The organism is Amycolatopsis sp. NPDC058340 (assembly GCF_042723975.1).
Classification (GTDB): Bacteria; Actinomycetota; Actinomycetes; order Mycobacteriales; family Pseudonocardiaceae; genus Amycolatopsis.
In genome coordinates this window covers 1-41084 of the sequence record NZ_JBHXIB010000019.1, presented here as the reverse complement: position 1 = coordinate 41084, position 41084 = coordinate 1, and the positions used below count along the sequence as shown (strand labels likewise).

General features: G+C 69.1%; 43 protein-coding genes and 1 pseudogene. 23 read left to right on the top strand and 21 right to left on the bottom strand.

Going from position 1 to position 41084, the window contains the following annotated elements; translation table 11 throughout:
- Nucleotides 1-112 precede the first annotated feature (112 nt).
- Nucleotides 113-1492 (bottom strand): PLP-dependent aminotransferase family protein, encoded by a 1380-nt coding sequence (locus tag ACFWIW_RS21815; RefSeq protein ID WP_378370105.1) that lies wholly within the window; start codon nucleotides 1490-1492, stop codon nucleotides 113-115.
- Nucleotides 1493-1538: 46 nt separating this feature from the next.
- Here ACFWIW_RS21815 and ACFWIW_RS21810 point away from each other — a divergent pair, with 46 nt between their 5' ends.
- Nucleotides 1539-2003 carry a carboxymuconolactone decarboxylase family protein gene (locus tag ACFWIW_RS21810; protein WP_378370104.1) on the top strand — a complete coding sequence of 155 codons (465 nt, stop codon included), beginning with the start codon at nucleotides 1539-1541 and terminating at the stop codon, nucleotides 2001-2003.
- Entirely contained in the window at nucleotides 2000-2743 is a 744-nt protein-coding gene (locus ACFWIW_RS21805; RefSeq protein ID WP_378370103.1) for an isocitrate lyase/phosphoenolpyruvate mutase family protein, read from the top strand. The genes ACFWIW_RS21810 and ACFWIW_RS21805 overlap by 4 nt, the downstream gene beginning before the upstream one ends.
- Nucleotides 2744-2805: 62 nt before the next feature.
- Here the strand turns inward: ACFWIW_RS21805 and ACFWIW_RS21800 are convergent, their stop codons facing one another.
- The 6 genes from ACFWIW_RS21800 to ACFWIW_RS21775 all read right to left on the bottom strand — a co-directional run bounded on the left by ACFWIW_RS21800 (nucleotide 2806) and on the right by ACFWIW_RS21775 (nucleotide 8730).
- Nucleotides 2806-4434, bottom strand: a complete 1629-nt coding sequence (locus tag ACFWIW_RS21800; RefSeq protein ID WP_240600404.1) for a cation acetate symporter — start codon at nucleotides 4432-4434, stop codon at nucleotides 2806-2808.
- Nucleotides 4431-4772, bottom strand: coding sequence for a DUF485 domain-containing protein (locus ACFWIW_RS21795; protein WP_340683592.1), 342 nt, complete (start codon nucleotides 4770-4772; stop codon nucleotides 4431-4433). The genes ACFWIW_RS21800 and ACFWIW_RS21795 overlap by 4 nt, the downstream gene beginning before the upstream one ends.
- Nucleotides 4773-4839: 67 nt before the next feature.
- Nucleotides 4840-6573 carry a cation acetate symporter gene (locus ACFWIW_RS21790; RefSeq protein ID WP_378370102.1) on the bottom strand — a complete coding sequence of 578 codons (1734 nt, stop codon included), beginning with the start codon at nucleotides 6571-6573 and terminating at the stop codon, nucleotides 4840-4842.
- Nucleotides 6573-6920, bottom strand: coding sequence for a hypothetical protein (locus tag ACFWIW_RS21785; protein ID WP_378370101.1), 348 nt, complete (start codon nucleotides 6918-6920; stop codon nucleotides 6573-6575). The genes ACFWIW_RS21790 and ACFWIW_RS21785 overlap by 1 nt, the downstream gene beginning before the upstream one ends.
- A complete protein-coding gene (locus ACFWIW_RS21780; protein WP_378370100.1) occupies nucleotides 6917-7687 on the bottom strand; it encodes a LytR/AlgR family response regulator transcription factor in 771 nt (256 codons plus the stop codon). Before ACFWIW_RS21780 ends, ACFWIW_RS21785 begins: the two co-directional genes overlap by 4 nt.
- On the bottom strand, nucleotides 7684-8730 hold the full coding sequence (locus tag ACFWIW_RS21775; protein WP_378370099.1) for a sensor histidine kinase: 1047 nt from the start codon (nucleotides 8728-8730) through the stop codon (nucleotides 7684-7686). The genes ACFWIW_RS21780 and ACFWIW_RS21775 overlap by 4 nt, the downstream gene beginning before the upstream one ends.
- A gap of 71 nt (nucleotides 8731-8801) precedes the next feature.
- Here ACFWIW_RS21775 and ACFWIW_RS21770 point away from each other — a divergent pair, with 71 nt between their 5' ends.
- Nucleotides 8802-9281: a hypothetical protein gene (locus ACFWIW_RS21770; RefSeq protein ID WP_378370098.1), complete on the top strand. Its 480-nt coding sequence runs from the start codon at nucleotides 8802-8804 to the stop codon at nucleotides 9279-9281.
- A 77-nt stretch (nucleotides 9282-9358) separates the two neighbouring features.
- Here ACFWIW_RS21770 and ACFWIW_RS21765 read toward each other — a convergent pair whose 3' ends face one another.
- The 5 genes from ACFWIW_RS21765 to ACFWIW_RS21745 are packed head-to-tail and all read right to left on the bottom strand — an operon-like array spanning nucleotide 9359 to nucleotide 14234.
- Nucleotides 9359-10348: an ABC transporter substrate-binding protein gene (locus tag ACFWIW_RS21765; protein ID WP_378370097.1), complete on the bottom strand. Its 990-nt coding sequence runs from the start codon at nucleotides 10346-10348 to the stop codon at nucleotides 9359-9361.
- Between the two features lie 28 nt (nucleotides 10349-10376).
- On the bottom strand, nucleotides 10377-11438 hold the full coding sequence (locus ACFWIW_RS21760) for an ABC transporter permease (RefSeq protein WP_240600417.1): 1062 nt from the start codon (nucleotides 11436-11438) through the stop codon (nucleotides 10377-10379).
- On the bottom strand, nucleotides 11435-12199 hold the full coding sequence (locus tag ACFWIW_RS21755) for an ATP-binding cassette domain-containing protein (RefSeq protein WP_378370096.1): 765 nt from the start codon (nucleotides 12197-12199) through the stop codon (nucleotides 11435-11437). Before ACFWIW_RS21755 ends, ACFWIW_RS21760 begins: the two co-directional genes overlap by 4 nt.
- Nucleotides 12196-13251, bottom strand: coding sequence for a class I mannose-6-phosphate isomerase (locus ACFWIW_RS21750; protein ID WP_378370095.1), 1056 nt, complete (start codon nucleotides 13249-13251; stop codon nucleotides 12196-12198). Before ACFWIW_RS21750 ends, ACFWIW_RS21755 begins: the two co-directional genes overlap by 4 nt.
- On the bottom strand, nucleotides 13248-14234 hold the full coding sequence (locus ACFWIW_RS21745) for a LacI family DNA-binding transcriptional regulator (protein ID WP_378370094.1): 987 nt from the start codon (nucleotides 14232-14234) through the stop codon (nucleotides 13248-13250). Before ACFWIW_RS21745 ends, ACFWIW_RS21750 begins: the two co-directional genes overlap by 4 nt.
- Before the next feature lie 261 nt (nucleotides 14235-14495).
- Here ACFWIW_RS21745 and ACFWIW_RS21740 point away from each other — a divergent pair, with 261 nt between their 5' ends.
- Together ACFWIW_RS21740 and ACFWIW_RS21735 are read left to right on the top strand one after the other, a co-directional pair.
- Complete coding sequence (locus ACFWIW_RS21740) at nucleotides 14496-16883, top strand: GH92 family glycosyl hydrolase (protein ID WP_378370093.1); 2388 nt, start codon at nucleotides 14496-14498, stop codon at nucleotides 16881-16883.
- A gap of 203 nt (nucleotides 16884-17086) precedes the next feature.
- A complete protein-coding gene (locus ACFWIW_RS21735) occupies nucleotides 17087-17452 on the top strand; it encodes a DUF3817 domain-containing protein (protein WP_034315490.1) in 366 nt (121 codons plus the stop codon).
- A gap of 65 nt (nucleotides 17453-17517) precedes the next feature.
- On the opposite strand, the gene ACFWIW_RS21730 is transcribed toward ACFWIW_RS21735, so the two are convergent.
- Complete coding sequence (locus ACFWIW_RS21730; protein ID WP_034315493.1) at nucleotides 17518-18018, bottom strand: MarR family winged helix-turn-helix transcriptional regulator; 501 nt, start codon at nucleotides 18016-18018, stop codon at nucleotides 17518-17520.
- 87 nt (nucleotides 18019-18105) lie between these two features.
- Between ACFWIW_RS21730 and ACFWIW_RS21725 the strand changes: the two genes are divergently transcribed.
- Nucleotides 18106-18405: a thiamine-binding protein gene (locus ACFWIW_RS21725; protein WP_005167823.1), complete on the top strand. Its 300-nt coding sequence runs from the start codon at nucleotides 18106-18108 to the stop codon at nucleotides 18403-18405.
- Between the two features lies 1 nt (nucleotide 18406).
- Here the strand turns inward: ACFWIW_RS21725 and ACFWIW_RS21720 are convergent, their stop codons facing one another.
- On the bottom strand, nucleotides 18407-18823 hold the full coding sequence (locus tag ACFWIW_RS21720) for a hypothetical protein (protein WP_378370185.1): 417 nt from the start codon (nucleotides 18821-18823) through the stop codon (nucleotides 18407-18409).
- 98 nt (nucleotides 18824-18921) lie between these two features.
- Here ACFWIW_RS21720 and ACFWIW_RS21715 point away from each other — a divergent pair, with 98 nt between their 5' ends.
- Nucleotides 18922-19893, top strand: coding sequence for a tetratricopeptide repeat protein (locus tag ACFWIW_RS21715; RefSeq protein ID WP_378370092.1), 972 nt, complete (start codon nucleotides 18922-18924; stop codon nucleotides 19891-19893).
- A gap of 58 nt (nucleotides 19894-19951) precedes the next feature.
- Here the strand turns inward: ACFWIW_RS21715 and ACFWIW_RS21710 are convergent, their stop codons facing one another.
- On the bottom strand, nucleotides 19952-21415 hold the full coding sequence (locus ACFWIW_RS21710; protein ID WP_378370091.1) for a neutral zinc metallopeptidase: 1464 nt from the start codon (nucleotides 21413-21415) through the stop codon (nucleotides 19952-19954).
- A 144-nt stretch (nucleotides 21416-21559) separates the two neighbouring features.
- On the opposite strand from ACFWIW_RS21710, the gene glgP reads away from it, so the two are divergent.
- Nucleotides 21560-24100, top strand: coding sequence for an alpha-glucan family phosphorylase (gene glgP / locus ACFWIW_RS21705; protein ID WP_378370090.1), 2541 nt, complete (start codon nucleotides 21560-21562; stop codon nucleotides 24098-24100).
- Here the strand turns inward: glgP and ACFWIW_RS21700 are convergent, their stop codons facing one another.
- Nucleotides 24101-24295 (bottom strand): hypothetical protein, encoded by a 195-nt coding sequence (locus ACFWIW_RS21700; RefSeq protein WP_378370089.1) that lies wholly within the window; start codon nucleotides 24293-24295, stop codon nucleotides 24101-24103.
- A gap of 319 nt (nucleotides 24296-24614) precedes the next feature.
- On the opposite strand from ACFWIW_RS21700, the gene ACFWIW_RS21695 reads away from it, so the two are divergent.
- The 4 genes from ACFWIW_RS21695 to ACFWIW_RS21680 all read left to right on the top strand — a co-directional run bounded on the left by ACFWIW_RS21695 (nucleotide 24615) and on the right by ACFWIW_RS21680 (nucleotide 27419).
- On the top strand, nucleotides 24615-25472 hold the full coding sequence (locus ACFWIW_RS21695; RefSeq protein ID WP_378370184.1) for a hypothetical protein: 858 nt from the start codon (nucleotides 24615-24617) through the stop codon (nucleotides 25470-25472).
- 21 nt (nucleotides 25473-25493) lie between these two features.
- On the top strand, nucleotides 25494-25859 hold the full coding sequence (locus tag ACFWIW_RS21690; RefSeq protein WP_378370088.1) for a hypothetical protein: 366 nt from the start codon (nucleotides 25494-25496) through the stop codon (nucleotides 25857-25859).
- A gap of 17 nt (nucleotides 25860-25876) precedes the next feature.
- On the top strand, nucleotides 25877-26518 hold the full coding sequence (locus ACFWIW_RS21685) for a hypothetical protein (RefSeq protein WP_378370087.1): 642 nt from the start codon (nucleotides 25877-25879) through the stop codon (nucleotides 26516-26518).
- Nucleotides 26519-26594: 76 nt separating this feature from the next.
- Nucleotides 26595-27419, top strand: coding sequence for a hypothetical protein (locus ACFWIW_RS21680; protein ID WP_378370086.1), 825 nt, complete (start codon nucleotides 26595-26597; stop codon nucleotides 27417-27419).
- 136 nt (nucleotides 27420-27555) lie between these two features.
- Here ACFWIW_RS21680 and ACFWIW_RS21675 read toward each other — a convergent pair whose 3' ends face one another.
- Together ACFWIW_RS21675 and ACFWIW_RS21670 are read right to left on the bottom strand one after the other, a co-directional pair.
- Nucleotides 27556-27951 (bottom strand): rhodanese-like domain-containing protein, encoded by a 396-nt coding sequence (locus ACFWIW_RS21675; RefSeq protein ID WP_378370085.1) that lies wholly within the window; start codon nucleotides 27949-27951, stop codon nucleotides 27556-27558.
- A complete protein-coding gene (locus tag ACFWIW_RS21670; RefSeq protein WP_378370084.1) occupies nucleotides 27948-28496 on the bottom strand; it encodes a cysteine dioxygenase in 549 nt (182 codons plus the stop codon). The genes ACFWIW_RS21675 and ACFWIW_RS21670 overlap by 4 nt, the downstream gene beginning before the upstream one ends.
- 323 nt (nucleotides 28497-28819) lie before the next feature.
- Between ACFWIW_RS21670 and ACFWIW_RS21665 the strand changes: the two genes are divergently transcribed.
- Genes ACFWIW_RS21665 through ACFWIW_RS21640 form a run of 6 tightly spaced genes read left to right on the top strand, consistent with a single transcriptional unit; the run spans nucleotide 28820 to nucleotide 33794 of the window.
- Nucleotides 28820-29632, top strand: coding sequence for an ABC transporter ATP-binding protein (locus ACFWIW_RS21665; protein WP_378370083.1), 813 nt, complete (start codon nucleotides 28820-28822; stop codon nucleotides 29630-29632).
- Nucleotides 29633-29687: 55 nt separating this feature from the next.
- Entirely contained in the window at nucleotides 29688-30467 is a 780-nt protein-coding gene (locus ACFWIW_RS21660; protein WP_378370082.1) for an enoyl-CoA hydratase/isomerase family protein, read from the top strand.
- 5 nt (nucleotides 30468-30472) lie between these two features.
- Nucleotides 30473-31435, top strand: a complete 963-nt coding sequence (locus tag ACFWIW_RS21655; protein WP_037304672.1) for a class I SAM-dependent methyltransferase — start codon at nucleotides 30473-30475, stop codon at nucleotides 31433-31435.
- Nucleotides 31436-32605 (top strand): class I SAM-dependent methyltransferase, encoded by a 1170-nt coding sequence (locus ACFWIW_RS21650; protein ID WP_378370081.1) that lies wholly within the window; start codon nucleotides 31436-31438, stop codon nucleotides 32603-32605. It begins immediately after the preceding gene.
- 11 nt (nucleotides 32606-32616) lie between these two features.
- A complete protein-coding gene (locus ACFWIW_RS21645) occupies nucleotides 32617-33381 on the top strand; it encodes an HAD family acid phosphatase (RefSeq protein ID WP_378370080.1) in 765 nt (254 codons plus the stop codon).
- Between the two features lie 38 nt (nucleotides 33382-33419).
- Complete coding sequence (locus ACFWIW_RS21640) at nucleotides 33420-33794, top strand: DUF427 domain-containing protein (RefSeq protein WP_378370079.1); 375 nt, start codon at nucleotides 33420-33422, stop codon at nucleotides 33792-33794.
- Nucleotides 33795-33797: 3 nt separating this feature from the next.
- Here the strand turns inward: ACFWIW_RS21640 and ACFWIW_RS21635 are convergent, their stop codons facing one another.
- Entirely contained in the window at nucleotides 33798-34517 is a 720-nt protein-coding gene (locus tag ACFWIW_RS21635; RefSeq protein ID WP_378370078.1) for a hypothetical protein, read from the bottom strand.
- Between the two features lie 25 nt (nucleotides 34518-34542).
- Here ACFWIW_RS21635 and ACFWIW_RS21630 point away from each other — a divergent pair, with 25 nt between their 5' ends.
- Entirely contained in the window at nucleotides 34543-35361 is an 819-nt protein-coding gene (locus ACFWIW_RS21630; protein ID WP_378370077.1) for a helix-turn-helix domain-containing protein, read from the top strand.
- A gap of 28 nt (nucleotides 35362-35389) precedes the next feature.
- Complete coding sequence (locus tag ACFWIW_RS21625) at nucleotides 35390-35815, top strand: acyl-CoA thioesterase (protein WP_378370076.1); 426 nt, start codon at nucleotides 35390-35392, stop codon at nucleotides 35813-35815.
- Here the strand turns inward: ACFWIW_RS21625 and ACFWIW_RS21620 are convergent.
- Nucleotides 35786-36334: a GNAT family N-acetyltransferase gene (locus ACFWIW_RS21620; RefSeq protein WP_378370075.1), complete on the bottom strand. Its 549-nt coding sequence runs from the start codon at nucleotides 36332-36334 to the stop codon at nucleotides 35786-35788. The two genes, ACFWIW_RS21625 and ACFWIW_RS21620, sit on opposite strands and share 30 nt — an antisense overlap.
- 28 nt (nucleotides 36335-36362) lie before the next feature.
- Here ACFWIW_RS21620 and ACFWIW_RS21615 point away from each other — a divergent pair.
- Both ACFWIW_RS21615 and ACFWIW_RS21610 read left to right on the top strand, forming a co-directional pair.
- Nucleotides 36363-37249, top strand: a pseudogene (locus tag ACFWIW_RS21615) (aminoglycoside phosphotransferase family protein).
- Entirely contained in the window at nucleotides 37246-37710 is a 465-nt protein-coding gene (locus ACFWIW_RS21610; protein ID WP_378370074.1) for a GNAT family N-acetyltransferase, read from the top strand. Before ACFWIW_RS21615 ends, ACFWIW_RS21610 begins: the two are co-directional and overlap by 4 nt.
- A 154-nt stretch (nucleotides 37711-37864) precedes the next feature.
- Here the strand turns inward: ACFWIW_RS21610 and ACFWIW_RS21605 are convergent, their stop codons facing one another.
- Complete coding sequence (locus ACFWIW_RS21605; RefSeq protein WP_378370073.1) at nucleotides 37865-39121, bottom strand: DUF222 domain-containing protein; 1257 nt, start codon at nucleotides 39119-39121, stop codon at nucleotides 37865-37867.
- Between the two features lie 571 nt (nucleotides 39122-39692).
- Between ACFWIW_RS21605 and ACFWIW_RS21600 the strand changes: the two genes are divergently transcribed.
- Nucleotides 39693-40481 (top strand): nitroreductase/quinone reductase family protein, encoded by a 789-nt coding sequence (locus tag ACFWIW_RS21600; RefSeq protein ID WP_378370183.1) that lies wholly within the window; start codon nucleotides 39693-39695, stop codon nucleotides 40479-40481.
- Nucleotides 40482-41084 lie beyond the last annotated feature (603 nt).

The window sequence follows — 41084 nt, the reverse complement described above, 5'->3', positions numbered from 1 at the left end:
GGGGGCGCGCCTCCTCCCCCCTCCCCCCGCCCCCGTTCCGTTCGCGGGGCCGCGCCGCGCCCCCCCCCCCCCCCCGCGCGCCCCGCGCGGGGGGGGGGGGGGGGGGGGGCCGCTAGGTGACCTCGAAGATGGCCTCGCGCAGGGCCTGGGTGGCGCCGCCGAAAGCGTGCTTCGCGGCGGCGCCGTACCCGATGATCAGCCCTTCGCGTTGCGGTTCGCCGATCCAGTAACCGCTGAGCCCTTCGAGCCCGATCGCGCGACGGCGGCAGGCGGCCAGCACCTCCATCTCCCGGGGAAGCTCGCCGGGGAACTGGAGCACCAGATGCAGCCCGGCGGAGATCCCTTGCGGCAGCACGGAATCCGGTAAGGCCGTGAGCAGCCTGTCCCGCCGTGAGCGGTACTCGATCCGGCAGCGGCGGATGTGCTGGTCGTAGGCACCCGATTCGATCAGTTCGGCCAACGCCAGCTGGTCGAGCAGCGCCGGCCGCGCCCCGCTCGCGGCCAGCGCCGCGCGCACCGGTTCGACCAGGAAGCGCGGCAGCACCATCCATCCCAGGCGTAGCGACGGCGCGAGCGTCTTGCTCGTCGTGCCCACGTACACGACCCGTTCCGGTGCCAGCGCCTGCAACGCGCCGACCTGCTGATGGTCGAAGCGGAACTCGCCGTCGTAGTCGTCTTCGATCACGACGGCGCCGGTTTCCTCGGCCCAGCGGGTGAGTTCCGCCCTTCGCCGCGGGGCGAGCGTGACCCCCAGCGGGTATTGGTGCGCCGGGGTGACGACGACGGCCGGGCTGTCCAAAGTGGACACCGTGATCCCGTGGTCGTCGACCGGAACCCCGACCACCCGGGGACCGTTCGCGGCGGCGATGTCGCGGTAGATGTGCAGTGAGGGGTTCTCGAACGCGATCTCGTCCGCGCCGCGCGCGTGCAGGACCCGCGCCAGTACCGCGATCGCGTGCGAGAACCCGGAGCACACCAGGATGCGGGCGGGGTCGGCGATCACGCCGCGGCTGCGGGCGAGATACGCGGCGAGCGTCTCCCGCAGCTCCGGGGCACCGGATTCGGCCGTGTAGTCGAACGCCGTCATCGGCGCCCGGTGCAGTGCCCGCCGGGTCGCCGCCAGCCAGGCGGACCGGGGGAACGCGGACAGGTTCGGCCTGCCGGGGCGCAGGTCCCAGCGTGGGGCCGGGTCGCGGGGGACGGGCCTCGGCGCCGACGCGGGCAGCGCGCCCGCGGTCGCGACGCGGGTCGGGGCGCCCTGCGCCGTCCGCAGGTAGCCCTCGGCGGCGAGATCGGCGTAGACGCGGGTGACCGTTCCCCTGGCCACGCCGAGGTCCTGCGCCAGTGCCCTGGTCGAGGGCACCGCGGCGCCCGCTTGCCAGCGCCCTTCCCGGATGGCCGCGCGGATCGCCGACGCGAGACCGGTCCGCCCGCTTTCGGGACGCCAGTCCAGGTGGACGTCTATTCCCAAACTGGACCACGAATCTGTCATGAGACTGGACCATACTCGTGGGCCAGTCGCCGCTAGATTCGACGGCATGACCGAGCGAATCCACGTGGGCAAACGAGTGCCCGAGATCTACCAGGCCATGGCGAAACTGCAGGCCGAAGTCGAGAAGGCCGCCGCCAACGCGGGGGTCGACCAGAAGATCCTCGAACTGGTGAAGATGCGGTCGTCGCAGATCAACCACTGCGCGTTCTGCCTCGACATGCACTCCCACGACGCGCTGGAGATGGGCGAGTCGCCCCGGCGGCTGTTCGTGCTGCAGGGCTGGCGCGAGACCGAACTGTTCACCGAGCAGGAGCGCGCCGCGCTCGCGCTCACCGAGGCGATCACGAACGTCGCGACCCTGCACGACGTCCCGGACGACGTCTACGAAGAGGCCACCCGCGTCTTCACCGAGGAGCAGTACCGCGCCGTCGTCTGGGAGGCCATCGCGATCAACAGCTGGAACCGGATGTGCGTGACCAGCCACGCGCCGCTGCCCGAGCGCGCCGAATGACGGCGGCCCGGCTGCGGGAACTGCACGTCGCCGGCGAGCCGCTCCTCCTGCCGAACGCGTGGGACGCCGACAGCGCGCGTCTCGTGGAAGCCGCCGGATTCCCGGTCGTGGCGACGAGTTCCTTCGCCGTGGCCAAGGTCCTCGGGTACGAGGACGGGGAGGACGCGCCCGCCGTCGAGATGTTCGCGGCGGCGGCGAGGATCGCGCGGGCGGTCTCGGTACCGGTGACCGTCGACGCGGAAGGCGGGTACGGGCTCGAAGCGGGAGAGCTCGCGGCGAGGCTGGCCGAGGCGGGCGCCGTCGGCTGCAACTACGAGGACACCGATCACGCTTCGGGTGGGGTACGGCCGCTCGAAGCGCAGGCGGAACGGGTCGCGAAGCTGCGCGAGGCCGCCGGGGACGCGCTGGTGATCAACGCCCGCGTCGACGTCTTCCTCGGCGCGCCCGACGAGCGGGCCGTCCTGGACGACGCGATCTTGCGGGCCAAGGCGTACTTCGAGGCCGGGGCGGACTGCGTCTACCCGATCATGGTGAAGTCGCCGGAAGTGCTGGGCGAGTTCGTGAAGGCGGTGGCGCCGGGAGCGGTGAACGCCGCCCCGATGCCCGGAGGCCCCGATCTCTCCGCGCTCACCGCACTGGGGGTGGCGCGGATCTCGCTGGGCACCGGGCTGTGGAAGTCGGTCCGCGCCGATCTCCGCGCGAAGCTGGCCGAACTGACGGCGGGGAAGCTGCCTTACTAGGGGAAATGGGAACCGGGACGGTGCGGCCGGGGGCGTTGGTGCCGGCCGCACCGTCCCGGCGACTAGTGGGCGACGGCCTTCTCGGCGCCCGCCCCGGTGAGGGACCGGACCTCCATCTCGGCGTACTTCTTCTGGTTGTGCTCCTTGGACAGCACGGTCCCGAGCCAGCCGAGGAAGAACGCCACCGGGATCGAAACGATGCCGGGGTTGTCCAGCGGGAACCAGTGGAAGTCGACACCCTGGATCATCGATGCGCTCTTCCCGGTCTTCGCGTCGACGGGTTTACCCGAGACCGCCGGTGAGAACACGATCAGCACGATGCACACGGCGAGACCGCCGTAGATGCTCCACAACGCGCCCTGGGTGTTGAACCGCTTCCAGAACAGCGAGTAGAGGATCGTCGGCAGGTTCGCCGACGCCGCCACCGCGAACGCCAGCGCCACCAGGAACGCGATGTTCTGCCCGTTGGCGAGGATGCCGCCGAGGATCGCGACCGCGCCGATCACCAGCGCGGTGATCCGGGCGACCTTCACCTCCGAGGCCGGGCTCGCCTTCCCCTTCTTGATCACGTTGGCGTAGACGTCGTGCGCGAACGACGCCGACGCGGTGATCGTCAGTCCCGCGACCACGGCGAGGATCGTCGCGAACGCGATCGCCGCGATCAGGCCGAGCAGGATCGGGCCGCCGAGTTCCAGCGCCAGCAGCGGAGCAGCCGAGTTCACGCCACCGGGTGCGGCCTTGATCTTGTCCGCGCCGACGAGCGCGCCGGCGCCGTAGCCGAGCACCAGCGTGAACAGGTAGAAGACGCCGATCAGGCCGATCGCCCACACCACGGAACGGCGGGCTTCCTTCGCCGTCGGCACCGTGTAGAAGCGCATCAGGACGTGCGGCAGACCCGCGGTACCGAGCACCAGCGCGATGCCCAGCGACAGGAAGTCGAGCTTCGTCGTCCCGGTCTTGCCGTACTGGTTGCCCGGCCCGAGCAGCGCCTCACCGGCCTTGCCCGCCTTGTCCACGGCGCCCTGCAGCAGCGCGGAAAGGTTGAAGCCGTACATGCCCAGCACCCACAGCGTCATCGCCAGCGCGCCGACGATGAGCAGCGCCGCCTTGATGATCTGGACCCACGTGGTGCCCTTCATCCCGCCGATGAGCACGTAGGCGATCATGATGATGCCGACGATCACGATGATCGCGGCCTGCCCCGCCTTGCTCTCGATCCCGAGCAGCAGCGCGACGAGGCCACCGGCGCCCGCCATCTGCGCGAGCAGGTAGAAGAACGAGACGGCAAGGGTGGACGTCGCCGCCGCGGCCCGCACCGGGCGCTGCCTCATCCGGAACGCCAGCACGTCGCCCATGGTGAACTTGCCGGTGTTGCGCAGCAGTTCGGCGACCAGCAGCAACGCCACCAGCCACGCGACCAGGAAGCCGATGGAGTAAAGGAAACCGTCGTAGCCGTAGACGGCGATCGCGCCCGCGATCCCGAGGAACGACGCGGCGGACAGGTAGTCGCCCGCGATGGCGACGCCGTTCTGCGGTCCGGTGAACGCGCGGCCCGCGGCGTAGTAGTCCGACGCCGTCTTCGTGTTGCGGCTCGCCCGGAACACGACGAACAGCGTGACCACGACGAACAGGCCGAAGATGGTGATGTTGAGTACGGGGCTGCTGCCCTCGACTCCGGCGGCGAGGGTCATTTGGTCTCACTCTCGATGTCCGTGCGGATCTTCTCCGCGATGGGGTCGAGTTTCTTGTTCGCGTAGCGGACGTAGAGCCCGGTGATCACGAAGGTCGAAACGAACTGCAGCAGACCGAAGACCAGGCCGACGTTGATGTTGCCGACCAGCTTCGTGCTCATGAAGCCGTGCGCGTAGTCGGCGAGCAGCACGTAGAGCAGGTACCAGAGGAGGAACAACGCCGATACGGGGAACACGAAGCGGCGCAACCGAGCCCGCAGTTCCTTGAACTCCGCGCTGTCATGGGCTTTGTCCCAGTCCGTTTCCGGCGGACTGGGAGCGTTCGTTTCGGTACTCATCGTGCTCTCCTCGCACCGCGAATGTGTTCCGCGACACGTTAAGGAGAGGTCAAGGAGACCGGAACCTTCAGCGGTTCAAACGTCTGCCGAGACGACGAACGGTCGACGAACGGTGGTCCGACCACGACGAAGGGGTCTCGGCTGTGCGATCGTCCAAGTGCAGCCGCAGCATGGCGGCCGTGGACCAGGCGGGAGGCCTGCCCCGCAAGGAAACCACGATCATTACTCCGAATGCCAGCGGAACCGACCACGGCGCGGGCTGCGACACGAGGATCGCGGGCAGACCGCTCAGGCTGGGGACGAACAGGGCCACGAGGAACGAACCCGAAGACGCGACGAGCCCGGCGAGGACACCGCTGATCGCACCCGCGGCGGTCAGCCGGTTCCACCAGATGCCCAGCACCAGCAACGGACAGAACGTGGACGCGGCCACGGTGAAGCCCCAGGTGACGAGGACGCCCGCGTCCAATCTGGCCGACGGCAGCGCGAGCAGGACCATCACCGCCGCCGCGCCGAGCACCGACCAGCGCAGTCTCCGCAGGCCGCCGGGCGCCAGGTCGTGCGCGACCGCGCCGGAGATCACCAGCAGCAGCCCGAGCGACGTCGCCAGGAACGCGGCGAACGCGCCCGCCGTCAGCAATCCGGTGAACAACGAGCCCGCCCAGCCGTCGTCGATCTGTGCCGGCAGCGCGACGACGACCGTGTCCGTCGCGCCGGAGACGTACAGCTCGGGCACCAGCACGCGGCCGAAGACGCCGTAAACCCCTGGGAACAGGTAGAAGACGCCGAGCAGGGCGACGGTGATCGCCGCGGTCCGGCGGGCGGCGCGGCCGTCTGGGCTGGTGTGGAAGCGCATCAGGACATGCGGCAGGCCCATCGTGCCGAGCATGGTGGCGATCAGGATCGCCCACGTGCCGAGCAGCGGATAACCCTGGTCGCCGAGGTCGAGCAGTGGCCGTTGCCAGTCCGGCCCGCCCAGCGGCGCACCGCCCCGGACGGCCGGAACCGGTGTCCCCTCGGCGAATTCCAGTGTCTCCCCGCTCCTGGCCACCAGCTCACCCGGCGGCACGACGTGCTTTTCCGGGGTGAGCAGGGTGGTCGGCTCGCGCAGGGTCAGCGTCACGTCGATCTCGAAGGACAGCCTGGTGTCGCGGGCGAAGTGGGTGAACTCCACCGGACGCACCGAAGCCGATCGCTGTTCCGGGGACACCTGGGAAACCAGCCAGATCGCGGGGATGATGAACAGCAGCAGTTTCAGCACGAACTGGAAGGCCTGGACGTAGGTGGCCGCGCGCATCCCGCCGAGTGCCAGTGTCGCGCTGACGGCGGTGCCCGCGATGACGACGCCGACCCAGTACGGCGTGCCGCCGACTGCGGTCAGCACGAGGCCCGCGGTGCGGAATTGCGGCACCAGGTAAAGGGTTCCGATCACGAGGACGACAACCGCGGCGAGGCGGCGCAGGGCGGGGGAGGCGAGCCGTGCTTCGGCGAAGTCCGGCACGGTGAGCGCGCCGGAACGCCGCATCGGCGCCGCCACGAGCACCAGCATCGCGATGTACCCGGCGGTGAACCCGACCGGATACCAGAGCGCGCCGATACCGTCCTTCACCACCAGCCCGGCGACACCGAGGAACGACGCCGCGGACAGGTATTCGCCGGAGACGGCGGCGGAGTTGACCAGCGGCGAGATCCGGCGCGAGGCGACGAGGAAATCCGACGTCGTGCGCATGGCCGCGACCCCGCGCAACCCGATCAGCAGGGTGACCAGCACGACCGGGGCCACCGAGAGCGCCGCGACCACTACTCGTCCTCGATCTTTTCCGCCCGGCGCAGCTGCCACCACGACAGCAAAGCCATCGCCGGGTACGGGAGGATCGCGATCATCAGCCAGGACAGCGGGATTCCCGCCAGCCGCACCGAATCCAGCCCCGGGAACAGCCCGAACACCAGCGGGAGACCGAAGACCAGCCCGAACATCCCGGCCAGCGCGGGGAGCCCGCGGCGGCGCTGGGCCCGGTAGAGCGCGTCCGCGCGTTCGGCGTCGCTCGCCGCCAGCCGGGGGACCCGCCAGCGCCCGCGCGAACGGCGCCGCGAATGCGCCAGCCGGGTCTGCGGGCTGGTGACGGCGACCCGTTTGACGCGGCTCACGCGCGGCTTCCCGGGCCCAGTTCGCCGCGTTGCGCGGCGGCGAGCAGCCGGTCCCGCAGGTCGCGCGCGTGGCGGCGGCTCACCGGCACGTCACCCGCCTCCGTATGCGCCAGCAGCCCGCCGGTGGTGTCGCTGCGCAGTTCGAGCACCGCGTCCACGGCGAGCAGGAAACCCCGGTGGACGCGGGTGAATCCCGTGCCCTCCCAATACTCTTCGAGCCGGGAGATGGGCATCCGCGTGACATGCACGCCGGATTTCGTGTGCAGCCGGACGTAGTCGCCGTGCGCCTCGACGAACTGGACGTCGTCGCGGCGGACGTACCGGGTGCGCCCGCCGGATTCCACCGGCAGCGCGGACATCGCGTCCGGCGCGGGTTTCGGCTCGTCGGGCTGGTTGCCCACCATCCGGACCACTTTGGACAGTGCGGCGGACAGCCGTTCCGCGCGGACCGGTTTGAGCAGGTAGTCGACCGCGCCGATACCGTACGCGGCCACGGCGTGCCCGTCGTGCGCGGTGACGAACACGATCACCGGCGGTTCGCTGAGCCGCGCCAGCAGGGAAGCGAGTTCGAGACCGTCGAGACCGGGCATGGAGATGTCGAGGAACACCGCGTCGAAATGACTGCCCTGCAACAGTTTGAGCGCGTTCACCGCGTCGCCGGCGGCGACCACCTCGGCGACTTCCGGGGCGTCGCGCAGCAGGCTGCACAGCTCGTCGAGGGCGGGCGGGACGTCGTCGACCGCCAGCACCCGCAGCCCGTTCGTCACGGCAGCACCCCCGGCTGGAACCGGGGCACCCGCACCACGACCCTGGTGCCCGCGCCGGTCTCGGTCTCGACCGTGAGGCCGTACCAGGGCCCGTAGACGTTGCGCAGCCTCCTGTCCACATTGGCCAGTCCGACGCCGCCGTCGTCGCCACGTCCGGCCAGGATCGCCGCCGCGCGAGCGGGATCCATGCCGACACCGTCGTCCTCGACGCTGATCACGCAGTCGTTCCCTTCCGCCATTCCCTGAACCTGGATGAACCCCGCCTCCGCGCGCGGCTCGATCCCGTGCCGGATCGCGTTCTCCACCAACGGTTCCAGCACGAGATACGGCACCGCGACGGCCAGCACCTCCGGCGCGACGCGCACCTGCACCCGCAGCCTCTCGCCGAGCACGGCTCGCTGCAACGCCAGGTACGTCTCGATGGCGCGGAACTCCTCGGCCACCATCGTGTACTCGCCGTGCCTGGCGAGGCTGTAGCGCGTGTACTCGGCGAAGTCGAGCATCAGATCGCGGGCGCGGTCCGGATCGGAGCGGACCAGCGAGGAGATCACGGTGAGCGCGTTGTAGACGAAATGCGGCGAGATCTCGGCCCGCAGTGCGCGCAGTTCGGCCTCCGCGGCCTGCTCGGCGGAGGCCTCCAGCCTGCCGCGTTCGAGCGCGTGGACGACGAGTTCGACGGCCTGGCGGGCGACGGCGTTCGTGCTTCCGGTGACCAGGAGGACCCCGGCCAGTTCGTCGTGGACGTGCAGGGGAAGCGCCAGCAGCCCGGGTTCGGACACCGGTGTCTCGGAGTGGAGCACCTCGTCGAGCGCCGCGGCCACGACGTCGTCGGCCGCGGGCCTGCCCGACCAGACGAGCGAGCCGGAGAGGTCGGTCAGGCCGAGACCGGGGAGGTCGAACAGCCGCCGGAGGCCGTGCGCCGCGTGGCGGGCGCGGGGTCCGGCGAGGCCGTCCATGAGGTCGTCGGAGACGCGCTGTGCGGCGGCGAGCACCGGCACCGGATCCGCGGTCGCGGCCGGACGCCAGGGCAGACGGGTGGTCATCCGGCCTCCTCCACGACGTCGGGGCCTAGATCCTAACGTCGGTGCGTGGTTTCGCCGGTTACGCTCCGGTCATGGTCCCCGGTGATGCGGTGAAGATGCGCTTGGACGTCGTGATGCGGCGGTTCGCGATGGCCGGTTTCGTGGTGTTCGGCGCCGGGGGCGTGGTGGCGGTCGTGGTGTCGTCGTCCACGCCGGGATGGACCGGAGAGGTGTTCGGGCTGCTCAGCGTGGCCTTCGCGGGGCTGATCCTGCTCGCTCTCCGGAAGTCGGCGGGCTCGTTGGTGATTTCCGCCGCGGGGTTCTCGGTCCCGGGAGTGTTCGACGTCAGGTGGACCGAGGTGACGCGGCTGCGGGTGTACCGGGAGAAGCGGCGCGTGGGGCGGTGGATGCACTGGTGGCACTACCGGCTCGACTGGACCGGCTCGGGGCCCGAAGTGCTGCTTGAAGACGGCGAGTACTCGTACGCGCTGGGTCACCTGGGCGGCGGCGCCCGGCTGTACGGAGCGTTGGAGCGGCTGGCTCCAGGCACGACGCGCGTGGAGCTGGCGTGAGCGTCGGTCCAGTCTCGTGAGTGGCAAGGACGGTTAGAACCGTCCTTGCCACTCACGAGGTGGGTCAGCAGCTCTGGTCAGCAGCTCTGCTTGTAGAAGTACTGGGCGTTCGCGTCCATGTTCGCCTTGGTGATGGAGTGCAGCGAAGCGGTCAGGTTCCGCGTCACCGGCTTGCCCTCCAGCGCCGCGATGGCCTGCTGGACGCCCTGCTGCCCGATGGCGGCCGGGTCCTGCGCGATGAGGCCCTGGTACTCGCCCTTCTTCAGGCCCTCGATCTCCGACGGCGACGCGTCGAAGCCGATCAGGTTGACCGCGCCGATCTTGCCCGCGTTCCGCAGGCCGGTCGCGGCGCCCTCACCGGTGTTGAGGTTGGTCGCGAAGATGCCGATCAGGTCCGGGGTGGACGCCAGCGCGGCGGTCACCTTGGACGCGGCCTGGTCCGGCTCGTTCTGGGTGAACTGCACACCCGCCGACTTCAGGTTCGGGTAGTTCTTCAGCTCGTCCTCGAAACCCTTCGCGCGGGTGTTCGTGGTCGAGGTGCCGGCGATGGTGTCGAGCACCAGCACCGAGCCGGTCTTGCCCGCGGCCAGCTCCGCCATGGTCTTGGCGGCGAGCTTGCCGCCCTCGGCGTTGTCCGAGGAGATCGACGACTCGGCCACGCTGGTGTCCTTCAGCGCGGTGTCGACCTCGATGATCTTCGAGCCGCGGTTCTTGACCTGCTGGATCGGCGCGAGCATCGCCTGCGCGTCGGTCGGCGCGATCAGCAGCGCGGCGGGCGGGTTGGAACCCAGCGCGTTGACGAGCTGGGTCTGCATGGCGGCGTCGAACTTCTGCGGCGCCTGCGTGGTGAGCTCGTAGCCCGCCTTCTTGGCCTCTTCCTGTGCACCGCACTGCATCGAGATGTAGAACGGCTCGGCCTGCACACCCGGGATGAGCGACAGCTTCTTGTTGTTGGTCTTGGCGCCGGAGTCGCCCGACGGCGCCTCACCGACGGTGCCGCCACCACAGGCGGTCAGCAGGAGGGCCGCGGAAACGGCGGCACCGGCGGCGAGCAGGGTCTTCTTCATGGGGATAGCACCTCTTTGTGCGTAGGGACTAGCGAGAGTTGCGGCGACGACGGCGCCGCTGGTCGAACCAGACCGCGGCGATCAGCACCGCGCCGACCGCGATCATCTGCCAGAAGTCCTGGACCTGCGTGATGTTGAAACCCTTCTTCAGCACGGCCGGGATGAACACGCCGATCACCGTGCCCAGCACCGAACCGACACCGCCGAAGAGGCTCGTGCCGCCCATCACCGTGGCGGCGATGGCGTTGAGGTTGTCGGTGGTGTGCGCCGAAATGGTGGTCGACGCGTAGTACGCCAGCGAGAGGAAACCGGCGACACCGGCGAGGAAACCGGTGAGCGTGTACACCTTCAGCAGATGCGCGGTCACCCCGATGCCGGCCCGGCGCGCGCCCTCGGCGTTGGAGCCGACGGCGTAGGTGTAGCGGCCGAATTTGGTGGTGTGCAACAGCCAGGCGCCGATCAGCGTGATCACCACGGCCACCAGCACCAGATTCGGCACACCGCCGAACGACGTCCCGTAGCCGAGCGTCTTGTTGAGCTCGGTCGGCACGCTGCGCACGTCGGACCCGTTGTTCAGCAGGTACGCGGCGCCGAGCGCGGCACCCATCGTGCCGAGCGTGACGATCAGCGGCGGGATGTTCGCCACCGCGATCAGGAAACCGTTGATCAGGCCCCAGATCGTGCCCGCGACGACGGCCGCCACGAGCCCGGCGGTGATGACGCCCCAGCCGGCCTTGGTCGCGTCGCCGTCCGGGCTCAGCGCCTCCATCGTCTTGCCCGCCACCATGCCCGCGAAGATCAGCACCGAACCGACCGAGAGGTCGATCCCGGAGGTGATGATCACGAACGTCATGCCGACCGAGAGCACCAGCAGCACCGAGGTCTCGATGAGCAGGGTCTGGAAGGTGAACAGCGTCGCGAACTCGGCGGGCGCGATCGCGGTGAACACGATGATCAGCGCCAGCAGCACCAGCGCGATCCAGAACGTGTTCGCCCCGATCATCCGCTGTCCGATCGACCGCTTGCCGAAGCCACCGTCCACTGTGGTCTGGATCTCGGGGCCGTTCTTCGTCGGAGTGGACACGGTCACGCCGCCTCCTCTTGTACGAGGGCGCCCGTCATCGCGGCGACCAGGTCTTCCAGTTTCGTGTCCGCGCCGGTGAACCGGGCGACGCGTTTGCCGAGCCGCAGCACCTCGATGCGGTCGGACACCGACAGCACCTCGGGCATGTTGTGGCTGATCAGCACGACCGCGATGCCCTTGTCCCGCACCTTCTTGATCACGTCGAGCACGCGTTCGCGCTGCACGACGCCGAGCGCGGCGGTCGGCTCGTCCATGAACACGACCTTCGACGCCCAGACGACCGAGCGCGCGACGGCGACACTCTGCCGCTGCCCGCCCGAAAGCGAGCCGATCGGGACGTCGGTGCTCTGCAGGGTCACGCCGAGCCGCTGGAACTCCTCCACGGCCTGGCGTTTCATCTCCTTCTTGTCCAGCATCCCGAGTTTGCCGAGGATCCCCTTGCGGTGGATCTCCCTGCCCAGGAACAGGTTCGCGGCCGGGTCGAGTTCCGGTGCGACCGCGAGGTCCTGGTACACCGTCTCGATCCCCATCCGCCGGGCCGTGGTGGGGGAGTCGAGCACCACCGGGGAGCCGTCGAGCAGGATGCTGCCCGACGTCGGCTGCTCCGCACCGGACAGGCATTTGACCAAAGTGGACTTCCCGGCGCCGTTGTCGCCGATCAGCGCGGTGACCTCACCGGCGCGCGCCTGGAAGGAAGCGCCGCGTAGCGCTTCCACCGAGCCGTAGCGTTTGACGAGGTTCTGTGCGTCGAGCAGGAGTTCGCTCACGATCGCTCCCTCTTCTCGGGGGCAGGCGGACGGCAGCGGATGACCGTGAGGTCACCCTCCACAGTGGATTGACCGGCGTCGTGCGGGACCACGTAGGTCTCGCCCTTGCGCAGCGCGTACTCGCCGCCGTGTTCGGTGCGGAGTGTGCCCGCGCCGTCCATGACCACCAGTACCGCGAACGACGGGTCGAGTGACAACGTTGTCGACCTACCGGAAACGGCGGGACGGAGCTGGTCGGCGCGGAAGAACGCGTCACTGCCGTCGGCGAGGAGGTCCACAGTGGACGCTTCGTCGCCCGCGGTGCGCTTGACGATCGAGCCGAGCCGTTCTTCGTCCCAGCCCGAGGTGTCCAGGGTTTCGATGGCGGTCTCGAAACCGATCCCGAGGTGCGCCTTCTCCGGGTTCGCCAGGAAGTCGCGCCATTCCAGGGTCAGCGAGAAGTCGGTCGGCTGCTGGAGCTCGACGACGAACACGCCTTCGCCGATCGCGTGCGGCAGTCCCGCCGGGATGTAGACCGTGTCGCCGGGGGTGACCGCGACGCTGTTCAGCGCTCCGAGCATGGCGGGCGCGTCCTGGGTTCGGGCCCATTCGTTGACCGTCGCTTTGTCGACGGTCTCCTTGAAACCGGGGTAGACGCGCGGGTCGTCGCCGTAGGTGCCGACCACGATCCATGCCTCGGTCTTGCCGAAATGCGAGTCGAAGTGCCGCTTGGCGAACGAGTCCGAGGGATGGAAGTGCACGGGCAGGCGCTGGCCCGCGTCGAGCAGTTTCACCAGCAGGCCGGTCGAATCGCCGAGCGCTTCGACGTGCTTGGCGCCGAGCCAGGCGGCCGGGTTCTCGCGGACGGCGTCACGCAGCCAGACCCCGCTGGGCAGCTTGGTGAGGCCGTTGGTCTCCTGGCCGAACATCGTGGTGGCCGAGCCGACCCAGTCCTCCGGGCCGTACTTGGAGTCCGAAGACGCGCCCCGCAACGCGGCGATGGCGTCGCCGCCGCGGTAGAACTGCGGCGGCTGATTCGCCGGCAGGCGGATCGGTTCGAGGTGGCCGCTCATGAAGGGGCGACCTCCCCGGAACCGCGGGCTACGAGATGCACGGGCAGAACTACCTTTCTCGGTGCGGATTGATCTCCCTGTACCCGGGCGAACAGCAGTTCCGCGGCCGCCCGGCCCAGCGCGCTCACGTCGTGCGCGATCACGGAGACCGGCGGATCCAGCAGATCCGCCAGTTCGAAGTCGTCGAAGCTGATCATCGCGGGCCGTCGCTCGGCGTGGGCGAGTGCGCGCAGCAGGTGCACGGCGACCCGGTTGTTGCCCGCGACCACGGCGGTGGCCGGGTTCGCCCCGGTGAGCAGCCGTTTCACGGCGTCGCCGACGCTCTCGGCGGTCGGTGTCCGCATCACGACGAGGTGCTCGTCGAAGGGGATCCCGTTGCGGACGCAGCCTTCCCGGAACCCGCGCAGGCGTTCGCCCGCGGTGAAGATGTCGGGGCTGTCGGCGAGGAACGCGATCCGGCGGTGGCCGTGTTTCGCGAGGTGGGCGACCGCTTCGACGGTGCCGCCGATGTTGTCGACCAGCACCGTGTCGGCCATGATGTCGCCGGCGGGCCGGTCGAGGAACACCACGGGCGTGCCGGCGCGCATCTCGGGGACGAGATAGCCGTGCTGCATCCCGGCGGGGACGACGAGGATGCCGTCCACCCGGCGGGAGCAGAACTCCAGGACGAGTTCGCGTTCGCGGTCGGAGTTCTCCTCCGACGAACCGGTCAGCACCTGGCGGCCGAACGAGGTCGCGATACGTTCCACGGCCCGGTTGAGCTCGGAGTAGAAGGGGTTCCCGACGTCTTCGACGATCAGGCCGATCGTCCCGGTCGTCGAGCCGCGCCGCAGGTTCCGGGCGCCGAGGTTGCGCCGGAACCCGAGCTGCTCGATCGCCGCCATGACGCGCTCCGCGGTGTCCGGATGGACGGCGGGCTCGTCGTTCACTACCCGCGAGACGGTCTTGATGCTCACGCCCGCGAGCCGGGCCACGTCACTCATCGTGGCCCGTCGGCTGGTGGTGCGGTGGCCGTTGTCCGGTCCGCTGGAAGACAACGTTGTCATAGTGGCGGGAATTGAACGCCAGCGGCGCGGCGATGTCAATGCCCGGTTCGTCCCGGAGGCGGCTTCCGAGTTCGAACCGTTACGGCCCCCGGGGTCGCTGTCCTGAATCGGACAGGGTTTGGCGGACCTCTTGACCAGGTGGTCCGTTCTTGTCGAAGGTGAGCGGGCAGCGACAACGTTGTCAGGAGAGGCCTTCCCATGCCTGCACGTACTTCGACCCGCGTCGCCGGGTTGCTCACCGCGCTCGTCCTCCCCGCCGGGCTGATCACGCCCGTCGCGGCGGCGGCACCCGGTGGCGACCCCGTGGACGCGGTCAACACCTTCATCGGCACCAAGGACGACGGCAACACCTTCCCCGGCGCTTCGGCCCCGTTCGGGATGACGCAGGTCAGCCCGATCTCGTCGCATTACGCCGGCTACCGCTACGACGACACCGCGATCCGCGGCTTCGGGCATTTCTTCCTGTCCGGGGCGGGCTGCTGGGAGCAGGGCGGCCTCGTGTCGACCCTGCCCACCACCGGCGCGGTCGGGCCCGGCGCGGCGTTCGACACCACGAAACCCGAGACGTTCGACCACAAGAAGTACGCATCGCCGTACACCCACGAGGGCGAGATCGGGAAACCCGGCTACTACAAGGTGCGGCTCACCGGTTACGGCGGCGTCGACGCGGAGACCACCGCGACCACGCGGACCGGGGTCGAGCGGTACACCTTCGCGAAATCGGGCGACGCGAACGTCTTCGTCAACGTCGGGCAAGCCAACGACAAGGAACCCGTGACGGCGAGCCAGATCCGCGTCGTCGGCGACCGGACGGTCGAAGGAATGGTGGAGTCCCAGGCGTTCTGCGGCGGCAAACCGTATAAGACCTGGTTCACCACGACGTTCGACAAGCCGTTCAAAGCCTTCGGCACCTGGTCGCCGACGGGCGGCGCTCCTGGCTCGAAGGAGTCCGCCGGCGGTGAAGGGCTGCGCGGCGCGTGGCTGACCTTCGGCGGCGGGCAGGTCACCGCGACGACGGCGATCTCCCATGTGGACGCTTCCGGCGCCAAGCTCAACCTGGCCTCGGAGAAGGCGCGGTCGTTCGACGCGGTCCGCGACGGCGCCCAGCGAGCCTGGCGCAAGGAACTGTCCTCAGTGGACATCAAGGGCGGTACGAAGGACGACCGCACGGTGTTCTACACCTCGCTCTATCACGCGCTGCTGCAGCCGCTGACCGGCAACGACGCCGACGGCCGCTACCGCGGGTTCGACGACAAGATCCACCGGGCGCTGGGCTGGACGTACTACGAGTTCTTCTCGTTGTGGGACACCTATCGCACGCAGAACCAGCTGCTCGCCCTCCTGCGGCCGTCGCGCGCGAAGGACGTCGCGAAGTCGGTGCTCGCCATCCACGACCAGGGTGGCTGGCTGCCGCGCTGGGCCTACGCGAACCAGGAGACGAACACGATGACCGGCGACCCGGTCACCCCGTTCCTGGTCGACCTGTGGCGTTTCGGTGCGCTGTCCGGGCAGGAACTCAAGGCGTACCAGGCACTTCTGCAGAACTCGCGGGAGATCCCTCCCGCGTCCTCGCCGTTCCAGGGCCGCTCGGGTAACGCGAGCTACCAGAAGGACGGATTCGTCCAGTACGACAAGGACTTCCCGAAGAAGGGCCAGGACACAGACCCGAACCACGGCGCTTCGGCCACGCTGGAATACGCGCTCGCGGATTGCTCGCTGTCCATCATGGCCGCCGGACTCGGCAAGAAGGACGACGCGAAAGCCCTGTCCGACAAAGGACGCGGCTACCGCACGCTGTGGGATTCCTCGGTCAGCGATCGCGGCTTCACCGGTTTCTATCGCCCCAAGGTCACCGGTGGGGACTGGTTCAGCCCGGCGGACAAGCCGTACACCCCGCAGAGCCCGGACGGATTCCACGAGGGCACATCGTGGCAGTACCAGTGGCTGACCCAGCAGGACGTGCCCGGCCTGGTCGAGCGGATGGGCGGCAAGGAGAACGTCGGCAAGCGGCTCGACGACTTCTTCGCCTACGGGGATCTGCTCAAGGATCCGGCGAAGACCGTGCGCGAGGAATGGGTCGTCGGCCCGTACAACTACTACAACCAGTTCCGCTACAACCCGAACAACGAGCCGGATCTGCACTCGCCCTGGATGTACACGCTGACCGGGCAGCCGTGGAAGACCTCGGCCGTCGTCCGCGCGGCGCACACGTTGTTCACCAACGCGCCCAACGGCGTCACCGGCAACGACGACCTCGGGACCATGTCCGCGTGGTACGTCTTCAGCGCGCTGGGGCTGTACCCGGCGGTACCGGGCACCGGGCAGTTCCTGCTGAACGCGCCGCGGTTCGAGAAGTCGGTGGTGCATCTGGAGAACGGCCGCGACATCACGATCAAGGCCGCCGGTGCCGACGGGTCGAAGCTCCAGTACGTCCAGGGACTGGGATCCGGCGAGCAGCGGGCTTATGTCGGGTTGGAACAGTTGACGCGAGGGACCACTTTGGACTTCGAGCTCACCGGCGACGCGGCGAACGCCACCTGGGCGACCGGTCCCGAAGGGGCGCCGAAATCGCCCTGCGCCGGGTGATCCGAGTGGTTTAGACCGGTTCGCGCCGGGGGCCGTGAGAAGCATCACGGCCCCCGGTGTTCCGGTGAGCGCCGTCACGCCTCACACTGGTATTACCACGTCCGACAGCGCTGTTGACGTTCTTGGCGAGTCCGCCTTGGACAGTGCTCGTCGGACGTAGTCATGTGTGCACACATAGTGGTGAGACCCCACAGGAGGAGAAAGTGTCCAGCAAGGCCGCTCTAGTATTCCGCGTGGCCGCGGTAGCCGAAGCCCTCTCCTGGGCCGGGCTGCTGGTCGGGATGTTCCTCAAGTACGCCGTGAAGCTCGGCGAGGGCGGCGTTCCCGTCCTCGGCATGGTGCACGGCGTCGTGTTCGTCCTCTACGTGCTGGTCTCCCTGTCCGTGGCGAAGCCGCTCGGCTGGCGCCCGAAGACCCTGATCCTCGCGCTGCTCTCCAGCATCCCGCCGCTGTTCACCTGGCTGTTCGAGTCCTGGGCGCTGCGCAACGGCAAGCTCGACGGCCCGCAGCGGCTGTCGCACGGTGGGGTCGGCCTGTTCGCCAAGACCCCCGAAACCGCCGCCGCCTGATCTTCTTTTAAGCGCGTGAAGGCCCCCTTCCCTCGGCTCAGCCGAGGGAAGGGGGCCTTCACGCGCTATTCGGTGAAGTCGCCGGTGGCCTTGCGGACCTTGGTGAGCAGGTCGGTCAGCTGCTCGGTCTGCTTTCCGGTGAGCCCGGTCAGCCCGAAGTCGATCTCGGTGACCGCCTTCGTGGCCTCTTCGCGGCGTACGCGGCCCTCGTCGGTGATCTCGACCAGGGTGGTCCGGCGGTCGGTCGGATGCGGCACGCGTTTGACCAGGCCGTCCTTCTCCAGCCTGTCGACGATGTTGGTGACGCTCGTCGGATGCAGTTGCAGCCGCTCGCCCATCACCCGCATCGGCAGATGGGACGCGCGGGCGAAGGTCAGCAGGACCAGTGCCTCGTACCGGGCGAAGGTCAGCCCGTGCGGTTTGAGCGCACCGTCCACCGCGGACTGGATGATCTGTTGCACGCGCATGATCCCGGTCACCGCGGCCATGGTTTCGGACGGCCCGATACGGGCCTCCCACAGCTGCGCCGCGCGGGCGATCGGGTCGAACGGCAACGGACGGCTCATGGCGCTCGAAGTTACCAGCGGGTACCCGTGCCACGCCGCACCACCGGGTGTTATGCGTGGGAAAAGCGTCTGAACGAGGAGCAGAAGATGATCGTGGCCTTCAGTGTCAGCCCGTCCGCGGCCGAGGAGGACGGCGGTGTCAGCGAGGCGGTCGCCCGTGCGGTGAAAGTGGTCCGCGAGTCCGGCCTGCCCAACTCCACCAACGCCATGTTCACGAATATCGAGGGTTCGTGGGACGAGGTGATGGACGTCGTGAAGCGGGCCGTCGAGGCCGCGGGCGAGGGCTCGTCACGGGTCGGGCTGGTGCTCAAGGCCGACATCCGGCCCGGTTACGAAGGGCAGCTGACCGCGAAGGTGGAGCGCGTCGAGAAGCATCTGAGCGAGTAGGTCAGGGGAGCGGCGGGGTGAACGAGACCAGCCACAGCTTGTCCTTCACCGCGATGGCCACCGGATAGCCGAAGGAGCGGCCGTCGCCGAGCTTCCCGCTGACGGTCGCCGAGGTCGGCGCGAGATCGTCCGGCGCGAACTTCACCGTGACGTCGTGGGCGCCGCGGCCTGCCAGCGTGTCGATATAGGACTTCGCGAAGTCGCCTGCCGACGCGGGCGGGTAGTCGATGAGTTCGGAGAGGGCCTCGACGTCGTGCTCGTTGAGTGCGGCGGTGAGGCTTTCCCGGAGCTGCCCGGGACTGGCGACACCGGGGTCGGGTTGATGGGCGATGAGGACCGTGATGACGCTCACCCACGTGATGGCGATGGCGATCGCGACGGCCACGGTGGCCGTCCTGCGTGTCGGAATGTCGATCACCCCCTCGTGGCGAGCCTGCCGGAACACCGACCTCCTGCCAAGCGGGCAGCCGGGGGCATGCGGTGAAACGCTGGGGGATGCGTGCCAGGATGGAACCCGTGACACACCCACGCGGATCAGCATCGAAGACGGCGGCCCTGTCCGCCGCGCTTTCCGGCGCGGTCGACCTTTCCGCGCTCAAGGCGCGTGCCGAAGCGCCCCAGAAACAGCCTCCCGCCCCGCCGCGGCCCGCCGACGGCCCCGCGCCGGGCGGACCCGCCACGGCGGGCGCCGTGATCGACGTCACCGAGGCGACCTTCCAGACCGAGGTCGTCGAACGCTCCTTGCAGCAGCTGGTGGTCGTCGACCTGTGGGCCGAATGGTGCGGCCCGTGCAAACAGCTCAGCCCCGTGCTGGAACGCCTCGCCGCCGAGTCCGGTGGCGCCTGGGTGCTCGCGAAGGTGGACGTCGACGCCAACCCGCGTATCGCGCAGCTCTTCGGCGCGCAGTCGATCCCGACGGTCATCGCCATCGGCGGCGGCCAGCCGGTCGACGCGTTCTCGGGCGCCCTGCCCGAACCCGAGATCCGCAAATGGCTCGGTTCGCTGCTCGACGCGCTGCGCGACCGGCTGCCCGGTATCAAGGCCGCCGAGGAGAACGGCGGCGGTGTCGAGGTGCCGGAGGACCCGCGGTTCACCGAGGCGGAGGAGGCCTTCGAACGCGGTGACTTCGCCGCGGCGCAGGCGGCCTACGAGCGCATCCTGGACGTCGAACCGGCGAACGAGGAGGCCAAGACCGCGCTCGCGCAGGTCAAGTTCACCGCCCGCGCCGAGGCCGCCGGCCCGGACGCGATCGCGAAGGCCGACGCGAACCCGGCCGACCTCGACGCCCAGCTCGCCGCCGCCGACCTCGAGGTCGCGGGACAGCAGCCCGAGGCGGGCTTCGCGCGGCTGATCGCCGTCGTGCGGCGTACGGCGGGCGACGAGCGCAACAAGGTGCGGGAGCACCTGGTGGCGCTGTTCGACCTGTTCGACTCGGCGGACGAGCGCGTCATGAAGGCGCGGCGGGATCTGGCGAGCGCTCTGTACTGACAAGCTCGTGAGTGGTAAGGACGGTTAGAACCGTCCTTACCACTCACGAGCCCGATGCTCACCCGTACTGCTGCGAACAAACCGCGGAGGTCTCCAGGTAGCCCTTCCGCAGTGCCTCGACCCGCTCGAAACCGTTGTCCACGCGCTTGCCGTTGACGTCGGCGGACACCAGGCTCTCCGGGCTCAGCAGATCCGAGATGGCCTCGTCGAGGTCACCGGCCGAGAGCCGCAGCGTCGCGCCGGGCACGGTGCTGGCCTTCGCCCACGCGCCGACCAGGCAGGCGGTGCGCAGCCCCGCGTTCGCGTTGTCGATCGACGCGCCGACACCCTTCTGGATGCCCATCGCGTACCGGGACGCGATTTCCGAGAACGCGGCAAAGTCGCCCTTGCCCTCGCTGTGCCCGCTTTCCCATTCCGCCTGCTGGTCGACCGGCTGGGCGAGCTCGCGCAGCTTGGCCATGTCGATGCTGACGGTGTTGTTCGACGGGCAGTACGACGCGGGCGGGGTGCTGGGGCCGCCGGGGCAGCTGCCGTTGCCGTCCTCGGTGATCTCCGGGCCCGGGACACCGGCGCCCTTGAAGGCCTCGTCGAGGCTCTTCTTCAGGATCCCGATGATCTCGGCGTCGAGTTTCTCGTCGCCCTTGCCCTTGTCACCCTTGTCGAACGGGCGCTCGGTGATCCGCGCCTTGATGTTCTCCTCGTTCATCGCCGCGCATTCCTTCGGGCCCTTCTCGAACCCGACCTGGAACGCGTACGTGCGGTCGAACGCCGTGCCGTGCGCGCCCTGTTTGGTCGCGCTGGTGCCCGCCTGGTCGCGGATCAGGAACAGCGACGCCATGACCTGGTTGAGGCCTTCGGAGGTGGAGACCCGGTAGTACTTGCTCTTGTCCTCGGCGACCCAGCGGAAGTAACCGCCGGCGAAGCAGTCGGCCTGCTGCTCCTTGACGATGGACGGGGTGTTCTTCTTGATGTTGGCCTTTTCGGCGAGCCGGTACTGCACGGCGTGCCCGAGTTCGTGCGACAGCACGACGGCGCCCGCCATCTTCCCGAACCGTTCGCGCAGCATCGGCAGCAGCACGCCGCGGTCCCACGCCACCAGGTCACCCGGCGGGCAGTAGAACGCGTTGACGAGCTTCTTGACGCTCCCGCATTCGGTCTCTTCGTCGTCGGTCTTCGCGCTGTAGGACAGCAGCGACTTCAGCGGCTCGTACGGCTGCCCGAAATCGCGCGGCATGACCTCGGTCCAGTAGGCCTGCGCGTCGGCGATCGCGGCGATGGCCAGCTGGTCGTCCTCGGAGCCGTCCTCGTTGCGGACCTGCAGGTCCGGCTTCGGCGCGTTGGGCTTGAGCCCGCTCTCGAAATGCGTGACCGGCAGACCGGCGATGTCACCGGCGCCCGGCTGGCTGCCCTGCTGGCCGGTCGAGCTTCCCTTGTCGCTGCAAGCGCTCAGCCCGAGGGCCAGCACCATCGTGACCGCGATCAGAGCCGGGCGGCGTATGCCCCGCGCTCCCCCTTGGATCATGTTCACTCGCTTGTCGTCAGGGCCCCGACCGGGCCGCGTACTCCGGCAAGCAGGGACCCTACCCAGCGCTTATGGCCCGCGTGCAGGTAATCCCCGAAGTGGGTCTTGAGCGGGGCGGGGTGGCTGCCGATATGGTCGCTCCTCATGAGAGCAGTCCGCCGGTTCACCGTCCGCGCGAGCCTGCCGGAGTCGCTCTCCGGCCTCGGTGACCTCGCCACGAATCTGCGCTGGACCTGGCATCCGCCCACGCGCGACCTGTTCGCGTCGATGGACGCGGAGCTGTTCGACCGCGTCCGCGATCCGCTGCGGATGCTCACCGCCCTGCCGCCCGCCCGGCTCGACGAACTCGCCGTCGACGACGCGTTCCTCGCCCACGCGCGCGAGGCGGTCGCCGATCTGGAGCGCTATCTCGCCGAGCCGCGCTGGTACCAGAAGCAGGACGACCCCGACCTCCCGTCCGCCGTGGCGTACTTCTCGATGGAGTTCGGCGTCACCGAGGCGCTGCCGAACTACTCCGGCGGCCTCGGCGTGCTCGCCGGTGACCATCTCAAGGCGGCGTCGGACCTCGGTGTGCCGATGGTCGGCGTCGGGCTGCTCTACCGCGCCGGGTATTTCCGGCAGGCCCTGTCGCTCGACGGCTGGCAGGTCGAGCACTACCCGGTGATCGACCCCAACGCCTTCCCGCTGGAGCTGCTGACCGACGGCGGCGAACCGGTGCTGGTCGACGTCGCGATGCCCGCCGGGCGCACGCTGCACGCGCAGATCTGGAAGGCCCGCGTCGGCCGGATCCCGCTGCTGCTGCTGGACACCGACACCGAGGCCAACGACGAAGACCTGCGCGCGGTCACCGACCGGCTGTACGGCGGCGACGCCGACCACCGCATCCGGCAGGAGATCCTGTCCGGGATCGGCGGTTTCCGCGCGGTGCGGCGCTACTGCGAGCTGACCGGGCATCCGCAGCCGAAGGTGTTCCACACCAACGAGGGCCACGCCGGATTCCTCGGGCTGGAACGGGCCCGCGAGATCATCCAGGCCGACGGGCTGGCGTTCGACGAGGCGCTGCCCGCCGTCCGCGCCGGCACCGTGTTCACCACGCATACGCCGGTCAGCGCCGGTATCGACCGGTTCCCCGTCGATCTGGTCCAGCGGTACTTCACCGACGGCAGGCTGGTGCCGGACGTCGACCCGCGCCGCGTGCTCGCGCTCGGCGCGGAGGACAACCCCGGCCTGTTCAACATGGCGCATATGGGACTGCGGCTGGCCCAGCGCGCGAACGGCGTCTCGGCCCTGCACGGACGCGTGTCGCGGCGGATGTTCTCCCGGCTGTGGCCCGGGTTCGACTTCGACGAGGTGCCCGTCTCCTCGGTCACCAACGGTGTCCACGGCCCGACCTGGGTGGCGCGTGAGCTGAGCGCGCTGCTCGGGCGCAACCACGAGGAACTGGGCCTCGACGGGGCTCAGGGCAAACCGCTGCGGGACGGCGTCACCGACGAGCAGCTGTGGGCGCTGCGGCGGGAGCTTCGGGAGAAGCTGGTCGCGGAGGTGCGGCGCCGGGTGCGGGCCGCGTGGATGCAGCGTGGCGCGTCGGCGCTCGAACTCGGGTGGACCGACACGGTCTTCGACCCGGACGTGCTGACCGTCGGCTTCGCGCGCCGCGTGCCGACGTACAAACGGCTCACGCTGATGCTGCGCGACCCGGATCGCCTGCGCGCGCTGCTGCTGGACGAGCGGCGCCCGATCCAGCTCGTCGTCGCGGGCAAATCGCATCCGGCCGACGAGGGCGGCAAGCAGCTGATCCAGCAGATCGTCCGGTTCGTCGACGATCCCGAGGTCCGGCGCCGGATCGTCTTCCTGCCGGACTACGACATGTCCATGGCGCGCTACCTCTATCGCGGCTGCGACGTCTGGCTGAACACGCCGGTGCGGCAGCTGGAGGCGTGCGGCACCTCGGGGATGAAGTCCGCGCTCAACGGCGGCCTCAACCTGTCCATCCGCGACGGCTGGTGGGACGAGTGCTACGACGGCAGCAACGGCTGGGCGATCCCGACCGCGGACGGCGTCACCGACCCGCTGCGCCGCGACGAACTGGAGGCCGCGGCGCTCTACGACCTGCTGGGCCACCAGATCGCGCCGCTGTTCTACGACCGCGGCGCCGACGGTGTGCCCGGCGGCTGGATGTCGATGGTGTGGCACACGCTGGAGACCCTCGGGCCACGCGTGCAGGCCGCGCGGATGGTGCGGGAGTACGTCGAATCGGGGTATCTGCCCGCCTCGCGCATGGTCGCCGAAGCCACGAGTGACGGCTATCGCGGCGCGTTGTCGCTGGCCGACTACCGGACCAAACTGGACGTCTCCTGGCCGCGGGTGCGGATCTTCGACACCGAACTGCTCGTCGAGGATTCCGCGCCGATGGTCACCGGCACCGAGGTGACCATCCGGGCGCGGATCGACCTCGCCGGGCTCGAACCGTCCGAAGTGGACGTCCAGGCCGTCGTCGGGAAGGTCGGCGACGGGGACGAATTGAGCGATCCTGTCACCGTCGGCATGTCGGGCGACGGGATCGGCGCGTTCGCGGCGCGGCTGAAACTGCCGCATCCCGGCTCGATCGGTTACACCGTCCGAGTGCTGCCGAAACACCGTCTGCTGGCCACACCGGCGGAACTGGCCCGCGTCGTCCACGCCTGATCACCGCAGGAACGGCGCACCGGTCCCGTTCGGGTACCGGTGCGCCGAGACGTATCCGGCGTACCGCGCGTATTCCCATGCCTGGGCGAACTGGACGAGTTCCGCCTGGCGGCGCTGATGCCACCGTGCCGCAACCGGCCAGCCCGCTCCGGCACCGAGCAGCATCGCCAGCCCGGCGATCACGACGAGTTCCATTCCGTTCTCCTGTTTCCCGGCCGCCCGATCAGCGGCTGTCGCTTCGACGCTAAGCCGAGTGATCGTCTTCGCGCAGCCTCCGCCGGACCTTGGCCAGGAAGTGGTCATGAGACGTACGTACGGTTTTAATTCGCCACGGATCGGTCATCCGCGCCCCTTGTCAAGTCGGTGGCAAACAAAAGGCGAACTCGGACCGGAATGGTGTCCAATAAATGGCAAAAGTGCAGGTGAGAGCCGATTTGTCAGGCGATTGGGGGTGATTCGTGCGGCGCATTGTGATCGCCTAGGCTCTTCGTCCTTGAGGTCGCGCAGGGGAGGAATAGTGACTTCGACGAGGAAAAGAAAAAAGCCCGAGGACAGCGTGCTCGGCATCCACAAGCGCAACGGCATCTGGCAGGACGGGCTCGCCACGGTCATGGGGCCGGAGTTGCTCGAACGCTGGGGAATCGCGGAAGACGCCGAGGCGTCACGCGTGCGGGAGATCGTGCTCGTGCGCTTGAACCGGGTCCTGGACCAATTCCGGAAACCCGAAATGCCCGTGATCGTCTGGACCGCGTACAACCTCGGCGCGGGTTCGCCAGGCGAGGAAAGCGGCGTCGTCCGGCGGCTCGAAAGGTTGGTCGGCCAGGGCGAGGTCGAGCGCAGTGTCCGGACCTGCACCCGGCGATTCAACGACGTTTTCCTGCCGGCCGTCGTGAAGAGCCTGAGCGCCGGGCAGAGCGCGATCACCGGCGAGGACCTCGCCCGGGCTTCGCGCTGGCTGGCCGCGAACGTCCGGCCCGGTACGCCGGAACCCGTGGCGGACGCGGGTGGACTGTCCACCGCCATCAGAAGGCTGCGCGCGCCGATGGAACCGGTGCTGCAGATGTTCCTCGACGGCACTGTCCACGGCCCCGCGGACGGCGATGGTGTCCCGCTCGCGGCGAAGCTCGGTCCCCAGGGCGAGTGGCTGTGCGTCTTCACCGAAGAGGGGTTGCTGGCCGCCTATCGCAAATCCGCCGGCGCGGGGTGGCCCCGGATCGGCCGGTGGACGGGCCGGGACGTCGTCCGGATGGCCGCGGGCCGGATCTTCCCGACCGGGATCCTGATCGATCCGAGTCCGGTGATGGGAGCGGGGGCCGACGCCACCTTGCCCCTCCCGCCGGAGGAGATCGCCCGGCTCGCCCGTGAATGCTGATCCGAGACGAGGACACCGGACATGATCGACTTCGAGGCCGTTCCCGACGAACTGGGCCGGGCGGGCGACCGGCTCCACCACATCGCCGAGATGATCACCAGGCAACCGGCACTGAAGTTCAAGGCGACGGCGAGTGAAGCGGGGGACCCCGTCCTCGTGGCGGCGCTGGAGAGCTTCCAGGAGGCTTCCGCGCACAGTGTCACCGTGCTCGCCGAGGATGTGCGGCACCTCGGTGACCGGCTGGGCGAGGCCGCGCGGGATTACCGGAAAGGCGAAGAAGCGGCGGTCGAGAAGGTCAACCTGATCGATGCCGCCGGAAGTCTCACCCGGGGGGCTCTCGCCTTCGACGCCGGGAACGTCAACACCATCCAGGCCGTTCTCGGCTGAAGCGAAGAGGACGGACGATGAATCCGGAAGACCCGGACGGGCCGAGCGCGCCCTGGACGGCTGGGACGGTCAGCGTGCTCCGAAGCGAGGCTGAACGCCTGCGAGCGGTTTCCCGGTCGTTGGAGGATCAAGCCGTCGAGGTACGCCAGATCGATCCTCATGGCTGGTCCGGTCCTGGACACGACGCGTATCTGGGCCGCCGGACCGAGTTGACCGCCCGGTGCCGGATGGTCGGGGAGGAGCACGGCCGTGCCGCGCGGGCGCTGGACGATTTCGTGGCCGTCCTGGAGCAGCTGACCAGGAACGCGCGGGACACCGCGGATCCGTCGCTCATCCGGAGGCTGATCGCCCAGCGGACCGAGGCGGCGGCGCGGGCGGCGGCCACGCTCACCGAAGTGGGCAAGGACCTGGCCGCGTTGAGGACGATGCTCGGTGAGGTCGACCGGCGCGTGGTCCGGGAATCCCGGCCCGCGCGCGACGTGAAGCCGATTTCACCGCCGCCCGACGCGGTCACCGGTCAAACTGGGCTCGCGCCCGCGTTGCTCCTGACCGACCCGGCCGAATTCGATCGGCGGACACAGGGGCTGAGTGACGCGGTGTGGCGATTCTGGTCGATGCCGTCGCTTGTCAAGCCGGTGGCGAACAAAGGAAACCCCTGATTCTCGATTTTCCCCGAACAATGCGGAATGGCCCGGTGAAATACACTTTGCCGGGCCGATCGCGAATCGCGGAGGAATGGTGGCTTCGGCGAAGGAAACGAAAACATCGCGCAGGGCGAAGGACCGGCTGCACCATGTCCATGCCCGCGCCGGGATCCGGCAGGACGGCCTGCGCCGTGCGCTGGGGCCGGAACTGCGGGACATCTGGGGTATCGCCGAGGACGCCGAGCCGGGCCGGGTGCGCGAGATCGTCCTTCTGCGGCTGAACCGCGTTCTCGAGCGGTTCGCCGACCCGCTCATGCCCGAGATCGTCTGGACCGCGTACAACCTCGGCGTCGATCCGGTGCACGGCGGGGCGGGCATGGTCGGCCGGATCAGGACCATGGTCGGCCGCGGCCGGGTCGCCGTCTCCGAGCGGACCTGCACCAGGCGGTTCTACGACTTCCTGGGGAGTGTCAAGAACAGCCTGGACGGCTTTCAGGAGGACCTCACCGGCGAAGACTTCAGGCTCGCTTCGCGGTGGATCGCCGAGAACGTGCGCCCCGAGCGGGAGCGGGGGCCGCTCGATCCCGTCCCTTCGGTCATGCGGATGTTCCTCGACGGCACGGTATGCGGTCCGGCGGACGAGGCGGGCGCCCCGGTCCCGGCCCGTCTCGGCGCGCACGGCGAGTGGCTCTGCGTCTTCACCGACGAACGTCTGCTGGCCGAATACCGCGCGGTCACCGGCGCGGGCTGGGCGCGGATCCGGCACCGCACCGGCCGTGAGGTCGTGCTCGCCGCCGCCCGGCGCGACGCGGCGACCGGGGTGCTGGTCAACCCCAGGCCGACGCGAGGCGCCGGGATCCACGCCGCGCTCCCGCTCTCCCCGGACTCGATCGCCCGGCTCGCGGTCCGCGGCTAGGGTCCCGGGTCTCGGGGGCTGAAGGGGACTTTCACCGCATGCGATGCGGGTAAAGCGCCCTTCGCCGCGTGAGCCGGTCCGCCCCAGTCGACCGTGCCGCGGAGAGCTTCCGGCACCCCACCGGCGACCGTGGACACTAGGGAACGGCAGGCGTGCCGCCTTCCCGGATCGGGAGTCCCGCCGACCGCCAGGCGCGGAACCCGCCTTCGAGGTCGGTGGCGCCCGGCAGGCCGAGCCGCTGCAGATCCGCGGCGGCGAGGCTCGACGAATACCCCTCGTTGCACACGACGATCACCGTCGAGTCCGGGGTCACCTGAGGCAGCCGCCACTCGCTGTCCGGCGCGAGCCGCCATTCGAGGTGGATCCGCTCGACGACCACCGAGTCCGGGATCTCGCCCTCTTCGAGCCGGTTGACGTGCGGGCGGATGTCCACGATCAGGGCGCCGTCCCGTTGCAGCCGCAGCGCCCGCTCGGGCTCCGCCCGGTCCAGTCCGGCCCGGGCGGCGGCCAAGAGGGTGTCGATCGCGCTCATCGGCCCAGTATCGGGGCCAGCGAGGGGATCTCGGCGGGAACGTCGGCGAGCGTGGCGTATTCGCGGGTCGCGACCAGCGGCGGCGAGTAGGCGTGGACGCTGGCGGCGGGCTCGGTGCCGATGCCGGTCACCTGGTGCGCGCGGCCCGCGCCGAAGCCGATGCCCTCGCCCGCGACGTGCGTGCGGCGCCGGACCGGGCCGCCGGGGTAGCGGTACTCCTCGCCGAGTTCGCCCTGCAGCACGGTGAACGAACCGGACGCGCCGCCGTGGTCGTGCGGTTTGGTCCGCTGGCCGGGCAGCCAGGACAGCAGCCACAGTTCGACGCCGTCGGTCAGCGCGAGGCGTGCCCACCAGCGGTGGTCGGCGTCGAAGCGCAGCAGGCCGCGCAGGCCCGAGGTCAGTTCGGTGGCGACGGTGGAGGTCAGGTCGGCCAGTTCCCGTGGCGTCCAGAGCAGATGGTCGGGGTGCAGCAGGTCCGGCAGCAGCGGGTCGACGAGCTGCGGATGGATCTCGAAGTCCTGGCGCGGGGTGATGGACGTGGTCACGGTGAGGCTCCTCGTGAAGGATCGCGGGCGCGGAAGCAGGGCCGAACGCGGCGCGACACGGAGGTGCCGTCGGAAGAGCGGGGACTCAGCCGTGTCGCGCGGTGGTACACCCGCACGAGGCGACGAGGAGCAGGTCGATGGCCCGGCGGCGCCAGAAAGAGCCCCCGATGACGGGGAAGGCGGCGGACACGGACCTGATCACGCGCTCGATGCTGCCACAGCGGCCGCGTCCGGGTCGTTTCGTCCCACTCCCTGGACCAGCCGCTTTCCACCGACCGGCGGCCCGGTGCACACACGCGCGCGAGTGCGGACACAATGGGCGCGTGAGCGAGCCGATCCAGCCCAGCGAACTTGACGACCTCGTGGTGAGGATGACCGGTGTCGGGGTCCGCCGAACAGGCAACGACCTCCTCGCCGACCTCGATTGGACCGTGGAACTGGACGAGCGCTGGGTGGTGCTCGGTCCGAACGGCGCGGGCAAGACCACCCTGCTCCGGCTGGCCGCGGCCGAACTCCACCCGACCACCGGAACGGTCGACCTGCTCGGCGACCGGATCGGCAAGGTCAACATCTTCGAGCTGCGTCCGCGGATCGGGTTCACCTCGGCCGCGATCGCCCAGCGTGTGCCGGGTGAGGAGCGCGTCGTCGACGTCGTGGTGAGCGCCGGGTACGCCGTCGTCGGCCGCTGGCGTGAGGAATACGACCGCCTCGATACCGACCGCGCCATGGAGCTGCTGGGCGCGCTCGGCATCGCGCACCTGGCCGAGCGCACCTTCGGCACGCTGTCGGAGGGTGAACGCAAGCGGACCCTGATCGCGCGTTCGCTGATGACCGACCCGGAGATGCTGCTGCTCGACGAGCCGGCCGCGGGGCTCGACCTCGGCGGCCGCGAGGACCTCGTCGCCCGGCTTTCGGAGCTGGCCCTCGACCCGGAGGCGCCGGCCATGGTGCTCGTCACCCATCACGTGGAAGAAATCCCGCCGGGGTTCACCCACGCGCTGCTGCTGCGCGACGGCCGCGCGGTCGCCTCCGGACTCGTGGACGACGTCGTGACCAGCGACAACCTGTCCAAGACGTTCGATCAGGACCTGCTGCTCGAACGGTCCGGTGATCGCTTCTTCGCCCGTCGCCGCTGACGGGTCGTACTGACCGGTAGCCTGCAATCTGTCTTGGACGGTTAAGGAGGACGGCGTGGGAGAGTTCGTAAGTCTCGAGGTCGAAGGCGGGGTCGGCACGATCCGGCTGGACCGCCCGCCGGTCAACGCGCTCAACAACCAGGTGCAGGCCGAGCTGGCCGAAGCGGCCCGTGAGGCCTCCGAGCGCGACGACGTGCGCGCCGTGATCCTCTACGGCGGCGAGAAGACCTTCGCGGGTGGCGCGGACATCAAGGAGATGGCCGAGCGCACCTACCCGGAGATCGCGAAGTTCGGCGCCGCGCTGACGGCGTCGCTGGCCACCATCGCGAACATCCCGAAGCCGGTCGTCGCCGCCATCACCGGCTACGCGCTGGGCGGCGGTCTGGAGCTCGCGCTCACCGCCGACCGCCGGATCGCCGGCGACAACGTCAAGGTCGGGCAGCCGGAGATCCAGCTCGGCGTCATCCCCGGTGCCGGCGGCACGCAGCGCCTCGCGCGGCTCATCGGCCCGAGCAAGACCAAGGACCTCGTGTTCACCGGCCGGTTCGTGAAGGCCGAAGAGGCACTCGCGCTGGGCATCCTCGACGAGGTCGTGGCGCCGGACGACGTCTACGCCGCCGCGCACAAGTGGGCCTCGCAGTTCGCCAACGGCCCGGCTGTCGCGCTTCGCGCCGCGAAGGCCGCCATCGACGGCGGTCTCGACACCGACCTCGCGAGCGGGCTCAAGCTCGAATCCCACCTCTTCGCCGCGCTCTGGGCGACCGAGGACCAGCGCAACGGCATGCAGTCGTTCATCGAAAACGGCCCTGGCAAGGCCACCTTCGAGGGGAAGTAAGCGCGATGACGCAGGTGAACGACCCGGCGCCGAATCCGCACGCCACCGCCGAAGAGGTCAAGGCCGCCTTCGACGACCCCAAGCTCGCCAACGTGCTCTACCACGACTGGGAAGCCGGGACCTACGACGAGAAGTGGTCCATCTCCTACGACGAGCGCTGCATCTCCTACGCGACGGACGTGTTCAACGCCGTCGCCGGTGAAGACGGCCAGCCGTACCCGACCGCGATGGAACTGGGCAGCGGCACCGGTTTCTTCCTGCTGAACCTGATGCAGGGCGGGGTGATCAAGAAGGGTTCGGTCACCGACCTCTCGCCGGGCATGGTGCAGGTCGCGCTGCGCAACGCCGAGAACCTCGGCCTCGACGTCGATGGCCGCGTCGCCGACGCGGAGCGGATCCCGTACGAGGACAACAGTTTCGACCTCGTCGTCGGGCACGCGGTGCTGCACCACATCCCGGACGTCCGCGCGGCGTTCGCCGAGGTGCTGCGGGTGCTGAAGCCGGGCGGCCGGTTCGTCTTCGCGGGCGAGCCGACGAAGGTCGGCGACTTCTACGCCCGCAAGCTCGGCCAGATCACGTGGTACCTCACCACGAACCTGACCAAGCTGCCGGTGCTGAACGGCTGGCGCCGCCCGCAGGAGGAACTCGACGAGTCCTCCCGCGCGGCCGCGCTGGAGGCCGTGGTCGACATCCACACCTTCGACCCGTCCGAACTGGAGTCGATGGCCCGCGGCGCGGGAGCGCAGGACGTCCGCGCCGTCACCGAGGAGTTCGCCGCGGCGCTCGCGGGCTGGCCGATCCGGACCTTCGAAGCCGCCGTGCCGCAGGAGAAACTGACCCTGCGCTGGCGTCTGTTCGCGTACCGGCTGTGGCTGCGGCTGTCCGCTTTGGACAAGAAGCTGCTCGCCAAGGTGCTGCCGCGCGAGCTGTTCTACAACGTGATGATCACCGGTACCAAGCGTCCGTAGGTGTCGTATCGGTTCACGCTCGACGACGTCGCCTTCCTGCGCTCCGGCGCGGGAAGCGCGGCGCTCGCCGAATGCTCGTCCCTGCCGCTGACCGACAAGACCCGAATCGCCGACGTCGCCGCCGTGCGCCGCATCGCCCCGGACCACGCGGCCGCGGTGCTGGAAACGGTGATGCTGCGGCGGAAGTCGTCGTACAAACTGGACGCCGCGGGCTCGTGGCTGTTCACTGGCGACGCCCTCCAGCAGGCCAGCGCCACGCTCGTCGCCCGGCACCGGGCCGCACGGCTCGCCGGTCGCGACGTCCACGACGTGACGTGCTCCGTCGGCGCGGACCTGGTCGAGATCGCCCGCGTCGCCTCGAAGGCGCTGGGTTCGGATCTGGACGAGGTCCGGCTGGCGATGGCGCGGCACAATGCTTCCGAGGCCGGGGTTTCGCCCACATTGCTCAGGGCCGATGCCTTGCGGCCGGTCAGTCGTGATTCGGTCGTCGTCGCCGACCCCGCCCGCCGTGATTCCGCCGGGCGCCGGGCGTGGAAGCCCGCCGATTTCCTGCCGCCGCTGGACGGCCTGGTCGAGGCGTATCCCGGCCGCGAACTCTCGGTGAAATGCGCGCCGGGTCTCGATTTCTCCATCGCGCCCTGGGCGGACGAGGTCGAACTGGTCTCTTTGGACGGTCAGGTCCGGGAGGCCTGCCTGTGGCGCGGAGTGGGCTCGACGGTGTCACGCCGGGCGACGGTGTTGCGTTCGGACGGTGCACAGTGGACGGTCACCGACGCCGACCCCGACGAGATTCCCGCGCGTGATCCGGGCGAATGGATCGTCGACCCCGACGGCGCCGTCGTCCGGGCCGGGCTCGTGCGGCATTACGCGGCCCGGCACGGTTTGTGGCAGCTCGACGAACGCATCGCGTATCTGACCGGGGACACTCCGCCGCCGGGAATCCGGGCGTTCCGGGTGTTCGAGCACGGACCGTACAGCGAGAAGAATCTTCGTGTACTGCTGAAAAAACACGATATCGGTCGATTGGAAATCCTCGTCCGCGGTCTCGACATAGACCCGGATGCCTTGCGGCGCAAGCTGAAACCACGCGGTGGTGAAGAAGCTACTTTGGTACTGACCAGAATCGGTCGTTCTGGAGTAGCGTTCCTTTGCCGCGCACAGCCGACGTGAGGAGCATTTCCATGAGCCGGTTCACCGGTCTGCTGAAATTGGCCGCCGCCGCGGCCGCCGGAGCCGTTCTCGCCGGCGGTGCCACCGCCGTCGCGAACACCGACGACGCCACCTGGCGGCGCGGTCACGAGCCCGCGAACATCGGCCAGGTCAAACTCGACGTGAAGGCCTACTACGGCGATGTCGTCGGCAGCGACGGCAAGCACGGGTACTCCGAGGGAAGCCGGTTCGTTTCCGACACCAAACGTCAGGTCGAGGACGCCAAGCGCTATCTCACGCGGCGGCTGGACCGCGGCGTGAAGAACCCCGCGGTCGTGTTCGACGTCGACGACACCGCCGAGGTCACCTACGGCTGGGAAGCGGACAACGACTTCGGCTTCGACCCGAAGAAGCAGCAGGAAGCGATCGACAACGGCACGTTCGTCGCGAACAAACCGGTGCTGGAGCTGGCGAACTGGGCCGCGCAGCGCGGCGTGAAGATCTACTTCCTGACCGGGCGCAACGAGTTCCAGGGCCCCCAGTCGCTCAAGAACCTGGCGAACGAGGGCTACCCGGCGCCGGCGGGGGCGTTCTTCAAACCGAAGACCACCGCGCCGGACTACCTGCCGTGCGGGCTGACCTGCACCACCGTCCAGTACAAGGCGGGCACGCGGAAGCACATCGCCTCGACCGGTGCGACCATCCTGGCCAACTTCGGCGACCAGTTCAGCGACCTCGAAGGCGGTTACGCCGAATTCCCGGTCAAGCTGCCGAATCCGATGTACTACCTGCCCTGACGGGGAATATCCGCGCGTTCGGCGTCGCTGTGCCCGGTATGTCTGACAAAAAGGTGTTGAAGCCCAGCGCGGACCACCCGATCACGGTGGCGCCGAACAAGGCGCGAGTGGTCGTCACGATCGGCGGGAAGATCGTGGCGGACAGCGCGAACGCGCTCACCCTGCGAGAGGCGAACTACCCGCCCGCGCACTACATCCCGCGTGCCGACGTCGACTTCGGCCTGCTGGAACGGACGGACCACTCGACGTACTGCCCCTTCAAGGGCGACGCGTCGTACTACAGCATCCGCACCGGTGACGGCCTCGCCGAGAACGCCGTCTGGACCTACGAGGCGCCGCACGACGCGGTCGCCGAGATCAAGGACCACGTGGCGTTCTACCCGACGAAGGTCGACTCGATCGAAGAGCGCTGACCCTCAGGGGAGCTGGTTGATCCGGTCGCCGTCGGCCGCGAGCGAGGTGTCGGACTCGATCCGCCACGCCTCCAGGCCGGGCGTGCCCAGCAGCGCGTCGATCAGGGCCTCGTCACCCGCGACGAGGGTCGAATCGAAGTCGACCTCGGTGGCGACGCACCAGGCGCGGTCGTCCGGCCAGAACAGGTTGGGCGACTGCGCCTCGAACCAGTTCGGCCGGGGCCGCCAGCCGAGTTCGGTCGCGGCCGTCAGCGGCCCGTGGAACAGCAGGTAGTCCCGGCCCGGGTGACGCAGACGAGGCGCGGCGAGGTGTTCGCGGGACAACGTCGCCTCGTCGGCCCAGCCGTAGCCCTCCCACAGACAGAACCAGGCGTCTGACGTTGCCGTGTGTTCGCCGAGCACGGCCAGCAGCGCGGTGAGGCTGTGCGACGGCAGAGTGCCTCGATCCGGCGGGGAGCCCCGCCAGAGCGAGCCGGTGAGATTCACCGGATCCGGGGAGCCGACGAGCGCGTGCCACTGCATGGCGGCATGGGCGCGTCGTCCCGTCTCGGCCGCTGCTTCGCGCCAGCTCGCCCAGCCGCCGCGATCACGCTCGGCGGGATGGCAGAGGCGGGCGTACGCGGCGTAGCCACGCGGAACCGTGCGGCCCGCCGCGCCGAACGCCCCACCGAGCCTGGGGGAGATCCACTCGGCGGGGGACGGGTCGAGCACCGGCAGCAGCACGACGGCAAGTCTTCAGCATGATCAAGTGACGCGCATCTTGTCGGTGGGCGGGGGCATACTGCCGGACGTGGGTGTTCCGCTGCGTCGCCGGTCGGGCCGTTCGGTGTACCGCGAAAGCAGGCCGGTCGCGGCGGTGGACGGCGTCGTCGAGAGCGTCTGGACGGGCTTGGTGGGCTGCCGCCGTCCGCTGAGGGTGTTCCCGGACGGCTGTGTGGACCTGGTCTGGGACGGGACGGTGCTGGCCGCGGTCACCACCGTGCGAGGCGTGCTGCGGCACGAACTGCCGTCGGCGGAGTGGACCGTCGGGCTCCGTCTGCGATGCGGCGTCGGCGGCGCGGTGCTGGGCCTGCCGATGACGGAGCTGTCCGCGGGCGCCACCCCGCTGCGCGACTTGTGGGCCGCCGGGGCTCGTCGCGCGGAGTCCGAGCTGGCCGGATGCGGGACGCCCGGCGAGGCGCGGACGGTGCTGGAAGCGCTGGTCGCCGAGCGGCTCCGGGACGTCGAGGTGGACGGGCTGTCGCTCGCGGCGGCGCGCGCCTTGAGCGCGCCCGGTGCCCGCACCGATCGGGTGGCGGCCCGGTTGGGGGTGAGCGAGCGCGGTCTTCGGCGGCATGTCCGGCACGACGTCGGCGTGGGCCCCAAGGAGCTTCAGCGGGTGCTGCGGTTCCACAGGTTCCTGAAGCGGGTCGAGGCCGTGGCGCGCGACCAAGCGTCGCTCGCCGACGTCGCCGCCGATCTGGGCTACGCGGATCAGTCGCATCTCGGGCGGGAGTGCCGCCGCCTGTCGGGCGCCTCGCCCGGCGCGCTCGTGCGGTCGTGGACTGGCCGAAACGTTCCAGACTGAGCCGGCCTGTCGGCGCGAAAATCGGGAAGTGCTCGAACCTTTCCGCGTCACCATCGACATCCGTACGGACGATCTCGACATCAACGGCCACGTCCGGGGCCCCGCCTACCTCGCGTACGCCGACCACGCGCGCTGGGAATGCGTGTGGGCCGCCGGAGTGGACCCGTTGGCGCTCAAGGCCGGGAACCTCGGCCCGGTCAACCTCGAAACGACGATCCGGTTCCATCGCGAGCTTCGCGCCCGCGCGCGGATCGACGTCCTGACCCGGTTCGCCTGGGAGCCGGGCAAAGTGTCACGGGTCGTCCAGGAGTTCGTGACGCCGGACGGTGCCGTCGTCGCCGAGGTGGAGAGCGTGTCCGGATTGATGGATCTCGAACTGCGGCGCCTGGTCCCGGACCCGGGGCGGCATTGGCGGAAATACGCTTCACGGCCGGAGGTCCTCGGTCTGCCGTGAGCCGCCTGCCGGCTTTTCGTAGAGGCTGGTGGGCCATTTCGCCGCGGGCGGGTCTGCCACGTGCTCGAATCCCATGCGCTCGTAGTACCCGCGCAAGGCCGCGTTGTCCCTCGTGGTCGCCACCCGGACGAAGGTCTTCTGGTGAGCCGCGGCCTTCTCGCCGACCCAGTCGACGATCCGGATCCCGAGCCCGGCTCCCGCCGCTTCCCGCGCGACCGCGAGGCGGCCCAGATAGTAGGCCGGTTGTGTGGTTTCGCCCCAGAGCTCGGGATCCGCCTCGGACACCGCACAGGTCGCGACCGGCCCGCCGGGCCCGACGATCAGCAGTACCTCACCCGCCTGGATCTGTCCGTGGACCGACTCCCACGGAAACCGTTGCGGCCATTGATGGATCCCGCGCCGCGCCAGCCAGGCCGCGGCCTCGGCGAGGAGGTCGAGCACGACGTCCTCCTCGCCCGCCCGGGCCGGGCGGATGGTGGTCTCCGGGGTGAGCGGCTCGGCGCCGGCGAGGATCGGCATGCCTCGATGATGCCCCGGCGGTGGTTGGATGTCCGTCGTGGTCGACGAGAACCTCGTACGGAAGCTGATCGAGGCACAGTTCCCCCGGTGGGCCGGGCTGGCGATCGAACGGCGGCCCTCCGGCGGCACGGTCAACGCCATGTTCCGGCTGGGGGACGACATGGTGGTCCGGTTGCCGCTGACCAAGAGCGGCGCGAAGGACGTCGCGCTGGAACAGCAGTGGCTGCCCCGTATCGCACCGCGGCTGCCCACGCCGATCCCGGAGGTGCTCGGGGCGGGCGTGCCCGCCGACGGATACCCGTGGCCGTGGTCGGTGTACCGCTGGCTGCCGGGCGAGAACCCGCGGCCGGAAGCACTCGGCGCCCCGGCGTCGCTCGCCGAAGACCTGGCCGAGTTCGTGCTGGCGATGCGCCGTGTCCCGCCGGTACCTTCGCCTGCTCTCGCACACCGCGGCGGCCCGCTCGCGACGTTGGACGCGGAGACGCGGTCGGCGATCGAAAGCCTGCGCGCGATTCCGGAAGAGGACGTCGACTGCGACACCGTCCTCGCGCTCTGGGAGGAGGCTTCGCGGATCCCGGCGTGGAGGAACCACCGGTGTGGCTGCACGCCGATCTGATGCCGGGCAATCTGCTGGTGCATGGTGGCCGCCTTTCCGCGGTGATCGACTTCGGTTGCATGGGGGTGGGTGATCCGGCCTGCGATCTGTTCCCGGCGTGGAATCTGCTGCCCGCCGACGCGAGGGGCGTCTTCCGGGAGGCGCTGGACGTGGACGACGCGAGCTGGAGCCGCGGCCGCGGACGGACGCTTTCGCAGGCGCTGATCGCGCTGCCGTACTACCGCACGACCAACGAGGCCATGGCGGGTAACGCTCGGCACGTGATCCGGGCGGTGCTGGAGGAAGAAGGGCGGGCATGACCCTCCGACTGGCCGAGGTCACGGCCGCCGACTTCGACGCCGCGATCGATCTGAGGGTCCACCCGGCACAAGAGCATCTGGTCGCGCCGGTCGTGAAATCCCTCGCCGAGGCATACGTGTATCCCGGCATCGCTTGGCCCCGGCTCATTTTCGACGGCGACCGGCTGGTGGGTTTCCTCATGGCCTTCCTGGACATCGACTTCGCGGGCGACGGCACGGGCACCGACATCCGCTCCGGTCTGTGGCGGCTCAACATCGCGGCGGGCGAACAGGGCAAGGGCTACGGCCGGTTCGCGGTCGAGGCCGTGGCAGCCGAGATCCGCCGCCGGGGCGGAAACCGCCTCACCGCCACCTGGCACCCCGGCGAGGACGGCCCCGAACGCTTCTACCTCAGGCTCGGCTTCCGGTTGACGGGAGAGATGAGTGGAGACCAGGTGGTCGGAGAGCTGGCGTTGGCTTAGGAACTTCGCGATGTTTGACGGGAGCCGGTTCGGGGGTTTCGGGCATCGGCAGGCCTGAGTGACCGCGAGGCATTGAATGCCTGCGGGTTCAGCTCGACGTTCGGTGAAAGGGTCTTTCGCGACGCGCCATGGATTTTCTCCTGACTAGGTCGGCCTATGTTCGTAGGTGCATGGTGTTGCGTCTCGGTGTTCCGTTCGGGTCGAGGTAGGTGGGTGGGGTGAATTCCGGTAGGCCGTCTTGGGCGATCTGGACTTTCCATTCACTCCGGTGGATCAACCGATGGTGCTTCGTGCACAGGAGTACGAGGTTGTCGATTTTCGTTTCGCCGTGGTGTCGCCAGAAAACAATGTGATGAGCGGTGCACCGCGGCACCGGCATGTCGCAGCCGGGGAAGGCGCAGCCTCGGTCGCGGAGGGTGAGCGCGTATTTCTGGGCCAGGGACACGGTGCGTTTCGATCGGCCGATGTCGAGCGGTTCGCCTGCGGTGCCGAGGACGCCGGGTCGGACGCGGGCGTCGCAGGCGAGGATCCTCGCGTCGGTGGCGCTGATGGGGCCGACGAGGTCGAGGTGGGCTTCGCCGAGATCGTTCATCAGGTCCTCGTAGGACATGGTGATGAGGATGTGGGTGGCTTCCCCGGCTTGGCCGGGGAGGTTGCGGCTGGTGGTTTTCAGGCGGACGTAGTCGGTGAAGGCGTCTCCGTAGCGTTCGTCCTGGGTGCGGGGATCACGCACTCCGTCGATGGCTTTGTGGGGTTTGGCGAGGGGGTCGAGGTCGGATTTGAGGCGGGCGTAGGTTTCCAGGTCGAGTCGTGCTTTGAGGCCGAGGGTGCCGTCGCGGTGTTTGATGAACCGTAGTTCTGGGCGGGTGTCTTTGGGGTTCTCGTTGCGGGGTTCTTTGCCGTCGGGGTCGAGTTCGTCGAGCAGGCGGCGTCCGGCGCGGGCGATCTGCCGGGGCCCCGCGTGCCGGGCCAGTTCGACCAGGATTTTCTCCCCGGCACGGACATCGTCTTCCGGGACAGAAGACGGGATGCGGGCGAGGGTTGTGATGATGGCGTCGATCTGCGATCCGCCGATCGCGCCTTCGGCGGCGGCTTCGGCGGTCAGGGGTGCTAGGGGTGGTTCGGGGTCGCCGCCCAGGGACGGGCCGGGATGCAGGGCGAGGACTCGGTCGGCGCGGGCGCTGGCTTCCTTGTCCGACACCAGGAAATCTTCGTAGATCAGTCCAGCCAGCGTCGAGTGACCGCTGCAGCCGCGCACTCCTCGGGAGTTGATTTCGGCGAGGATCGCGTTCTGCTCGGCGTCCAGCCGGCGCTTCTGGATTTCGAGTTCTTGTTTGCGGGCGTGCAGCGTCGCGGTGTCGACGCGCCACCACTGGGTGGGCGTCTTCGGGGAGGCATCGTCGCTGGACACAAGATCAACGCTACGCCGGATCGAACACCTGTGCTATAGCATATTCAGGCTATATCGAATGATGTAGGACGTTTGAAGAAAAGGGCGAGGTGGCCGCAATCAGAGGTGGCCGCAATTCGGGGTGGTCGCAATCAGCCGGCTAACCGCGACCACCCCACCGAGGCCGGATCACGCGGCGCGGTGAATGACGATGTCGTCCAGCCGGGCGCGGTGGCAGCGCACACGGCAGCCTTATCCCTCAAGAAGCGCGACGAGAAAGGAACGCAGGTGACAAGGTGGATGCGCGTCGCCCCGGCCCCGTGCTAACGTCGCCCCTGAGCCCCGTATGGGCCTACGCATGGAGGTAGCGGCTACTCGGCCACCAGAGATCGGCACACACCGTCTCTCGTATCACTCATCCCCGCGTCGTGGGATGACGCCTCCATGCGGTGCGCCCGGAATCCGGGCGTGTGCTCTCTTCCGGTGACGGTTCCGCTTCCTCCTGTCGACACATCGACGGGAAAGGAACGCATTGACCTTCAACGACCAGGTGATCGAAGAATTCAGGCGGAGCAACGGAAAACTCGGCGGCATGTTCGAGGGGTGGAAGCTGATCCTGCTCACCACCACCGGCGCCAAGACCGGCAAGCGGCGGACGAATCCGCTGGGGTATCTCGAAATCGACGGCAAGACCGTCGTCGTCGCTTCGAATATGGGGGCACCGGCGCATCCAGGCTGGTACCACAACATCCGGCGGGACCACCGGGTCACGATCGAGACGGGGACCGAGACGTACGAGGCGATCGCGGCCGTCCCGCCCGCCGCGGAGCGTGACGCGCTGTTCGCGAAGGTCGTCGCCGAGGAGCCGGGATTCGCCGAATACCAGGCGAAAACGACACGCGAGCTGCCGGTCGTGATCCTGTACCGGATCGACGACCGGGTGCGGGGGATGGGTGATTTCCTGGTGGAGGTCCACGAGTGGCTGCGGGAGGAACTCAGGACCCTGCGCGCCGGGGTGGACGACATCGTGGCCGGCCGCGCGGACGCCCTCATCATGGAGAAATCCTTGAAGGCGCACTGTGTTTCGTTCTGCGAGGCGCTGGCCAAACATCACACCGGCGAGGACATGGGCGCGTTTCCCATGCTGGCGCAACGGTTTCCCGCGCTCGCGCCGGTGTTGGCGAAGCTCGGGGAAGACCACGTCGCCGTCGCGGCGACGCAGAAGCGGATCCGTGACCTCGTGGAGGGGTACGTGCACGGCGAGAGTGATCCTTTGCGCTTGCGTGACGAGTTCGACGCACTCGCGGGGAAGCTCGAAGCGCATTTCGCTCACGAAGAGCGAAGCGTCGTGGCCGCGCTCAATGTGACGGCGAACGGCTGATCGGAACGGACGCCCTGGGGTTTCGGCCCCAGGGCGTGTATCGTGGGAGGTGGCGCCGCTCTCGGCGTGACGCCGCGAGGTGGGCGGAATTCGCCCCCGGCCTCGCCGAAGACCGCGAAACAGCGGTCCCCCTCGAAAGGTTTCACAGTCAAAACTCACAGCACCGACAGTGCGCTGTTCAGCCACCCGCTCGACACCCAGGTCGAGCGGCACGACCCGGCGACTCCTCAAGGGGAGCGATACGTGGATCTTTTTCGTGAACCTTCTTACCCCGCACCGGAACCTTCGGCCGACGCCGTTCGTTGACCGGAGCAGACCAACGTTTTGGGTGTCGTGTTGTCCAAGCACGCTCGCGCAGAATTCGTCGCGGGCGTCGCCTTCCATGCGCCGCGCCGTGACATCGGCTGACACAGCCGGTACAAGTCCTGGCCATCGACAAGAAGCGGCGATATGACTTCAGTTCTAAGAAACCCGGACAGCGCAGAGAGACGGGCGTCACAGCCCCTGTTGTCCGGGGAGCAGACCGATACCGAAAACTTTCTCGTCAAGTTGTTCGCGGTGGTGCCTTTGGTGGCGTTGGCCGCGGCTGTCCCGTTCGCGTGG

What these genes read in the sequence shown, in the direction of transcription:
- ACFWIW_RS21815 (WP_378370105.1), bottom strand. Translation starts at nt 1,492, where the DNA reads ATGACAGATTCGTGGTCCAGTTTGGGAATAGACGTCCACCTGGACTGG.
- ACFWIW_RS21810 (WP_378370104.1), top strand. Translation starts at nt 1,539, where the DNA reads ATGACCGAGCGAATCCACGTGGGCAAACGAGTGCCCGAGATCTACCAG.
- ACFWIW_RS21805 (WP_378370103.1), top strand. Translation starts at nt 2,000, where the DNA reads ATGACGGCGGCCCGGCTGCGGGAACTGCACGTCGCCGGCGAGCCGCTC.
- ACFWIW_RS21800 (WP_240600404.1), bottom strand. Translation starts at nt 4,434, where the DNA reads ATGACCCTCGCCGCCGGAGTCGAGGGCAGCAGCCCCGTACTCAACATC.
- ACFWIW_RS21795 (WP_340683592.1), bottom strand. Translation starts at nt 4,772, where the DNA reads ATGAGTACCGAAACGAACGCTCCCAGTCCGCCGGAAACGGACTGGGAC.
- ACFWIW_RS21775 (WP_378370099.1), bottom strand. Translation starts at nt 8,730, where the DNA reads ATGACCACCCGTCTGCCCTGGCGTCCGGCCGCGACCGCGGATCCGGTG.
- ACFWIW_RS21770 (WP_378370098.1), top strand. Translation starts at nt 8,802, where the DNA reads ATGGTCCCCGGTGATGCGGTGAAGATGCGCTTGGACGTCGTGATGCGG.
- ACFWIW_RS21765 (WP_378370097.1), bottom strand. Translation starts at nt 10,348, where the DNA reads ATGAAGAAGACCCTGCTCGCCGCCGGTGCCGCCGTTTCCGCGGCCCTC.
- ACFWIW_RS21750 (WP_378370095.1), bottom strand. Translation starts at nt 13,251, where the DNA reads ATGAGCGGCCACCTCGAACCGATCCGCCTGCCGGCGAATCAGCCGCCG.
- ACFWIW_RS21745 (WP_378370094.1), bottom strand. Translation starts at nt 14,234, where the DNA reads ATGAGTGACGTGGCCCGGCTCGCGGGCGTGAGCATCAAGACCGTCTCG.
- ACFWIW_RS21740 (WP_378370093.1), top strand. Translation starts at nt 14,496, where the DNA reads ATGCCTGCACGTACTTCGACCCGCGTCGCCGGGTTGCTCACCGCGCTC.
- ACFWIW_RS21730 (WP_034315493.1), bottom strand. Translation starts at nt 18,018, where the DNA reads ATGAGCCGTCCGTTGCCGTTCGACCCGATCGCCCGCGCGGCGCAGCTG.
- ACFWIW_RS21725 (WP_005167823.1), top strand. Translation starts at nt 18,106, where the DNA reads ATGATCGTGGCCTTCAGTGTCAGCCCGTCCGCGGCCGAGGAGGACGGC.
- ACFWIW_RS21710 (WP_378370091.1), bottom strand. Translation starts at nt 21,415, where the DNA reads ATGATCCAAGGGGGAGCGCGGGGCATACGCCGCCCGGCTCTGATCGCG.
- glgP (WP_378370090.1), top strand. Translation starts at nt 21,560, where the DNA reads ATGAGAGCAGTCCGCCGGTTCACCGTCCGCGCGAGCCTGCCGGAGTCG.
- ACFWIW_RS21700 (WP_378370089.1), bottom strand. Translation starts at nt 24,295, where the DNA reads ATGGAACTCGTCGTGATCGCCGGGCTGGCGATGCTGCTCGGTGCCGGA.
- ACFWIW_RS21690 (WP_378370088.1), top strand. Translation starts at nt 25,494, where the DNA reads ATGATCGACTTCGAGGCCGTTCCCGACGAACTGGGCCGGGCGGGCGAC.
- ACFWIW_RS21685 (WP_378370087.1), top strand. Translation starts at nt 25,877, where the DNA reads ATGAATCCGGAAGACCCGGACGGGCCGAGCGCGCCCTGGACGGCTGGG.
- ACFWIW_RS21680 (WP_378370086.1), top strand. Translation starts at nt 26,595, where the DNA reads ATGGTGGCTTCGGCGAAGGAAACGAAAACATCGCGCAGGGCGAAGGAC.
- ACFWIW_RS21675 (WP_378370085.1), bottom strand. Translation starts at nt 27,951, where the DNA reads ATGAGCGCGATCGACACCCTCTTGGCCGCCGCCCGGGCCGGACTGGAC.
- ACFWIW_RS21655 (WP_037304672.1), top strand. Translation starts at nt 30,473, where the DNA reads ATGACGCAGGTGAACGACCCGGCGCCGAATCCGCACGCCACCGCCGAA.
- ACFWIW_RS21645 (WP_378370080.1), top strand. Translation starts at nt 32,617, where the DNA reads ATGAGCCGGTTCACCGGTCTGCTGAAATTGGCCGCCGCCGCGGCCGCC.
- ACFWIW_RS21640 (WP_378370079.1), top strand. Translation starts at nt 33,420, where the DNA reads ATGTCTGACAAAAAGGTGTTGAAGCCCAGCGCGGACCACCCGATCACG.
- ACFWIW_RS21620 (WP_378370075.1), bottom strand. Translation starts at nt 36,334, where the DNA reads ATGCCGATCCTCGCCGGCGCCGAGCCGCTCACCCCGGAGACCACCATC.
- ACFWIW_RS21610 (WP_378370074.1), top strand. Translation starts at nt 37,246, where the DNA reads ATGACCCTCCGACTGGCCGAGGTCACGGCCGCCGACTTCGACGCCGCG.
- ACFWIW_RS21600 (WP_378370183.1), top strand. Translation starts at nt 39,693, where the DNA reads ATGTTCGAGGGGTGGAAGCTGATCCTGCTCACCACCACCGGCGCCAAG.